The 55,910-nt window shown below is 55.3% G+C and carries 55 protein-coding genes, 1 tRNA gene, 1 pseudogene and 1 riboswitch; of the genes and pseudogenes, 33 read left to right on the top strand and 24 right to left on the bottom strand.

Annotated features, from left to right (window positions below; all coding sequences use genetic code 11):
* Nucleotides 1-24 precede the first annotated feature (24 nt).
* On the bottom strand, nt 25-225 hold the full coding sequence (locus tag ACTHO6_RS17140) for a hypothetical protein (protein WP_440242974.1): 201 nt from the start codon (nt 223-225) through the stop codon (nt 25-27).
* Between the two features lie 390 nt (nt 226-615).
* Here ACTHO6_RS17140 and ACTHO6_RS17135 point away from each other — a divergent pair, with 390 nt between their 5' ends.
* The 6 genes from ACTHO6_RS17135 (at nt 616) to ACTHO6_RS17110 (ending at nt 6,812) form a co-directional block, all read left to right on the top strand.
* A complete protein-coding gene (locus ACTHO6_RS17135; RefSeq protein ID WP_440242973.1) occupies nt 616-870 on the top strand; it encodes a GlsB/YeaQ/YmgE family stress response membrane protein in 255 nt (84 codons plus the stop codon).
* 414 nt (nt 871-1,284) lie between these two features.
* Nucleotides 1,285-3,102 (top strand): APC family permease, encoded by a 1,818-nt coding sequence (locus ACTHO6_RS17130; RefSeq protein WP_440242972.1) that lies wholly within the window; start codon nt 1,285-1,287, stop codon nt 3,100-3,102.
* A gap of 160 nt (nt 3,103-3,262) precedes the next feature.
* Nucleotides 3,263-4,198 carry a cation diffusion facilitator family transporter gene (locus ACTHO6_RS17125; RefSeq protein WP_440242971.1) on the top strand — a complete coding sequence of 312 codons (936 nt, stop codon included), beginning with the start codon at nt 3,263-3,265 and terminating at the stop codon, nt 4,196-4,198.
* Between the two features lie 218 nt (nt 4,199-4,416).
* The gene (locus ACTHO6_RS17120) at nt 4,417-5,421 is read left to right on the top strand and encodes a D-cysteine desulfhydrase (RefSeq protein WP_440242970.1); all 1,005 of its coding nucleotides are present in this window, start codon (nt 4,417-4,419) and stop codon (nt 5,419-5,421) included.
* Nucleotides 5,422-5,603: 182 nt separating this feature from the next.
* Nucleotides 5,604-5,933 (top strand): mannose-6-phosphate isomerase, encoded by a 330-nt coding sequence (locus tag ACTHO6_RS17115; RefSeq protein ID WP_440242969.1) that lies wholly within the window; start codon nt 5,604-5,606, stop codon nt 5,931-5,933.
* Nucleotides 5,934-6,119: 186 nt separating this feature from the next.
* Nucleotides 6,120-6,812, top strand: a complete 693-nt coding sequence (locus ACTHO6_RS17110; RefSeq protein WP_440242968.1) for an FHA domain-containing protein — start codon at nt 6,120-6,122, stop codon at nt 6,810-6,812.
* Nucleotides 6,813-6,908: 96 nt separating this feature from the next.
* Here the strand turns inward: ACTHO6_RS17110 and ACTHO6_RS17105 are convergent, their stop codons facing one another.
* Both ACTHO6_RS17105 and ACTHO6_RS17100 read right to left on the bottom strand, forming a co-directional pair.
* Nucleotides 6,909-7,787: a proline iminopeptidase-family hydrolase gene (locus tag ACTHO6_RS17105; RefSeq protein ID WP_440242967.1), complete on the bottom strand. Its 879-nt coding sequence runs from the start codon at nt 7,785-7,787 to the stop codon at nt 6,909-6,911.
* Nucleotides 7,784-7,972 carry a hypothetical protein gene (locus ACTHO6_RS17100; RefSeq protein WP_440242966.1) on the bottom strand — a complete coding sequence of 63 codons (189 nt, stop codon included), beginning with the start codon at nt 7,970-7,972 and terminating at the stop codon, nt 7,784-7,786. Before ACTHO6_RS17100 ends, ACTHO6_RS17105 begins: the two co-directional genes overlap by 4 nt.
* Before the next feature lie 65 nt (nt 7,973-8,037).
* Between ACTHO6_RS17100 and ACTHO6_RS17095 the strand changes: the two genes are divergently transcribed.
* Nucleotides 8,038-8,934, top strand: a complete 897-nt coding sequence (locus ACTHO6_RS17095) for a DMT family transporter (RefSeq protein WP_440242965.1) — start codon at nt 8,038-8,040, stop codon at nt 8,932-8,934.
* 17 nt (nt 8,935-8,951) lie between these two features.
* On the opposite strand, the gene ACTHO6_RS17090 is transcribed toward ACTHO6_RS17095, so the two are convergent.
* Nucleotides 8,952-9,659 carry an ArsR/SmtB family transcription factor gene (locus ACTHO6_RS17090; protein ID WP_440242964.1) on the bottom strand — a complete coding sequence of 236 codons (708 nt, stop codon included), beginning with the start codon at nt 9,657-9,659 and terminating at the stop codon, nt 8,952-8,954.
* A gap of 151 nt (nt 9,660-9,810) precedes the next feature.
* Between ACTHO6_RS17090 and ACTHO6_RS17085 the strand changes: the two genes are divergently transcribed.
* The 3 genes from ACTHO6_RS17085 (at nt 9,811) to ACTHO6_RS17075 (ending at nt 13,465) form a co-directional block, all read left to right on the top strand.
* Nucleotides 9,811-10,803 (top strand): lipoate--protein ligase, encoded by a 993-nt coding sequence (locus tag ACTHO6_RS17085; protein WP_440242963.1) that lies wholly within the window; start codon nt 9,811-9,813, stop codon nt 10,801-10,803.
* 311 nt (nt 10,804-11,114) lie between these two features.
* Nucleotides 11,115-12,062, top strand: a complete 948-nt coding sequence (locus ACTHO6_RS17080; protein ID WP_440242962.1) for an ABC transporter substrate-binding protein — start codon at nt 11,115-11,117, stop codon at nt 12,060-12,062.
* Between the two features lie 221 nt (nt 12,063-12,283).
* The gene (locus ACTHO6_RS17075) at nt 12,284-13,465 is read left to right on the top strand and encodes an MFS transporter (RefSeq protein WP_440242961.1); all 1,182 of its coding nucleotides are present in this window, start codon (nt 12,284-12,286) and stop codon (nt 13,463-13,465) included.
* A 33-nt stretch (nt 13,466-13,498) separates the two neighbouring features.
* Here ACTHO6_RS17075 and ACTHO6_RS17070 read toward each other — a convergent pair whose 3' ends face one another.
* Nucleotides 13,499-14,452: a helix-turn-helix transcriptional regulator gene (locus tag ACTHO6_RS17070; RefSeq protein ID WP_440242960.1), complete on the bottom strand. Its 954-nt coding sequence runs from the start codon at nt 14,450-14,452 to the stop codon at nt 13,499-13,501.
* A 187-nt stretch (nt 14,453-14,639) separates the two neighbouring features.
* Here ACTHO6_RS17070 and ACTHO6_RS17065 point away from each other — a divergent pair, with 187 nt between their 5' ends.
* Nucleotides 14,640-15,512, top strand: a complete 873-nt coding sequence (locus tag ACTHO6_RS17065) for an SDR family oxidoreductase (RefSeq protein WP_440242959.1) — start codon at nt 14,640-14,642, stop codon at nt 15,510-15,512.
* Here the strand turns inward: ACTHO6_RS17065 and ACTHO6_RS17060 are convergent.
* From ACTHO6_RS17060 to ACTHO6_RS17045, 4 genes are read right to left on the bottom strand one after another with little or no spacing between them, the layout of a single operon-like run.
* Nucleotides 15,415-16,884 (bottom strand): benzoate/H(+) symporter BenE family transporter, encoded by a 1,470-nt coding sequence (locus ACTHO6_RS17060; RefSeq protein WP_440242958.1) that lies wholly within the window; start codon nt 16,882-16,884, stop codon nt 15,415-15,417. The two genes, ACTHO6_RS17065 and ACTHO6_RS17060, sit on opposite strands and share 98 nt — an antisense overlap.
* A gap of 45 nt (nt 16,885-16,929) precedes the next feature.
* Nucleotides 16,930-18,390 carry a sigma-54-dependent transcriptional regulator gene (locus ACTHO6_RS17055; protein WP_440242957.1) on the bottom strand — a complete coding sequence of 487 codons (1,461 nt, stop codon included), beginning with the start codon at nt 18,388-18,390 and terminating at the stop codon, nt 16,930-16,932.
* The gene (locus ACTHO6_RS17050; protein ID WP_440242956.1) at nt 18,359-19,672 is read right to left on the bottom strand and encodes a sensor histidine kinase; all 1,314 of its coding nucleotides are present in this window, start codon (nt 19,670-19,672) and stop codon (nt 18,359-18,361) included. The genes ACTHO6_RS17055 and ACTHO6_RS17050 overlap by 32 nt, the downstream gene beginning before the upstream one ends.
* Nucleotides 19,673-19,681: 9 nt before the next feature.
* Nucleotides 19,682-20,830: an iron-containing alcohol dehydrogenase gene (locus tag ACTHO6_RS17045; protein ID WP_440242955.1), complete on the bottom strand. Its 1,149-nt coding sequence runs from the start codon at nt 20,828-20,830 to the stop codon at nt 19,682-19,684.
* Nucleotides 20,831-21,106: 276 nt separating this feature from the next.
* Here ACTHO6_RS17045 and adhP point away from each other — a divergent pair, with 276 nt between their 5' ends.
* From adhP to ACTHO6_RS17015, 6 genes are all read left to right on the top strand, one after another.
* Nucleotides 21,107-22,120: an alcohol dehydrogenase AdhP gene (gene adhP / locus ACTHO6_RS17040; protein ID WP_440242954.1), complete on the top strand. Its 1,014-nt coding sequence runs from the start codon at nt 21,107-21,109 to the stop codon at nt 22,118-22,120.
* Nucleotides 22,121-22,291: 171 nt separating this feature from the next.
* Nucleotides 22,292-23,083 (top strand): VOC family protein, encoded by a 792-nt coding sequence (locus ACTHO6_RS17035; RefSeq protein WP_440242953.1) that lies wholly within the window; start codon nt 22,292-22,294, stop codon nt 23,081-23,083.
* A gap of 193 nt (nt 23,084-23,276) precedes the next feature.
* Nucleotides 23,277-23,591: a hypothetical protein gene (locus ACTHO6_RS17030; protein ID WP_440242952.1), complete on the top strand. Its 315-nt coding sequence runs from the start codon at nt 23,277-23,279 to the stop codon at nt 23,589-23,591.
* 601 nt (nt 23,592-24,192) lie between these two features.
* Complete coding sequence (locus ACTHO6_RS17025; protein WP_440242951.1) at nt 24,193-24,963, top strand: 3-hydroxyacyl-CoA dehydrogenase; 771 nt, start codon at nt 24,193-24,195, stop codon at nt 24,961-24,963.
* 458 nt (nt 24,964-25,421) lie between these two features.
* Nucleotides 25,422-25,616: a YezD family protein gene (locus tag ACTHO6_RS17020; protein ID WP_440242950.1), complete on the top strand. Its 195-nt coding sequence runs from the start codon at nt 25,422-25,424 to the stop codon at nt 25,614-25,616.
* 72 nt (nt 25,617-25,688) lie between these two features.
* Nucleotides 25,689-25,979: a DUF2325 domain-containing protein gene (locus ACTHO6_RS17015; RefSeq protein WP_440242949.1), complete on the top strand. Its 291-nt coding sequence runs from the start codon at nt 25,689-25,691 to the stop codon at nt 25,977-25,979.
* A 132-nt stretch (nt 25,980-26,111) separates the two neighbouring features.
* Here the strand turns inward: ACTHO6_RS17015 and ACTHO6_RS17010 are convergent, their stop codons facing one another.
* Nucleotides 26,112-27,296, bottom strand: coding sequence for a NupC/NupG family nucleoside CNT transporter (locus ACTHO6_RS17010; RefSeq protein WP_440242948.1), 1,185 nt, complete (start codon nt 27,294-27,296; stop codon nt 26,112-26,114).
* Between the two features lie 267 nt (nt 27,297-27,563).
* Between ACTHO6_RS17010 and ACTHO6_RS17005 the strand changes: the two genes are divergently transcribed.
* The 5 genes from ACTHO6_RS17005 (at nt 27,564) to ACTHO6_RS16985 (ending at nt 32,935) form a co-directional block, all read left to right on the top strand.
* Entirely contained in the window at nt 27,564-28,322 is a 759-nt protein-coding gene (locus tag ACTHO6_RS17005; RefSeq protein WP_440242947.1) for a TrmB family transcriptional regulator, read from the top strand.
* Nucleotides 28,323-28,543: 221 nt separating this feature from the next.
* Nucleotides 28,544-29,005: a RidA family protein gene (locus ACTHO6_RS17000; protein WP_440242946.1), complete on the top strand. Its 462-nt coding sequence runs from the start codon at nt 28,544-28,546 to the stop codon at nt 29,003-29,005.
* A gap of 43 nt (nt 29,006-29,048) precedes the next feature.
* Nucleotides 29,049-29,702: a helix-turn-helix transcriptional regulator gene (locus ACTHO6_RS16995; protein ID WP_440242945.1), complete on the top strand. Its 654-nt coding sequence runs from the start codon at nt 29,049-29,051 to the stop codon at nt 29,700-29,702.
* 6 nt (nt 29,703-29,708) lie between these two features.
* Nucleotides 29,709-30,752, top strand: a complete 1,044-nt coding sequence (locus ACTHO6_RS16990) for a dipeptidase (protein WP_440242944.1) — start codon at nt 29,709-29,711, stop codon at nt 30,750-30,752.
* A gap of 26 nt (nt 30,753-30,778) precedes the next feature.
* Complete coding sequence (locus tag ACTHO6_RS16985) at nt 30,779-32,935, top strand: CocE/NonD family hydrolase (RefSeq protein WP_440242943.1); 2,157 nt, start codon at nt 30,779-30,781, stop codon at nt 32,933-32,935.
* A gap of 92 nt (nt 32,936-33,027) precedes the next feature.
* On the opposite strand, the gene ACTHO6_RS16980 is transcribed toward ACTHO6_RS16985, so the two are convergent.
* From ACTHO6_RS16980 to ACTHO6_RS16970, 3 genes are all read right to left on the bottom strand, one after another.
* A complete protein-coding gene (locus tag ACTHO6_RS16980) occupies nt 33,028-33,582 on the bottom strand; it encodes a cupin domain-containing protein (protein ID WP_440242942.1) in 555 nt (184 codons plus the stop codon).
* A gap of 108 nt (nt 33,583-33,690) precedes the next feature.
* Entirely contained in the window at nt 33,691-34,398 is a 708-nt protein-coding gene (deoD, locus tag ACTHO6_RS16975; protein ID WP_440242941.1) for a purine-nucleoside phosphorylase, read from the bottom strand.
* 53 nt (nt 34,399-34,451) lie between these two features.
* On the bottom strand, nt 34,452-35,621 hold the full coding sequence (locus ACTHO6_RS16970; RefSeq protein WP_440242940.1) for an MFS transporter: 1,170 nt from the start codon (nt 35,619-35,621) through the stop codon (nt 34,452-34,454).
* A 189-nt stretch (nt 35,622-35,810) separates the two neighbouring features.
* Between ACTHO6_RS16970 and ACTHO6_RS16965 the strand changes: the two genes are divergently transcribed.
* The 4 genes from ACTHO6_RS16965 (at nt 35,811) to ACTHO6_RS16950 (ending at nt 38,862) form a co-directional block, all read left to right on the top strand.
* Entirely contained in the window at nt 35,811-36,485 is a 675-nt protein-coding gene (locus ACTHO6_RS16965) for a tetratricopeptide repeat protein (protein WP_440242939.1), read from the top strand.
* A gap of 187 nt (nt 36,486-36,672) precedes the next feature.
* Nucleotides 36,673-37,392 carry an exonuclease domain-containing protein gene (locus ACTHO6_RS16960; protein ID WP_440242938.1) on the top strand — a complete coding sequence of 240 codons (720 nt, stop codon included), beginning with the start codon at nt 36,673-36,675 and terminating at the stop codon, nt 37,390-37,392.
* 195 nt (nt 37,393-37,587) lie between these two features.
* Entirely contained in the window at nt 37,588-38,178 is a 591-nt protein-coding gene (locus tag ACTHO6_RS16955; protein ID WP_440242937.1) for a TetR/AcrR family transcriptional regulator, read from the top strand.
* Between the two features lie 153 nt (nt 38,179-38,331).
* On the top strand, nt 38,332-38,862 hold the full coding sequence (locus ACTHO6_RS16950; protein ID WP_440242936.1) for an MgtC/SapB family protein: 531 nt from the start codon (nt 38,332-38,334) through the stop codon (nt 38,860-38,862).
* Between the two features lie 11 nt (nt 38,863-38,873).
* On the opposite strand, the gene ACTHO6_RS16945 is transcribed toward ACTHO6_RS16950, so the two are convergent.
* Nucleotides 38,874-39,302 (bottom strand): DMT family transporter, encoded by a 429-nt coding sequence (locus ACTHO6_RS16945; RefSeq protein ID WP_440242935.1) that lies wholly within the window; start codon nt 39,300-39,302, stop codon nt 38,874-38,876.
* A 27-nt stretch (nt 39,303-39,329) separates the two neighbouring features.
* Nucleotides 39,330-40,028: a Crp/Fnr family transcriptional regulator gene (locus ACTHO6_RS16940; RefSeq protein WP_440242934.1), complete on the bottom strand. Its 699-nt coding sequence runs from the start codon at nt 40,026-40,028 to the stop codon at nt 39,330-39,332.
* Here ACTHO6_RS16940 and ACTHO6_RS16935 point away from each other — a divergent pair.
* Nucleotides 39,946-41,115, top strand: coding sequence for an NAD(P)-dependent oxidoreductase (locus tag ACTHO6_RS16935; RefSeq protein ID WP_440242933.1), 1,170 nt, complete (start codon nt 39,946-39,948; stop codon nt 41,113-41,115). The genes ACTHO6_RS16940 and ACTHO6_RS16935 overlap by 83 nt on opposite strands.
* Before the next feature lie 97 nt (nt 41,116-41,212).
* On the opposite strand, the gene ACTHO6_RS16930 is transcribed toward ACTHO6_RS16935, so the two are convergent.
* Complete coding sequence (locus ACTHO6_RS16930; protein WP_440242932.1) at nt 41,213-42,274, bottom strand: AI-2E family transporter; 1,062 nt, start codon at nt 42,272-42,274, stop codon at nt 41,213-41,215.
* A 128-nt stretch (nt 42,275-42,402) separates the two neighbouring features.
* Here ACTHO6_RS16930 and ACTHO6_RS16925 point away from each other — a divergent pair, with 128 nt between their 5' ends.
* Nucleotides 42,403-43,083: a response regulator transcription factor gene (locus ACTHO6_RS16925; protein ID WP_440242931.1), complete on the top strand. Its 681-nt coding sequence runs from the start codon at nt 42,403-42,405 to the stop codon at nt 43,081-43,083.
* Nucleotides 43,080-44,855, top strand: a complete 1,776-nt coding sequence (locus ACTHO6_RS16920; RefSeq protein ID WP_440242930.1) for an ATP-binding protein — start codon at nt 43,080-43,082, stop codon at nt 44,853-44,855. Before ACTHO6_RS16925 ends, ACTHO6_RS16920 begins: the two co-directional genes overlap by 4 nt.
* 6 nt (nt 44,856-44,861) lie before the next feature.
* Here the strand turns inward: ACTHO6_RS16920 and ACTHO6_RS16915 are convergent, their stop codons facing one another.
* Complete coding sequence (locus ACTHO6_RS16915; RefSeq protein WP_440242929.1) at nt 44,862-45,038, bottom strand: hypothetical protein; 177 nt, start codon at nt 45,036-45,038, stop codon at nt 44,862-44,864.
* A gap of 285 nt (nt 45,039-45,323) precedes the next feature.
* Here ACTHO6_RS16915 and ACTHO6_RS16910 point away from each other — a divergent pair, with 285 nt between their 5' ends.
* Nucleotides 45,324-46,940, top strand: coding sequence for a peptide ABC transporter substrate-binding protein (locus tag ACTHO6_RS16910; RefSeq protein WP_440242928.1), 1,617 nt, complete (start codon nt 45,324-45,326; stop codon nt 46,938-46,940).
* Nucleotides 46,941-47,242: 302 nt separating this feature from the next.
* Nucleotides 47,243-48,994, top strand: coding sequence for a stage II sporulation protein P (gene spoIIP / locus ACTHO6_RS16905; protein WP_440242927.1), 1,752 nt, complete (start codon nt 47,243-47,245; stop codon nt 48,992-48,994).
* Between the two features lie 169 nt (nt 48,995-49,163).
* Here the strand turns inward: spoIIP and ACTHO6_RS16900 are convergent.
* The 7 genes and pseudogenes from ACTHO6_RS16900 to ACTHO6_RS16870 all read right to left on the bottom strand — a co-directional run.
* Nucleotides 49,164-49,931, bottom strand: a pseudogene (locus tag ACTHO6_RS16900) (ANT(4')-I family aminoglycoside nucleotidyltransferase); the annotation flags it as partial.
* A 163-nt stretch (nt 49,932-50,094) separates the two neighbouring features.
* Complete coding sequence (locus ACTHO6_RS16895; protein WP_440242926.1) at nt 50,095-50,505, bottom strand: DUF6173 family protein; 411 nt, start codon at nt 50,503-50,505, stop codon at nt 50,095-50,097.
* A gap of 123 nt (nt 50,506-50,628) precedes the next feature.
* Entirely contained in the window at nt 50,629-51,123 is a 495-nt protein-coding gene (gene queF, locus ACTHO6_RS16890) for a preQ(1) synthase (protein ID WP_440242925.1), read from the bottom strand.
* A 72-nt stretch (nt 51,124-51,195) separates the two neighbouring features.
* On the bottom strand, nt 51,196-51,918 hold the full coding sequence (gene queE, locus ACTHO6_RS16885) for a 7-carboxy-7-deazaguanine synthase QueE (protein WP_440242924.1): 723 nt from the start codon (nt 51,916-51,918) through the stop codon (nt 51,196-51,198).
* The gene (queD, locus tag ACTHO6_RS16880; protein WP_440242923.1) at nt 51,915-52,403 is read right to left on the bottom strand and encodes a 6-carboxytetrahydropterin synthase QueD; all 489 of its coding nucleotides are present in this window, start codon (nt 52,401-52,403) and stop codon (nt 51,915-51,917) included. The genes queE and queD overlap by 4 nt, the downstream gene beginning before the upstream one ends.
* Nucleotides 52,403-53,071: a 7-cyano-7-deazaguanine synthase QueC gene (gene queC, locus ACTHO6_RS16875; protein WP_440242922.1), complete on the bottom strand. Its 669-nt coding sequence runs from the start codon at nt 53,069-53,071 to the stop codon at nt 52,403-52,405. The genes queD and queC overlap by 1 nt, the downstream gene beginning before the upstream one ends.
* Nucleotides 53,072-53,167: 96 nt before the next feature.
* A riboswitch (PreQ1 riboswitch) is annotated at nt 53,168-53,211 on the bottom strand.
* A gap of 217 nt (nt 53,212-53,428) precedes the next feature.
* On the bottom strand, nt 53,429-54,535 hold the full coding sequence (locus ACTHO6_RS16870; protein ID WP_440242921.1) for a GerAB/ArcD/ProY family transporter: 1,107 nt from the start codon (nt 54,533-54,535) through the stop codon (nt 53,429-53,431).
* Nucleotides 54,536-54,761: 226 nt separating this feature from the next.
* Between ACTHO6_RS16870 and ACTHO6_RS16865 the strand changes: the two genes are divergently transcribed.
* Both ACTHO6_RS16865 and ACTHO6_RS16860 read left to right on the top strand, forming a co-directional pair.
* Nucleotides 54,762-55,631: a YitT family protein gene (locus tag ACTHO6_RS16865; protein WP_440242920.1), complete on the top strand. Its 870-nt coding sequence runs from the start codon at nt 54,762-54,764 to the stop codon at nt 55,629-55,631.
* Between the two features lie 204 nt (nt 55,632-55,835).
* A tRNA-Thr gene (locus tag ACTHO6_RS16860) sits at nt 55,836-55,908 on the top strand.
* The last annotated feature ends 2 nt before the right edge of the window (nt 55,909-55,910 follow it).

Raw genomic sequence — 55,910 nt, 5'->3', positions numbered from 1 at the left:
TTCGGGCAGCAGTCTGGTGTCGGTCTAGTTGCGGAGTGACGAGCCATCTGCACCAAAGAAGCGTTTCAAGATGGTATGGCTCTGGTCAGATACGCGTTCAAAGACAAACACGATCTGATCTTCACGCGGCTGCAAATAGTAGTGGGTTATACCAAGCTGCCGAAGCCCGTGACTGAACCGCAGTGCATCGTTGAGACTTACGCTAAAGGACAGATGCTGGGTCATAGAAATCACCTCCTTCCGCACCTAAACGTAGCAGAAGGTGAAACGGTTTTTCATCCATACAAATGACGGGACAGTTTTGGATCGTAAGGCTCCTGGTACACGTCCAGCACATCTTCCATCGTAGCTACGAATGCCGCGTTTTTGCTCGGGCGGGTGCACCAGCATTTCTTGAGCGAGGTTTAAGTTGGCTTTTTTAAAATGCAATCCACCGTATCAGAGGAGAGGCTATCGCTATATTGAAGCTCAACTGCTTTGTCAGCCAACAGGTGCAACATAACCACTTTCATTCTGATGCAGTACTAGCTCAAAACCGAAGTCGGGCATTTGACAGGGGCTGATCAAAACGATAAAGTAAAGCGAAACAAATATAACTAATACGAGGTGATAAGTATGGGTTTTATTTTGTCATTAATTGTCGGTGGGATTATCGGTTGGATCGCGGGATTGATTATAGGTAAAGACATTCCTGGAGGAATTATTGGCAACATTATTGCGGGATTTGTTGGGGCATGGTTTGGCAACCTGCTGCTGGGAGCATGGGGACCGGTGATGGGAGACTTCTACATTATTCCGGCGCTGATCGGCGCAGTCATACTTGTCTTTATCGTCAGCCTAGTCATGCGCTCGATCAGACGCGGGCGCTAGTAATCTGAACCTACGTTCGCTCCCCCGAAGTTGGTACTCATCACTGAGCCGTTGGAAGATGCGGGTGGCGGTATGCCGTTGTTTGTGGGGGAGGAGCGATCGTCTTAGAGCCAGGCATCGACGATTTCCATAAAGGGCCCATACCGGGAATCAGTGGACACCAATCCGATCGGCGATATCTTGTCTGGAGCAGCCTTCTGCTTCGACCAAAAACCTGATATACTGAGTCACCTTCGTCGATGTCTTAAGCAAACTCAACGATAAGAGGACTTGGGAGTGCTGATGTACCGTGTTGGTATGAATCTGAAGTCGCCGAGCAATTTCGTTCTCTTTACGTTTCCCTTCGGACCGAATACCTAATGTTTTCAACCGCAGAGGGAAAGCTAAGAGAAAAAGCTGAATAGGGGTATACAGATGATCTCGAAATTCAAACGATTTCTGCTCGGCAGACCGATGAAATCAAACGAGTTAGCCGAAGAAAAGCTGAACAAAGGAAAAGCTTTGGCTGTTCTGTCATCGGATGCCTTATCCTCTGTCGCCTACGGCACGGAGCAGATTCTTCTCGTGCTGGTTTCCCTGGGAGCAGTTGCACTGTGGTACTCGATTCCGATATCGATGGCGGTTGTAGGTCTGTTGACCATTCTCATCCTGTCTTACCGCCAAACCATATTCGCCTATACGACAGGCGGCGGAGCGTACATTGTGGCCAAGGACAACCTGGGGACCACGCCGGGCCTCATTGCGGGCGGCTCTTTGCTCGTGGACTACATTCTAACGGTTGCCGTCAGCACGTCTGCTTCCACAGACGCCATCACTTCGGCTTTTCCCGTGCTGCATGAACATCGCGTGCTGATTGCCCTGTTGATGATTACGCTCATAACCGTCTTGCATTTGCGCGGAGTCACGGAATCGGCCACGATTTTGATGTATCCGGTTTATTTGTTTGTGGTCGCGATTCTCGCATTGATTGTGGGCGGTGCGTATCAATGGATCACGGGAAACATACAAGCCCATCCCCCCGAATACGGAGCCGTTGTCCCAGGCATCACGGTATTTTTGCTTTTGCGAGCCTTTAGCTCCGGGTGTTCGGCATTAACAGGAGTAGAAGCCGTATCCAATGCCATTCCCAACTTTAAGGAGCCGGCGCCGAGAAATGCAGCATTGACGCTTGTCATGATGGGCGTCATCCTCGGCGTGATGTTCATGGGGATCAGCCTGTTGGCCTATCTGTACGGCATTTCGCCAAGTCCAGAGGAAACGGTTGTATCGAAAATCGCGTCTGCCGTTTTTGGACGAGGAACCATGTATTACGCCATTCAGGCGGCTACCGCCCTTATTTTGTTCCTCGCCGCTAATACGGCATTTGCCGCCTTTCCTTTGCTCGCCTTTATGCTCGCCAAAGATCGGTTCATGCCAAATATGTTCATGGTTCGGGGAGATCGTCTCGGGTTTTCAAACGGAATCATATTTCTGGCTATTTTGTCCGCCATCGTGGTGATTGCGTTTGAAGGGGAAACGGAAAACCTGATTCCGCTCTATGCTCTTGGCGTGTTTATTCCTTTTACTTTGTCGCAAGCAGGCATGATGAAGCGCTGGATTTCGAACAAACCCCCAGGGTGGCTAGCGCCTTTTTTGATTAATACGGTAGGAATGCTGACAACCCTGACCATATGCCTGATCTTTTTGATGACCAAGTTCTCGCAGGTATGGGCGATTTTTGTGTTCCTGCCGATCGTCCTTTTCATTTTCAAGAAGATCAATCAGCATTATCGAGAGCTGGCAGAGGAGCTTCGGCTTGACATCGAAGCGGACAAGCCCGAACCGAAAGGGAGTGTCATCGTCATCCCTGTAGCCGGGATTTCGCAGGTGGTCAAAAATACGATTAGTTATGCGCAATCGCTGTCAGACGACATTGTTGCGGTCTACGTCGCGTTCAGCGAGGAAGACATGAAAAAAATGGAGGAGAAATGGGCGCGGTGGGACCCCGGAGTGCGTTTGATTATCCTGCGTTCGCATTACCGCAGTATCATCAAGCCTTTGTCCAAGTTTATTGACACGGTGGAGTGGAAAAAAGCGGAGACGGACCATGTGACCGTCATGATTCCACAGTTTATTACCAGGCGCTGGTGGCATAATTTGCTGCATAACCAGACCAGTTTGCTCATCAGAGCGTATTTGTTTGCGCGACAGGATGTCAAAATTGCTACGGTGCCGTATCGATTGAAGAAATAAAGGGCTTCGCGTAGCCAACGGCTTGCGGTAGCCGTCAGACAGCGGGAATGAAAATCAGTAGTAGGATCCATAGAATGTTCATTTGAATAAAGGGAAACGACACCCTATAATTAAATTAATTATTAGATTATAATTATTTTATTTTTAGGGGGTGGGTTTGGTGAAACAAGCTGATTATCATCATCTCGATCACGTGAAGGAACAGCAAACATCGAAGAAAACGCTGTGGATTACGCTCGTGTTGACATTGTTTTTTACCGTCGTGGAAATCGTCGGCGGTCTGTTGTCCAACTCGTTGGCTCTGTTGTCCGACTCGGCGCATATGATCTCAGACGTCGTTGCACTCGGTTTGAGCATGACCGCGATTTACCTGGCGACGCGCAAGCCGACGAAAAAATATACGTTTGGTTTTCTGCGCTTTGAAATCATCGCTTCGTTTTTGAACGGTCTGGCGCTTGCCGTGATTGCGGCCGGAATCGCGATCGAAGGGATCAACCGGATGATTCATCCGCAAGACGTCGACTTGCCGCTGATGCTTGCGATCGCTTCCGTCGGGCTGATCGTGAATATCGTACTGACCGTCGTGCTGTCCAGAAGCACCAAGGAAGAAGACAATCTGAATGTGAAAAGCGCATTGTGGCACTTCATTGGCGATCTGCTCAGCTCTGCTGGCGTCATCGTTTCGGCCGTGCTGATTTTCTTCACAGGCTATTCCGTCTTCGACCCGTTGATTAGCCTGGTAATCGGGGGAATCATCTTTTCGGGCGGCGTCAAAATCATCCGCGAATCGTTGGCCGTCCTGATGGAATCCGTACCGGAGCAGTTTGATCTGGACCAAATCCGCGCAGACCTCGCCAGTGTGGAAGGCGTCTATGACGTGCATGAACTGCATCTGTGGGCCGTATCGACGGAGCATTATTCGCTGACGGCGCATGTGTTTGTACGCGAGGATATTCAGCCGTACTGTGTGATTCTCGCCATCAACCATCTGCTGAAAACGAAATACGGCATCGAGCATTCGACGATCCAGATCGAACATCCGATGATTGTCGATCACGGCGAGTACGGCAAACGTTTTTTGCTGCAAGAGGCGTAAGCGCTGTTTGGGCGAGATACAGCCATGCTGAACAGGAACAGGCCGAGCGGTTCCAGACCTACAGGTTCTGGCAACCAGCCCGGCTTTTTTCGTCATTGGCCGATGGATTACGCGGCGTGCAGGATGTGACTGTTTCCGGTTAGTCGCTGTCTGCGAGAAGGAATTGACAGGCGTCAGAGCGTATTCCTATCCCATCAAGCTGGAAGGGAGCCGTTTCCATGAAGCCAATTCGCTATGAGCGCAGAGTCTACACGGCAGGTCCGACGCCGATCGAGCGTCTGGATCGACTGTCGCAGAAGCTGGGTGGGCCGACCATTTCGATCAAGCGCGACGATTTGCTCGGTTTGACCGCTGGCGGCAACAAGACGCGAAAGCTGGAATACTTGCTTGCCGACGCGATCAGACAGGGAGCGGACACGCTGATTACGTGCGGAGCCGTCCAATCGAATCATTGCCGTCTGACCGTGGCGGCTGCGGTTCGCGAAGGATTGCGCTGCCAGCTGGTTTTGTCCGCGCCCGAGACAGGCGACTACAATCCGCAGGCGAGCGGAAACCATCTGCTGGTTCATTTGCTGGGCGCAGAAAAAATCGAGGTGATTCCCGCAGAGGAGGATTTGCAGGCGGCGATGGAGGTGCTTGCCGAACAACTGCGAAAAACAGGGAGAAAGCCGTACCTGATTCCGCTGGGCGGCTCCAACGAGATCGGCTCGCTTGGCTACATGGCGTGCGCCGAGGAGATCGAGCAGCAGGCGTGGGAGAACCGCACGCCTTACGATTACGTCGTGACGGCAACAGGCAGCGGCGGGACGCAGGCAGGACTGATTGCCGGGTTTGCCGCGAGACAGTCCCGGACCAAGGTGCTTGGCGTCAATGTCAGCCGCGACCGTGCCGCTCAGGAAGCCAAGGTACTGGAGCTGTTGCAGCGCACAGCCGTGACGGTTGGCCTGGAAGCACAGATTCAGGCGGAGTGGGTGCAGTGCGAGGACAGGTTTGTCGGACCTGGCTACGCAATTCCGACGGAAGCCATGATAGAGGCGGTACAGCTCGTCGCCCGGACGGAAGGGATTTTGCTCGACCCTGTCTACACGGGAAAAGCGATGGCGGGCCTGATCGGGCTGGTTCGCGAAGGGCGATTCGGCCGGGACGATCACGTGCTTTTCCTGCATACAGGCGGCTCTCCTGCGCTGTACACGAGGCCGGACCTGTTTTTGCCGAAAACATGACGCGCCCTGATGCTCGCCACCGCCTTCATGAACAGCGGGAACTGCGGAACGCCGATCTTGGATTGAATTTTCTGTACCTTATGAGCGATTTATGTTTGTCTTATCATCCATCTATCAGATCGCTGTTATGTTTCCCGTCCCGGTTTTGTATTATCGTGGGGACAAAAGGGGAGAGAACCATCATGGAGAAGATCAACATTGCACAACAGTTGTCCATGTTACAGGAGTCCTGGCATTCGATGATCGTAGGCGAGCTGAACGACTCGACGATCAAGCTGGAGCAGCTCTCGGGAGAGTATCCCTGGCAACAAAACGACCAGCAGGACGAAATGCTTCTGGTCGTCAGCGGAAGAATGCTGGTGATGTCCCATGAGCGCAATAGTTGGATCGAGGCGGGAGAATTGCTGATCGTGCCAAAAGGAATGGCGTACAAGCGTTTTGTCCCGAACGGGGTCTGCCATCTGTTGATGATCGAGCCGAAAAAGCTGGCTGCACTCAAGCGCTGTTCCTGAGTTTTCCGCGAGCGGACGTTCGGTGGCAGGCCGCGGTGAACGCACGTGATCGCTGCCATTGTCTGGGCGCCTCCATGCCGCAGCGGATGGGCAGCTTTTTGATAGGGGGAGAAAGGGTTGACTTTCCGGTATTTTCGTGTGTAATGAAATACGGATAGCTGCAACTCTTTTTTGAGGTGATGAACGTTGGAAGACGGCGTTTATGTCCTTGTGAAAAAAGGCGATCCGGAGCTGGTGCAAAAACGCCAATTTCTCTGTAAGGACGAGTACACGATTGGCCGACGCGGGAGTCGGCTCGCGCCTGACATCGCTTTTTCCAGCCCCTATGTATCGAGAAGACATGCCGTGATCCGCAAATTCGGCCATCGCTATATGATCGCTGACCTGGGCAGCAAGCACGGGACAGAGGTGAACGGGACAGCGATTCGCCAAACGCCGCAGCCGCTGTTTCACGGCGATCTCATCTGTCTCGCCAAAGGAGTCGTCGAGCTGGTCTTTTTGGCGGAAGGCAGCGAGATGGATGTCACCCGAGAGTTTTCTTTTCCGCTGTTGCAGTCCACCGCTCCGGCTGCCGTGTCTTCCGGTCTGGTCATCCATCTGGAGCGCCGGGAAATCCGGCTGGACGGCGCGCGGATTCCGTTGACGGGAAAGGATATGGACTTGCTGACGCTTTTGTATCAACGGGCCAATCAGGCCGTCAGCTATGAGGAAATCATGGTGTCGATCTGGCCGGAGCGCATGATGTACGCCGAGAGCGGTGTCCCGGATGTGGGACGTGCAGAAATCAATGCGCTTGTCTATCGTCTGCGCAAACGGCTGGGCAAGTACGGGAGAAAAGTAACGACCATTCCCCGATTCGGTTATATGTGGGAAGAGTGAACAAGGGAGACGAGCCAGCGGTCTTCCTGATAAACGCAAAGCCCCGTCTCGCAGCTCTTTCGGCGAGGCGGGGCTTTTTGCTTGCGGCGGCGGAAATCAGCGTTTGTCCGCCGTGCGCAAAAATTCGCGGACGGTCTGTACGTACTCGGCCGTTTCTTCCAAATAGCCCATATGGGAGCTGTTTTCCAGGACGTGAAACTCCGCGTCCGGCACGAGCGACTGGTAGTAGCTCGTCGACTCGGGCGTTGCTTCGTCGTGGCGGCCGCAGACGAACAGGGCAGGGATGTCGAGCTGATGCAGCTTCGGTGTGTAGTCGAACGTTTTCAGGTTGCCTGTCGGACAAAATTCGGACGGCCCCCACATCGTCATGTACACGTCTTTGTTTGCTTTCGAACGGCTTTCGGCGAGAACTTCCGGCCATGGCTCCAGGCGGCACACGTATCGCGCGTAGAACTCTTTTATCGCGCGCTGATACTCCTGCGAGTCGGTCGTTCCTTGTTCTTCGTGCTGGGCAATCGTTTGCTGAACCTCTTTTGGCAGGCGGGCGATCAGGCGGTCTGCGTCTTCCTTCCAACGCTGGGCGCTAAGGCACGGGCTGGAAAAAATCACTATCGACACGCCAGCAGGCTTGGTGTCAAGCAAGTACGCCGCCGCCAGCATCGTTCCCCACGAATGCCCGAGGATGTGCGCTTGCGCCAGTCCGAGCGCTTGCCGAATGCAGGCCAGCTCTTCCACGAACCGCTCCGTTTTCCACAAGGACACATCGGTCGGCCTGTCGGAGTTGCCCGAGCCGAACTGGTCGTAAAAAATGACGGGGCGCTCGTCCCCCAATACGTGCAGGGCTGACTTGAGCGGAGCGTGCGTATTGCCGGGGCCGCCGTGCAGCACGATCAGCGGCGTCTGTTCGCCTGTGCCGACGCGGGTGTACCACACTCGGCCGCCAGGAACCTCTAGGTAGCCTTCCTGCTTGTTCATCGTTTCCAACCTCGCTTTTCGTCCATTTTGGTACAGGTATGTTTACCAATATACCATGCCTGGAAAATTTGTGCGCCGCAGATGTGCTGTGGGCAGGCGCTGGCTTTTTTGCCCGAGCGAAGCGGGAGCAGGCTGGTGGACATACAAGCTGTAGCGACGGCTAACTTATACACTTCGATCCGCATCGTAACTTTCTCCGTGTACACTGACGGTATCACTTGCTACCTGTTTGCAAGAAGGAGGAACCGAGATGAATCGGTTGTGGTTCGGAATGCTCGTGGTGGTCACGACGTCACTGATGGGCTCATCGTTTGCGGTAGGAAAAATCGGCCTGGCCTATTTCTCGCCGCTTTTGCTCGTCGGTCTGCGCTTTACGCTTGCCGGGCTGTTGCTGGCGTGGTGGGTACGAAAAAAACCGCTCCCGCGATCGGGGCGGGAGTGGGGGCAGCTTGGGTTGATCGGCTTTTTGCAGACGGCGGCGGTCATGGGCTGTATCTTTTTGAGCCTGCGCACGATTACGGCGGGCGAGTCTTCGATCCTGACGTTCCTCAATCCGCTGTTCGTCGTCATCTGGGGGACGCTGTTTCTCGGAGTCACCTATCGGCTCTCGCAATGGCTCGGGGTGCTGATCGGGCTGTGCGGTGTGTTCATCACGCTCGGCTTTCATTTGCAGTGGGAGTCGGGGACGTTGTTCGGGCTAGGCTCGGCACTCGCCTGGTCGATTGCCACGGTCCTCGTCAAACGGTGGGGCGTCCGCTTTCACGTCTGGGTGATGACGGCCTATCAGATGCTGTTCGGCGGCCTGTTGCTTCTGCTCATGGGTGTGACGCTGGAGACGCCCAGGCTGATTGTGACCCCCGCCTCGCTGTTGATCGTGCTATGGCTTGCGATCATGGCTTCTATCGTGCAGTTCGCCACCTGGTTTTACTTGCTCAGTCAGGGAGATCCGGGCCGCACCAGCGCTTTTCTGTTTCTCGCTCCGTTTTTCGGCGTGCTCTCGGGTTGGGTGCTGTTGGGGGAGGTCGTCATGTGGCATGTGTACGCCGGGGGCCTGTTGATTATTGCGGGCATTTTTCTCGTCAACTGGACGTTTGGCCCCCGGAAACAGTTACTTGCTTCCTCGCATGCGGCAAAGGCGAAAGCGTAGTTCTCAGGAAAGCTCGCCTAGACGCGTTCCTTGCCGCTTTTGACTTCCAAGCCAAATTCAGCGAAAAATCCGGCCGCGCCGTCCGGCGTGACGCGTACAGCCCGAACGCCGGGAATCCTTTCGATCCAGCCTAGCTCAAACAAGCGGTTGGTCAGAGAAGCGCCGAGACTGCCTGCGAGATGATGGCGGCGTTCGCTCCAGTCCAGGCATTGGCGGGCAAAGCGCCGTCTGCTTTTCGGGCGGGCCTCCACCTGGACGCCGAGCGATTGCAGCTTGGCTTTGCCAGCTTCGTTCAGCACAAAGTCTTGGCCGGATGCTTCCAAAAGCTGTAGCTCGATCATTTTTTGCGTCAGGGCGACGCCGACTTCTCCTGCCAGATGGTCGTAGCACGTGCGCGCATAGCGCAACACCCGCAGTTGGTCGGACTCACGCAACGAGCGCACAGGCGCCGGGTTTGCAATCGTCAAAAGCGCCTCCACGGCGTGAGCGACCTCGGGGCTTGCCAGTCGGTAGTAGCGGTGTCGGCCGTGGGATTCGCTTTGCAAAAGCCCCCCTTCGACCAGCTTGGCCAGATGGCTGCTGGCTGTTTGCGGGGTGATTCTGGCAAGGCGGGCAAGCTCGCTGGCCGGAAGCGCTTTGCCGCCCATCAGGCTGACCAGCATGGAGACGCGGGACGGCTCGCCGATCAGAGAGGCTATTTCCGCAATATTCGGGCTACTGTTCATTGGATGACACGCTCCTTTCATTCATGATTCGATCATAAACGTAGTGTGTGTGCGGGGACAAGGGCAACAGTGAAAAAATACCCGAGGCAGTGTTTGTCAGCGAGTCGTGGTATGATAGAAGAGAACGAACCATTTGGGATGGAGGCAGCGTATGAAATTCATAGATAACCAAGGCATTACAGACCCCCGTATCAATCTGGCTATTGAGGAATACGCGCTGAAGTATTTGCCCGCAAGCGAAGATTACTTGTTGTTTTACATAAATGAGCCTTCGATCATCATTGGCAAAAACCAGAACACGATCGAAGAAATCAATTCCGCCTACGTCGAGGAGCACAACATCCACGTCGTGCGCAGGCTGTCTGGCGGCGGGGCCGTCTACCACGACCTCGGCAACCTCAACTTCAGCTTCATTACCAACGACGACGGCGAGTCTTTTCACAACTTCCGCAAATTCACCGAACCGGTCGTGCAGGCGCTGAAAAAGCTGGGCGTCGAGGCGGAGCTGACCGGACGCAACGACATTCAGGTCGGAGAGCGAAAAATTTCCGGCAATGCGCAGTATGCGACCAAAGGCCGGATGTTCAGCCACGGCACGCTGCTGTTTGACTCCGAAATGGAAAACGTCGTGGCCGCCCTGAAAGTAAACGCTGATAAAATCCAGTCGAAGGGCATCAAGTCCATCCGCAGTCGCGTCGCCAACATCTCCGAGTTTTTGCCGCAGCCGATGACGATTGAAGAGTTTCGCCTGGCGATTCTCCATTCCATATTTGGAGAGGGCGAAGTCGAGGAATACAAGCTGACCGCCGAAGACTGGGAGAAGATTCACGAGCTGTCCAAAGCCCGGTACCAAAGCTGGGACTGGAACTACGGCAAATCGCCGAAGAGCAATTACCGCCAGTCGAAGCGGTTTGACAACATCGGCAGCATCGAGGTGCAGCTCGACATCGAGAAGGGAAAAATCAAGGAAGCGAAAATATACGGCGACTTCTTCGGCGTGCGAGACGTAGCCGAGCTGGAGGAGCTGCTGCGCGACACGCCGTATGATCGCGCGTCTGTCAGCGAGCGGCTCGCTGGCGTTAACCTGCAGGAGTTTTTCGGCAACCTCGACCGGGAAGCGTTCGTCTCCTTGCTGATCGCGTAAAATCTTCCCTGGCATGCTTGGGCCGATGGCTATGTTTTCGCCAGATCAGCTTTGTTTGCCCGCCCCCGTGATCGGACAGGGCAGCAGTGGGTGCTAGGCCGACAAGCCAATGGCCGGGAAGAGAATAAAGAGGCTGTTCCCAAGTCGAATGACAACGGGACGGCCTCTTTTTTGATTGTATAGGCACGACGTAAATAAAAAACATTGACATAAGCGAGCGGATATGTGATGATCTACTCTGTTGTTGATAATGATAATTATTATCAACAAAACAGTACACCAATCACCCTAGAGCAAGGAGACAGGAACAGATGAAAAAGACAGCACGAATCGCACTCGCCTGCCTGGTTGCCGTAGTCACTGCGGTTTCGGCCGGTTGCGCCGGCAGCCAAACAGCTCCGGAAGCAGATCAGAAGCCAACGACGCGCGTCGTCAAGCATTTGATGGGAGAGGTAACGATCCCGGCAGAACCACAACGGATCGCAGACGTATCGGGGGCAGCCGAGGAGCTTTTGATTTTGGGGCACCAGCCGGTGGCGACGGCGAATACATACAAAACAAAGATCATGTCCCACATTGCAGACAAGCTGACAGATGCAAAACCGGTCGGCTGGATGTGGGATGACTCCATCAACCTGGAAGCGGTCGTAGAAACAAAGCCAGACCTGATTATCATGAACAACCGTCAGCAAAAGCTGTACGAGCAAATGTCCAAAATCGCGCCAACGGTCGTGCTGGAAACAAACATGGACAAATGGCGGGACAAGTTTAAAGAAATCGGCCGTCTGTTCGGACAAGAAGAGGATGTAAACAAATGGCTGGCTGGCTACGACGAGAAGACGAAAACGATGCGCGAGCAGCTCAAGCAGACATACGGCGACCAGAGCTTCATGTTCCTGGCCGTCACACCGAAGCTGTTCCGCGTCTACGGAAACTACGGCTATGCCGATATCCTCTTCTCTGACCTCGGCCTGAAGCCGGCAGCAGGCACACCTGCCGATAAAACCATGGAAATGATCGAGCTGGAGGGACTGTCGAAGTTTCAGCCGGACCATCTGTTCCTCGTCAACTTCGGCGGCAAAGCGGATGAGGTGTACGCTGAGTTGAAAAAGAGTCCGGTATGGAACAGCAACAAGGCTGTTCAGCAAGGCCATCTCTATGAAGTCACCAATGAAACCTTCAACAGCAAAGCGTTTGGTCCAATCGGCAAGGAAATGCTGCTGGACGAGATCGGTGCCATGCTGCTGAACAAGCAATAAACATACACCCGATGCCTCGAAAGCCGGAGAGAAACGACATGTTTTTTTCCGGCTTCTTGGCGCGGGAGCGGTCCATTTGCAACAGGTAGCTCATGACTTCGCCCCCTCTGGGAAAAACTAGCTGCAAATCGTCGAACTTTTCTTGGCGGGCAGGAAAATCGAACGACACGCGAAATGTTTACATGGCGTGAACGCAAACGAGAAGAAAGCAGGGAATCAGAATGTCAGCACCTTACAAAAAAGTGTTTTGGGCAGCCGGCTTTGGCTGGATGTTCGACGCGATGGATGTTGCCCTTTTATCTTTTATTATGGTAGCACTCCGGCAAGAATGGGGACTGTCTCCGGAAGAAGCCGGTCTCTTGGGAACAGGCAACCTCGTTGGCATGGCGATCGGGGCGATGGTAGGCGGCTACATGGCCGATCGGATCGGACGCAAGCCAGTCTTTCTCTTCACGCTTTTGCTGTTTGGCGCGGCCAGCTTCGCCAGCGCTTTTGCCACCGGCTTTTTGACCATGCTGCTGTTTCGATTTTTGATGGGCCTGGGTCTCGGGGCAGAGCTGCCGGTTGCCTCCACGCTGGTCAACGAGTTCGCTCCCCCGGAAAGACGCGGAAGTACCGTCGTGCTGCTGGAAAGCTTTTGGGCTGTCGGCTGGATTGCGGCAGCGGTGATCTCGTACTTCATCATCCCGGACTACGGCTGGAGAGTCGCGGTTATCATCGGAGCCTTGCCGATTGTGTACGCATGGTACGCGCGGCGGGCCATTCCCGAGTCGCCGAAGTTTCAGCAGCGTGCCGAGCGGGTGCCGCTGCGAAAGCTGCTGTCCTCGCACAAGCGGGAAACAATTGCGTTGTGGGCGGTCTGGTTCGCCATTGCCTTTTCCTACTACGGCATGTTCTTGTGGATGCCGTCTGTACTGGTGGACAAAGGCTTTACGATGGTGAAAAGTTTTCAGTACGTCCTCATCATGACGCTGGCGCAGCTGCCCGGTTATTTTGTCGCAGCGTATCTCGTGGAAAACTGGGGCCGCAAAAAGACGCTGGCAAGCTTCTTGTTCATGACCGCCGTCATGGCGTTCGCCTTCGGACAAAGCGGCGGGACGACCGAACTGCTGGTCACAGGCGCGTTGCTGTCGTTTTTCAATCTTGGCGCTTGGGGCGCTTTGTACGCCTACACGCCGGAAAACTACCCGACGCCGCTGCGGGCGACAGGCTCTGGCGTCGCTTCCGGCATCGGGCGAGTGGGCAGTATCATCGCACCTTATCTCGTCGGCTATTTTTCGTCCTTGCACTACGGCTACCTGTTCATTTTCAGCGTGTTTACCATCGTGCTGTTCGCCGGGACAACCGTCCTGCTTGTGTATGGAAAAGAAACGAGGTCGTCTGACACCGCGAGCGTCAGCTAAGCGGCAAGGCAGTCAGCCGAACAGCCAGCCGGATCATCCCCCATACAGTCGCAAAATCCCGGCCGCATTCGCTACGACTTCTGCTCGAAGCTCGTCTGGTTGCAGCACTTCGACCGCCGGGCCGTATCCAAGCACCAGCGCGCAAGCAGAATCCAACGTATGAAATTCCACCTCGGCCTCCACCCAATTGCTGTTGTCCACAGATTGGATGGAGGCTATTTTGGCATAGCGCTCCTGTTTCAGCCGGGAGAGCGCCTCTGCGCGGACGCGAAGGAGAGCCGGATAGCGCGGGAGGCTTGCCTGGAACTGTCTCGTCGATTCTTCCCAGTAGCTGGCGAGGTCAAAGTCTGCGGGCCGCTCAAAAGACTCCTCCAGCACGCGCGCCTCCGTGAACCGGGAGATTCGGTACGTGCGTTTGTCCGCATCGACCTGCGCCACCAAATACCAGACGCTTCGCTTGGCAACCAGCCCGAGCGGATGCACGATCCGCTCGACAAGCGCGTCCTCTCGCTGATAGCGGACCCAGAGCTTGCGGGCGAGCCAGACGGCGTCCTGGATGGTGGCGAGCAGCGGGAACGACTCGTCTGACTCGTGCCAGCCGGCTCCGTCGATATGCAGACGCTGCCGCACGTGCCAGGCGTCCTGTTGAACGCTTTCCGGCAGGGCGGACAGTAGCTTGCGAAAAGCTTGCTCGTACTCGTCCCGAAGCCCCAGGTCGTGTAAAAGGGCAGAGGGAGAGGACAGCAAGAGCGATTGCAGTTCATCTGTTTTCAACCCGGTCAAATTGCTGCGGTAGCCTTCCGCCAAAGCCCAGCCGCCAGCGGAGCCGCGTTCGGCATAGACGGGCACGCCTGCTGCGCTCAAGGCTTCCATGTCCCGATGGATCGTCCGCTCGGACACCTCCAGCTTTTCCGCCAGTTGCCTGGCTGTCATCCGGCCGTGATTTTGCAGGTGCAGCAAGATCGAGAGTAGTCGGTCGGCGCGCATGATAATCCCTCCTCAGCACATGATCGTTTGTTCTGTCTTTTTATTTTACTGTACCCAATATGACAAATGGTGTCATATTGGCAACGCTATACTTGGTTCATGCGGTCGACCGATCGCCTTCGTGCAGCGAAACCGGCCGTGCCGGGAGCTGTACAGGGGGCGAAACCAAAGGGGAGGAATCATTACGATGAAAACATTGCAAGGAAAAGTGGCAGTAGTCGCAGGGGGAACGAGAGGGGCCGGACGGGGAATTGCCATCGGCCTGGGGGAAGCGGGCGCAACCGTCTATGTAACGGGACGCAGTGTGAGAGGCCAGCAGTCTGACTTGGGCCGACCCGAGACGATTGAAGAGACAGCCGAGCTGGTGACGGCCAGCGGCGGAGTCGGTATTCCGGTTCGAGTGGATCATTCGCAGGAAGACGAAGTGAAAGCGCTGTTCGAGCGGATAAAAGCAGAGCAAAACGGCCAACTCGACATTTTGGTGAACGACATCTGGGGTGGAGAGAAGTTGACGGTCTGGGGAAAAACGTTTTGGGAGCATTCCTTGGCAGACGGCTTGCTGATGCAGCAGCGCGCCATCCACACGCATATGATTACGAGCTACTATGCCGCACCGCTCATGGTGGAGCGGAAAAAAGGGCTCATCATCGAGATCACGGACGGCGTCGATTATCGGTATCGGCAACATTTGTACTACAGCCTGGCCAAAATTTCCACGATCCATCTGGCCCAGGCGATGGCAGAGGACCTGCGTCCGTATGGCGTGACCGCTCTTGCGCTGACCCCCGGGTTCTTGCGTTCAGAGGAGATGCTCGACCATTTTGGCGTGACGGAAGAGACGTGGCGCGAGGCGGTCAAGAAAGACCCGCATTTCATCGTGTCGGAAACGCCGCTGTACATCGGACGGGCAGTCGCGGCGCTCGCCGCTGATCCTGCCATCGCCGAAAAGTCGGGACAGGCGTTCAGCACCTGGCAGCTTTCGGAGGAATACCCGTTTGTCGACCGGGACGGCAGCCGTCCGCATTGGGGAAATTACGCGCGCGAGCAAGGGCTGTCGTAACCGTAGCGCCCATCACAAACAGCGTTTCTTTTGCCCACTCACGCGACGAAGCGACAACAGCAAAAAGCGGGTCCTCTTCAAGAGAGACCCGCTTTTTTGGTGCTTTCTTGCCACCCGACTGTCCGGCGGCTAACGGTCGCACGTCCTTTTTCCGCACGAACCAGTTGCGGACGTTTCCATTCAGGATCAGATTCGTAATCACTCCCGCAATCAGCCCCCAAAAGGCGACGCCGATCCCGCCGATGGAGATGCCGGATATCGTGACGAGGAAGGTGACGAGAGCGCATTCCCGTTCCTTGCTGTTGCTCATTGCCTGGGCGAGGCTTGCGCTGAGTGAAGCGAACAGGGCCAGGCCCGCGATGACGGCGACCAGCTCCTTCGGCAGCCCGAAAAAGACCGAAGTGATGGTAGCGCCAAACATCCCGAACACGAGGTAAAAGGCACCGCAGGCAATGCCCGCGATATAGCGCTTGGACGGGTCCTGGTGCGCTTCCTTTCCCGTGCAGATGGCAGCGGTAATCGCGGCGAGATTGATCCCGTGCGAGCCAAAAGGTGCGAGCAAAAGCGAGGCGATTCCGGTCGTGGCCACGAGCGGGCTTGCCGGAGTGTCGTAGCCGTCCGCCTTCAATACGCCGATTCCCGGCGCGTTCTGCGAGGCCATCGTGACGATGCACAGCGGAATTCCCAGACCGACAATCGCATCGAGCGAGAAGGTAGGCATCGTCCAGACGGGATTGACCAGCGTCATCTGCACGGAATCGAGTTGCAGGCGTCCCATCCCGAAGGCGACGGCCAGTCCGACGAGGAGCGTGAGCACGACCGCGTAGCGCGGGAGCCAGCGCTTGGCGAACAGGTAGCAAAAAATCATCGGCAACGCCAGGGCAGGCAAGTGCTGCATCGAGACGAACACCTCGACGCCGAAGGACAACAGAATTCCGGCGAGCATCGCGGTCGTGATCGACTGCGGCACGTAGTTCATCAGGACGGAAAACAAGCCGGAGACGCCAAGCAGGGTGATGACGGCGGCGGAAAACAGGTACGCCCCGATTGCGTCGCTGTACGGGTAGGCGGTCAGGCTCGATACGAGCAGGACAGCACCAGGCGTCGACCACGCGGTGATGACGGGCGTTTTAAACCAGATGCTCAACAGGATCGCTGTCAGGCCGCTGCCGATGGAGATGGCCCATATCCAGGAGGACAGCTCGGCTTCGCTGAGGCCCGCGCCTTGCGCTGCCTGAAAGACGATCAGAAGCGGCCCCGCATACGACACCATGGTTGCGATCAGACCGACGATAACGGCCGAGAGAGAAGCATCAGCCGGAATGTTTTTGAGAGTGGACATCAACCCATACTGCTGTTTTTGGGGGTTCACAACGCTTTGCCTCCTAACAGGGGATTCGCACAAGTCGGCGAGGCATTACCCCTTTTCATTGAGAATGTAGCGGATCGTCCGCTTGGTGATATTGAGTTTCTTGCTCAATAGCTGCCTGTCTCCGTTTGTCTCGCGCAGTCCCTTTTCGATGATCGCCCGACCGACTTCGCCTTCCAGGAGCTTGATTCTTTTTTGCAAGTAGTCGAAGTCGACGGCTTCGACGGATTGGATGTGGCGGGTGAGCGATTCTACAAAGCGCGCGCATTCGCGCTCGATTGCCTGCTCGATGCTGCGGGACTGCGGCTGGTCTGCTGGCGGCTGTTGTCCGTGCTGATTTGGCTGCGCCGCTCGTTCCCGCAGCTGGGCGGGCAGATGCTCCGCGCGCAGTCGCTCGCACTCGTGCAGAGCGAGGGTCTGGTTGAGTACGTTTATCAGCTGTCGGACGTTGCCCGGCCAGTCGTAGCGCTGCAAAAGCTCCAGGGCGTCCGCCTCGATCTCGCACGGGGTGCCGCTGCGCTTTTGCAAATAGGCGCGGGCGATGACCGGGATATCGCAAGTCCGCTCGCGCAGGGGAGGAATCGCCAGCTTGATCCCTTCCAGCCGATACAACAAGTCGCTGCGAAAACGGTTCATCTCGACTTCCTGCTCCAGGTTGCGGTTGGTGGCCGAGATGAAGCGGATGTTGCTTTGGCCGACCTGCTCGCCTCCAACCCGCATGAATTCGCCCGTTTCCAGCGTGCGGAGCAGCTTGACCTGAATCGAGAGAGGGGCTTCGCCGATCTCATCGAGAAACAGCGTGCCGTTGTGCGCCAACTCAAACAAGCCTTTTCGCGATCGGATCGCCCCGGTAAACGCGCCTTTTTCAAAGCCGAACAGCTCGCTTTCCAAAAGCGACTCCGGGACGGCGCCGCAGTTGAAGGCGATGAACGGCTGCTGGGCGCGGTTGCTCGTACCGTGGAGAAAACGGGCCAACAGCTCCTTGCCTGTGCCTGTTTCTCCTTCGATCAGGACGTGAATGGCTTTTTTGGCCAATTTTTTGGCGATGGCCGTCACCTGGGCCATCGGACTTTCTGCTGCATACACGATACCATATTGCGCGGCCTCTTGGGATCGGTCATCTTTTTGCTTCGCTTCGGCAGACAGGACCGAATCGATAACCTGCTCCAGGCTGTCCAGGTCGTCAAACGGTTTTTCCAGGTAATCCTTGGCGCCCCACTGCATCGCGGTGACCGCCGATTTGATCGTGCTGTAGCCTGTCATAATCAGCACCTCGCACGCGGGATGGGCCGCCTTGATCTCGCGCAAAAGCTCCAGGCCGTCGGCGTCCGGCAGCTTCAAATCGACGAGGGCGGCATGAAAGCGCTGGGAGGCGTCATGCAGCAGCCGTTTGACCTCCTTGCCCGTATTGGCCACGACGACCTCGCACGGTTTGCGCTGGAGAAAATAAGTGAAAAAGGTGGTCACTTCCGTCTCGTCATCGACAAGCAAAATCCGTTTCCGCTCCATGGGTGTCCTCCTCTCGTTCCAGCAGGGGTAACAGCAGCGTAAACTTGCTGTAGCGATTCTCTTCGCTTTCCGCAAACAGTCTGCCGCCGTGCGCTTCCGCGATGCCGAGACTGACGGATAAGCCCAGTCCGGTTCCTTTTGTCCGTTCCTTCGTGGAAAAGAACGGTTGGAAAATGTGCGACAGCCGGTCTTCGGGGATGCCTGTGCCGTTGTCGTACACGGACAAGCCCGCGTAGCGGACGCCAGCTTCTTCGGCGAGAAACGAGCGAATGACAATCTGCGGGTCGTCTCTCTCGGCGAGCGCGTCTCTGGCGTTCAAGAGCAGATTGATGACGATTTGCTCGATTTGATGGCGGCTTCCGTAAAACAGCAGGCTCGGCACGTTCATTTCCCGGGTTATCGTCAGGCCGGAGACAGACAGCTGATAGCCGATCAGCCCGAGCACATCTTCCACGACCTCGTCGATGGAGACAGTCTCAAACAAATACTCCTCCTGCCGGGAAAACGTCAGCAAGTTTTGGATGATCTTTTTGCAGCGCACCCCGCACTGGTAAATGTCCCGCATGAGCGGAGCCTCGGGGCCATCCGCCATTTCCCGCAGGAGCAGCTGGGAATTGCCGAGGATCGCGGTCAGCGGGCTGTTCAGTTCGTGGGCGATTCCGGCGGCCATTTCCCCGATTGCGGCCATCTTCGCGGATTGGATCAGTTGGGCTTCGATCTTGATTTTTTCGTTCACGTCCTGGAACAAGAGGCTGTTTTCCACGACGACGCCCACGTGTCTGGCGACCAGCTCGATCAGCTCGGCCTCTTCCTTGTCCGCCTGGCGCTTTTCCTGGTGCAGCAGGGTCAAATAGCCGAACGTCCGGTTCAGCTGGCTGCGGAGCGGAACGGACGTGGGAAAATGCTGCGGCAGCACCTCTGCGAGCTTCTGGTGGACCTGCTCGATAAACTGCGCCGGGTCTGCCGCGGCGGGATGGGTCAAGGTGCGGCTTTGCCAGTCGGAGTCGGCCCAGACGCACAAGTAGGAAGCAGGCATGTCGCCTTTTCCAATCGTCAGCGCAAAATGCTGGAAGGCGAGAATTTGCGACAGCTGCGCGGCGAGATAGCTGCTGGTTTGCGGCCAGCTGGCGTTGATCTGGATTTGCGTCAGCTCGTTGATGACGGCGAGCTGGCGGTTTTTCTTTTTCATTTCTTCCACGAGATAGACAAGCTCGCTGTAGTAGCTTTTGCGCGACGACGATATTCCGGTGAGCTTTTCCAATATCTCCTGTTTGTTTTGCATGGCGGCCTCCTATAATGCCTGGCGAAAAAGGGCAGCGACGTCCTGGACGCTCATGTCGCGCGGGTTGGTGGTCATGCACACGTCGAGCAGGGCGAGCGAGCTTACAAGCTCGATCTGTTCCGGTTGCAGTCCGATGGCAGACAGCGAGTGGGGGACGTCGAGGTCGTTTGCCAGGTCCTTCACCGCTTTCAGCGCGAGGCGGGAAGCGTCATGGGTGCTCAGGCCCGCGGTGTTTTCGCCCAGGCATTCAGCGATTTGCCTGTATTTTTCCGGGGCGGCAATGTAGTTGTATTCGAGTACGTGAGGCAAAAGGATCGCATTCAGTTCCCCGTGCGGCGCGTCGAGAATGCCGCCCAGCTGATGGGACATGGCGTGAACGGCTCCGAGGATGGCGTTGGAAAAAGCGATGCCCGCCTGCAAGCTCGCCATGGCCATCGCCTGCTTGGCAGCGGCGTTGTACTGGCTGGCGGCAGATGGCCGCAAATGCTGGGCGATCAGCCGCATCGCCTGCAACGAGTGCACCTCGGTAAGCGGTGTCGCGGCGAGCGAAATATACGATTCAATGGCATGCGTCAGGACGTCCATGCCTGTATTGGCGGTGAGCTGTCGGTCTTTGGTCATCAAGGTCTGCGGGTCGATGATGGCGATATCGGGAATGAGCGATTTGGAGACGATCGTCATTTTTACTTTTCGCTTGCTGTCGACAATAATGGAAAACTGCGATACTTCCGAGCCGGAGCCGGCGGTGGTCGGCACCATGACCATAGGCGGGAGCGGATGCAGGATGCGATCGACGCCTTCGTACTGCACGATGCTGCCCTCGTTGGTGGCAAGCAGGGCGATGGCTTTGGCCGCATCCATGGCGCTGCCGCCGCCAACGCCGAGAATCGCATTGCACTCGCCCGCGCGGTAGGCGGCGATTCCGGCGTGAATCTCGTAATCTTTCGGATTGGCGGTCACGTTTGTCCACAGATGGTAATCGAGGTGTTGCTGCTGCAAGTAGTGGATGATCCGCTCGACCCAGCCTGCCTCCACGACTCCGGGATCGCTGACGAGAAAGACACGGGAGGCTCCCAATCTGCGAAGGCTTTCGCCGACCTGACCGATGGACTGGTTGCCGAAGATGATCTCCGGTGTCATGAACTTGAAGATTTGCATGCGTTTTCCCCCTTTTTCCCGCTATGTAGTAATACCGCAGACAGGAGAGAATCCCCTTTTTTGGCCAAAAGCTTGGCCGATGGGCCGAATGTTTGGCTGACAGGGCCGAAAAAACGGCCAATCAGATCGCAAATGTGTGCTGGCGATCGGCAAAAACCGCGAAAGGTAAAGCGCTTACAACTTGGCACGCTGCTTGCAACAAATAAAGGGGCGTAAGGCGGATCACCGCCGAACAAAGGCTACATATACCCAGGGGGAAAGAGGAGGATGGTCCAGATGAAAGCAGCAGTAGTCAACGAGTTCCATCAAAAGCTGGAAGTGAAGGAAGTAGCGGTCCCGGAGGTCGGCTACGGCGAGGTTTTGGTGAAGATCAAGACGTGCGGCGTCTGCCATACTGACCTGCATGCGGCGCACGGGGACTGGCCCGTCAAACCAAAGCTGCCGCTGATCCCGGGACACGAAGGGGTAGGCGTGGTGGAAAAGCTCGGCGAAGGCGTCACGTCGCTCAAGCTGGGCGATCGCGTAGGGATTCCGTGGCTGTTTTCGGCGTGCGGCGAATGCGACTATTGCCTCACAGGCTGGGAGACACTGTGCCAAAAGCAGCTCAACGGCGGCTACTCCGCAGATGGAGCTTACGCAGAGTATTGCGTGGCCCCGGCCGCTTATGTGGCGCGTATCCCGGATGAGCTGGGCGATGTAGAGGCAGCGCCGATTTTGTGCGCAGGCGTCACGACTTACAAGGCGCTGAAGGTCGCGAACGTGAAGCCGGGCGAATGGGTCGCGATTTACGGCATCGGCGGGCTGGGCCACGTAGCGTTGCAATATGCAAAGGCGATGGGCTACAACGTCGTCGCGGTCGATATTCACCAGGAAAAACTGGACTTGGCAAAAGATCTAGGAGCAGACCTGACCATAAACGGCAGCGAGGTTGATCCTGTGCAGGCGATTCAGGAGCAGATCGGCGGCGTACACGGCGCGATCAGCGTGGCGGTGACGAAAAAAGCGTTTGAGCAAGCGTACAAGTCCGTTCGCCGCGGCGGTTCGCTCGTCGTAGTCGGCTTGCCGAATGCCGAGCTGCCCATCCCGATTTTCGATACGGTGCTCAACGGCGTAACCGTCAAAGGCTCCATCGTCGGAACGCGCAAAGACATGCAGGAAGCGCTCGACTTCGCGGCGCGCGGCAAAGTCCGCGCCATCATCGAGACGCAGCCGCTGGACAAGATCAACGAAGTGCTGGAGCGTCTGGAAAAAGGTCAAATCAATGGCCGCGTCGTTTTGACGATGGAATGAAATCGTTGCCTAGCGGGAAGAGGGAGCTGCTGCTCGCCAGTCGTTTTCATGGACTGGCGGGCAGCCGTTTTTTTATCTCGCCCTGCTTTGTTGATCGGAACCGATCAGTGAGTATGGTAAAATATAGTAGTTGCAAATCTGAATCATGGAGCGAAAGAAAGGGGAGACAGTATGATTACACATTTTGCAGAATTGAAATTGCAGACGGTTTCTTTGCAACGCGTTGAACAAGTATATGCCGACCGGCTTGGCATCCCCGTTTTAACAAAAACGGATCAGCAAATCACGTTTGCACTAACCCCGCATGTTTCCTTATCGTTTGAAGAAGGGAGAGCGCCGATTTCGCCAGCTCATTTTGCTTTTCAGGTACCCTATTCGAAATTTTACGAATCGGCCAAGAAGATTCGGGAATCTGGCTTGTTGGTAGCGAGATGGGAAGATGGTCATGAAATCGATGAAGAGGGGGAGCGGTTGAATCTATATTTTACGGATGGGGACGGAAATTTGCTTGAGATTATTGCCCATAAGTACGTCCAGGAAGATGTTCTCGTCCCGTGTACTCCCCTGCATATCTTGTATGTAAGAGAAGTGGGATGTCCAGTGGAAAGTGTGCCTGTATTCCGAGAATGGCTAAAATCCACGCTCCATATGAAAACAGTAAAGGATCAAGAGGTTGTGAATTTTGTCATTGGCGGAACGGCACATATTGTCGCGAACTGGTGCCATCGCCCATGGATTCCGATTGCGATGAAAGCTCTCCCGCCGAACATGCATATTTCGTTTGGAACGCCTGATCGCCAGTATGTACAAGAGCTGTCACATCGGTTAAAAGCGCACGATATCACGTATGATTTTCATGGAGATCGCCTTTCATTTGTCCACGAAGGATATTCTTTTTCCATCGTACATACACCCGCTTTTGATTCGGACATTCCCAGAAAATTAAACGTGCCGTGCAGTTGAATCAGGAAACGGAGAGTGATGGCGAAGCTGTGCCCGACTAGCATTCCCTGGGAGGGATGGGCTGGAGGAAATCTTATGGTAACAAAAAGGCTCTCGTGTAAGGGGATCTGACTTCTCTTTTGCAAAACATTCACTATAATAAGATATAATTAGTTATGTTTAGATATAGGGAGTGTGGAGGTGCAAAAAAGTCATGCAAACCGCACGAGAGCAAACGGAGAAGCTGTGGCTGGTCGCCAAGCGGATGGAACCGCATCTGGCTCGGAAACAGGCGCAGATGGACAAGCTGTTGAACATGCTGCTGGTGTACGGACTCGTCAGCCGTGGCGGCGAAAATGTCCAGAATGCCGCTCCGCTTCGGGAAGCCGAACAAGAGGACCGCGTCGATCAGTTGCAGCTCTCAGAGGAAGAACGGGAGCAGCTGTGGAACGAGCTGTGCAGCAGGGAAAGCTACGAAGCCAAAGTCGCGCAGGCCATCATCCGTATGAGTGACCAAATCAAATGGTAGTCCGATGCCATTGCCGTCTTCTCCAAGACTGGTACTGGCATTTTTTTTGCCTCGCTGATCCGGTCTATGCCGTAAATTTCGGGGCAGCAGTTGATGAAAGAATAGGCGAAGGGTACAATGTCTAAAAGGCGTTCGGGCAGGGGAGGGATTCTCAGGTCAATCACGATGCGTCTGTCGAACAGGTCCTGGCGAAACGGCTTGTTTTCCGCCCCTTGGACAAGTCCCGGTTCGTCGCGGACGAAAGAACGTGCCGCATCTGGCGGCTCCAGAAAAAATGGCTCGTGAATAATCGGATAATTCTGACGAGAACGGCACTTCCGAGGGGGCGGCACAGTCGGCGCCGGAAACGGCCCGGCTCGTGACGGCGCGAAGGCGCAAAGGCGCAAAGGCGCAAAGGCGCAAAGGCGCAAAGGCCATTTCAGTGTTTGTGAAGTGATTGCCATTTTTTTGCAGGTGATTCATAAAATACTATCTGATAGGCGAATGTTTCCCTTGGCGAAATGCTGCCTGTCCGCTTGGCGAGCAGAAGGACAGCGGGTTTTTCATGCAAGGAGCGCGGCCGATGTTGTGAATACCGATGGGATGGAAGGGGGAGAATGGCGTGGAAATTCGGGATGTGGTTGCCATTGTAACGGGTGGAGCTTCCGGGCTGGGAGAAGCCACGGTGAGGAATGTGGTTGAACACGGAGGAAAAGTAGCCATTCTTGATCTGGACCTCGAACGCGGGTACGCCCTCGCAAACGAGCTGGGACGTGAGCGAGCCTTGTTCGTACAGACCGACGTGACGAGCGAGGCGAGCGTTCGGGAGGCGGTTGATCGCGTAGCGGGTGCCTTTGGCACCATTCATGCCGCGATCAATTGCGCGGGCGTTGTCCTGGGACAAAAGACGCTGTCCAGAAAAGGCCCTCATTCGTTGGAGGCATTCAGCAAGGTCATCCAGGTAAATCTGATCGGCACGTTCAATGTCGTTCGCATGGCGGTCGAGCAGATGGCTGGCAATGAACCGGACAACACGGGCGAGCGCGGCATCATTATCAATACGGCTTCTGTCGCTGCATTTGACGGGCAAGTGGGGCAGGTGGCCTACAGCGCCTCCAAAGGGGGAATCGTCGGCATGACATTGCCGCTGGCAAGAGATCTGGCGCCTTACGGAATTCGGGTCATGACCATTGCTCCCGGTTTGTTTGATACGCCGATGTTTGACAAGCTGCCGCGCTCCGCAAAAGAAGCGCTGGGAGCGACGGTTCCTTTTCCGCCCCGCTTAGGTCAGCCTGGCGAATACGCCAAGCTGGTGAGCAGCATCATCACCAACCCGATGCTGAACGGAGAGACGATCCGGCTCGATGGGGCGCTTCGGATGCAGCCGAAATGAGCGAAGGAAGAAGGTCGCCCGTGCATTCGGTTTGTGCGTTGTCCGCTTGCTCGAAAAAGGGTGAGCAGCGGCATTGACCGAGAGAGAAAGCGTATGGTACACTCCATATAAAGCATAGTAAGCATATCGGTTTTTGTGAATAGCTGATCGGACTACCGAAGGCTCCCGTGCAGACAACCAGCATGTCTTGTTCGTCGGGAGCCTTTCTGCTACCAACCCGAAAAGAGGTGAAGCACCGGAGCAGCCGTGCAAGATGGATCGAGCGGCAGGCATGCCTGCATCGACCGTCTGTGAACCATGCGCGGATTCCAGGATGATGATTGGCGCAACCTCTCGAAGCCCCTGCGCTCTGGATTGACAAAGAAGGGGAGCGAGGGGTATTATTAGGGAACAAAACATACTAAATAGGTAGGAATAATATACATTTTGAAATTGCCAATACAGGGAGGAATGACCATATGGCCAAAAAAGACAATGCCCTGGATGAACGATTGTGGGAGAGAATCGAGCGTGCCTTGGACAGCTTGGAATACGGCTCCATTCATATCGTGGTTCACGACTCGCAGGTGGTCCAGATCGAGCGGACCGAAAAATACAGGCTCCCCGCTGAAAAGGCGGAGACGAAGTACAATCAGGCGCGAACAGGCAGATAGCAAGCGGACAGACAGGCAAAAGGTCGAGAACTGACTGGAGCTAACGGGAGAATAGAGAGGAGGAGCTTTGTTATGGCAGGCGTTCTTGTCGTAGGTGGAGATCGGGTAGGGGAAATTGAAAGCTTGTTGCAGGATAAAGGTTTTCGCAATGTGTATCACGTATCCGGCCGAAAAAAATCGGACGTAAAGGCGACGATTCCTGCTGATACGGAGCTGGTTCTCGTCTTTATCAACTTCGTCAGTCACAGTCTCAGCAAAAACATCAAGAAGCTGGCGAAGCAAAAACACGTCCCCATCGTGTTTTGCAGACGCTCGTGTGATGCGGTTTCCATGTACCAGCCGACGATCAGCCGGATCAGTTGAAGGAACATTCGAAAACGTGGCTGCCCCAAGCCATTGGCACAGCCAGACAGGCACGAACAGGCACGAAAAAAACAGGCATAGCGGCATGCCTGTTTTTTTGCGTGTCTATGTTTGCCTAGCGTCGGACGACGATCACAAAAAGACGCCGATGATCGTGGCGGATAGCACAGAGGCCAGTGTGGAGCCGACCAAAAGCTTCAAGCCGAATTTCGCCACGAGATCGCCCTGCTTTTCATTCAGTGCCCGCACAGAGCCGGTAATGATGCCGATGGAGCCGAAGTTGGCAAAGCTGACGAGGAAGACCGAGACGATGCCGACCGTTTTGGTGGACAGGCTGCTGGCGATTTCCTTGAAGTCGAGCATCGCGACAAATTCGTTCGTGACGATTTTCGTCGCCATGATGCTGCCAGCCGTAACGATCTCCGCCTGGGGAATTCCCATCAAAAAGGCGACAGGAGCAAACATGTACCCGAGTACGTCCTGGAAGGAGATGCGGAAGATCAGCAAGAACAGCTCGTTGACCAGATTCATCAGGGCGATGAAGCCGATCAGCATCGCGCCAACGATGACGGCGATTTTCAACCCGTCCACGATGCTCTCGCTAATCATCTGGAAAAAGGCAGGCTTTTCTCCTTCTTCCTCCGGCTCGATCAAGTCTTCTTCCGCCGTCAGTTCGTACGGGTTGATGATGTTGGCGACGATCAGCGCCGACAGGATGTTCACAACGATGGCGACGACTACGTATTTCGGTTCCAGCATCGTCATGTAGGCGCCGACGATGGCGATGCTCACCGCGCTCATGGCAGAGGTGCACAGCGTATAGAGGCGCTTGCTGGAGACGAGCCCCAACTGCTTTTTCGTCGTCAGAAACACTTCCGATTGCCCGAGGAAAGCAGAGGAGACAGCAATGTAGTTTTCCAGTCTGCCCATCCCGTTCAGCTTGCTCAATACAAAGCCGGTGAAGCGAATGAGCAGCGGCAAGATGTGAAAATGGTTCAGAATCCCGATCAGCACGGAGATGAAAATAATCGGCAGCAGCACATCGAGGAAGAAGCTGGACGCACCGTTGTTCTCCAGTCCGCCAAACACGAAGTCCACTCCGCTGATGCCCAGTTTCATCAATGTATCGAAGGCTTCGGAAATAAACAGAATGAGGTCAATCCCGATTTTGGTATTCAGCAAAAGAAAGGCCAGCACCAACTGGGTGACAATCATGATGAGAATCGGCTTGAGCTTGATGGCTCTGCGATTATGGCTGAGCGCAAAGCCCAGGCCGAACACAAACAGGAAACCCGTCAACAAAAAAACGACATTCATGGCTACTTTCTGCCTCCCATAATGAACAAGTATCTCGTGTTGCGTGAGGTGCATGTCCCTTCCATGCTTATGGATCCGCTTTCAAAGCATGTTGAAAGAGAAGTGCAACGATTTTGAATTTTAGTTACTACCTATGGAGTAACCAGATAGCCTTTACCAGCTTACATGGAAGCCAGCCGCCTGTCAATGCGTGAGGTTCATTGGCTTTGTGCCCCACTATGCTTTATCATAGAAAGGAATAACCAGTGGATACGGGCAGGAGGAAGCATGTTACAAAAATTTGGTTTTTCGCAGTATGAAAGCAAAGTATTTGAAGCGCTGGTGTCGAGCGAGGAACCGTTGGACGCGACGAAAATCGTGAAGTATTCCGGCGTGCCGAAAGCGAAAATCTACGAAGTGCTGTCGCGCATGATCGAAAAGGGCATGGTGCTGGACTCGGTATCGGAAAAGAAAAAGCTCTACAGCGCCTTGCCCCTGCCGCTTGCCATCGAAAAGCTGACAGCAGAGTTTCAGGACAACATCAAGCAACTGAAAATCCAGTCCCAAAAAAAGTCCTACTCCGAGGATTTGGTTTGGAGCTTGAAGGTTGACACGTCGATCCGGGTGCAGAGCAAGCAAATGATCGAGGAGGCGAAAAGCTCGATCCGCATTTCGGCATGGAAAGACGATCTGGTCGAGTATTTGCCGCTCCTGGAAAAAAAAGAAGCGGACGGAATCGACGTGGAGGTGCTTGTCGTCGGATCGTTGAAGCCGAACATCGCCAAAGTGCATACGTTGATTCCGGCAGAAGAGCACCATACGCTGGAGCGGTTTCGTCTGCTGATTATCGACGAGCGCGAAGTCATTTTTGCCTGTGAGGAGAACCAGTCGTGGCAAGCGATCAAGACAATGTCCAAGCCGTTTGTCAAAGTGTTCACGGAATTTTTCTACCACGATCTGGCGCTGGCAAAAATCAGCCGAAAGCATTACGATCTCATGATGAATGACGACGAGATCAGAAGCATCCTGATGCAGCTTCGTTATTGAAGAGACGCCGTTCCGTTCGAAACGAGAAGGGAAAAACCGCTGTGGCAGGTGCAGCTGGGCCAGACATGCTAGTCGACGAGCGTGACTGGCTTTTTTGTCGGGATGGATTTTAAAAAATTAATTTTCTTCTAAAAAATTGTTGAAAAAGAAGCGATCCCAATAGTATGGTTAACGTAACGAAAACAGCTTTCTGACTTTTCATACATACAGGGGGGAATACGATGTCAAAAATCGAAACCCGGTTGCAGCAACTGGGCTATACGCTTCCGCCGCCACCGCCGACGATGGCGAACTACGTCTCGTGCGTGCGGACGGGCAATCTGCTCTACACGTCCGGCGCGGGCTGCTATGTCGACGGCAAGCCGCTCTACCTGGGCAGGTTGGGGACAGACGTGACGATGGAACAAGGGTACGAAGCGGCGAAAATCACCGCGCTCAATCTGCTTTCGATGCTGAAAGCCGAGCTTGGCGATCTCGACCGGATTGTGCGCATGGTCAAGCTGTTTGCGCTCGTCAGCAGTGCGCCGGATTTTTACGAGCAGCCGCGGGTAATCAACGGCGCCTCCGACTTATTGATCGAAGTGTTCGGCGAGGCAGGCAAGCATGCGCGGGCGGCTGCCGGAACCTCTGTCCTGCCGTTCAACAATCCGATCGAGATTGAACTGATTGTGGAGATCAGCTGACATCGTTTGCCATCATTCAAAAACGGGAAGCGAGGCTTGTTTCATGACCAAACCGATTCATCCGATTCTCGCCAGCTACATACCCGTCGTGGAGGGGCTGGCGAAAACGTTTGGCTCGCATTGCGAAGTGGTGCTGCACGATCTGACGGACGTGTCCTCCTCGATCATTGCGATCCACAACGGCCATGTGAGCGGCAGACAGGTCGGCTCCCCTGTTACCAATCTGGCGCTCCAGGCGCTGCGTACCGCCAAGACGAACCAGGAGGACTACGACCTCAACTACCGCAACGACACGATCAAGGGCAAGCAGATCAAGTCCAGCTCGCTCTATATCAAGGACGAAAACGGACAGGTGATCGGCAGCCTGTGCATCAACATCGACCTTACGCCTATCGCGATTGCGCAGTCGGCCCTGAGCGAAATGATGGCGTTTGCCGACAAGGCGGAGGAAGGGCGGACGGCAGAAACGTTCGCGCCGACTGTCGCCAGCCTGATGGAGCAAATGATCGACGACTGTCTGAAAAAGACAGGCAAGCCGATCGCTTTGATGCAAAAAGAAGAGAAGATCCAGTTTATCCATTTGCTCGACGAGGTCGGTCTGTTTTTAATCAAAGGGGCCGTCCAGCATGTGGCCGATTTGCTGGATGTGTCGAAATACACCATCTACAACTACTTGGACAAAAAAGACGGGAGATGAGCGAGCATGGCAGAGGTGACTGTGGAGCAGGCGCGGCGCTTTCACGATGGCGTCCATGTGCTGGACGGGCATTTTGACCTTTTGATGGATGTGGAGATTCAACGCGGCTACGGACGGACGAAGCTGATCGAGACGGAGTATGTGCCGCGGTTTCGGCAGGGCGGCGTGCATTCCGTCGTGGCCGCTGTATTCGTCGAAGATGCGTTTGTGCCGGAGATGGCCTTGCGCAAGGCGCTGAACCAGGTGAGCGCCCTGCATGCGGAAGCGGCGGAGTCCGGCGACCAGTTTGTGATCGCCAAACATGTACACGACCTGCTCACAGCCAGACAGGCAGGCAAAGTCTCGTTCATCCTCTCGTTGGAGGGAGCAGAGCCGCTGTACAACGATCTCGGCCTGCTGCGGATTTTTTACGAGTTGGGCGTGCGGATGCTGGGGTTGACGTGGAGCCGCCGCAATTACGCGGGAGACGGCAGCTTTTTCGCTCCGGTGCGCGAAGGGAAAAAAGGCGGGCTGACGGACTTTGGCGTAGCGCTGGTCGAAGAAGCGGAGCGGCTGGGGATTGTAGTTGATGTCAGCCATCTGAATGACGAAGGCTTCTGGGACGTCATGGAGGTGGCCCAAAAGCCGGTGATCGCCTCGCATTCCAACTGCCGCAGCCTGGTGCCGACCATGCGCAACCTGACGGATGAGCAGATCAAGGCGATTGCTGCCAAAGACGGGCTGGTCGGGCTTAATGGCTTCAGCATGTTTACGGCGAGCAGCGGAGCGGAAGCGACGATCGAGCGACTGGTCGATCATGTCGACCATATGAAAAAGCTCGTCGGCAGCAAGCATATCGGGCTTGGCCTTGACCTGTGCGACGACCTGGCCAAATACATCCCGCTGGACAAGCTCGCCAAGGCGAAGGAGATGCCGTTCGATGTCGTCAAAGGCCATGCCTCGCTGCCGCTCATTACCCACGAACTGATGGCGAGGGGATACAAGGATGGGGAGATCGAGGACATCCTCGGCAAAAACTATTTGCGCATCTACGAGGAAACGTGGAAGTGACGATCGGAAAAAGAGGGGATAGCACGATGGACAACAGGCAGCCGTCTGGACCTATGTTTGGCTATTATCAATCGGGCGTTCATGTCGCAGACCTTTGCTTTGCAGGCGAACAGGTGTGGCATCGTCCGACAGGCTGGGAGACGGGAGAAAAAGCGGCGAGAAGCTTCGAACCGCTTGCGTCGGACAGAGCCGTTTACGAATTGCCCGTGCACGAGCTGGGCCGCAGACTTGACGAATGGAATGCGCTCGATTGGTCCGCGGCCGAGGTGATGCATCCGCCAGGGGGAGGGCATTACCAGCGCTACGAGCGGTACGAAGGGACGGTCGGCGTCGGGCGAGAGCAGAAGCAGGCGTGGGTCTGGGCCGTGCGCGAGGCCGCGCAGCCGATTGATTTGATCGTCTGCGACAACGAGGTGGTCGCGTTCGTGTTGACAGGCAGAGGGGACAGTGTCGTGCTCGTCCAGGAAGGCCGGGAGAATCTGACTCCGCTTGCGCTCTGGCACGACCCGCAGCTTTCCCCGGCGCGCTACGGCGTCCGGCATCTCGGCAGACGCGATGTCGCCATGCGCGATGGCGTCCGACTGGCGACAGAGGTGTGGGTGCCAGCCGGACTCCGGCCAGGCGAACGCGTGCCGACGATTTTGCTGCGCACGCCTTACGGACGGATGGACGGGGTGTTTCGCCGCCTGCCGTTTGTCGCGCGCGGCTATGCGCTGGTCGTCCAGGATACGCGTGGGCGGGAAGATTCCGAGGGAGACTGGATTCCGCTCGTGCACGAGCGCGAGGACGGCGACGACACGCTCAACTGGATCGCCGGACAGCCATGGTCGGACGGTGCGGTCGGGATGCTCGGCGGCTCATACGTCGGCTACGTCCAATGGGCGGCTGCTGCGAGCGGCAACCCGCACTTGAAGGCGATTTTCAGCTACGTGACCGTCGGAACCCCGTACATCGACATTCCGCGAAAAGGCGGGACGATTCTGACAGGTCTGTCCTGGATTTTCATGATGGCCGAAAAACGGCGCAATATCGCGGCGCTCAGCCGCTCCGACTGGAGCGACGTGCTGAAAGTGCGGCCGATCAAGGACATCCCGCAAAAAGTGCTGGGCAAGGAAATCCCGTTCTGGACGAAGTGGATGGAGCATCCCGACGGCGACGAGTTTTGGGCGCGCTCCGACTGGAAGCAGTTTGCCGAGCAGGTGAGGGTCCCGGCGTTTCTCGTCTCCGGCTGGTATGACGACAACGGCATGGGCACCAGCGAGGCGTGGGAGGTCGCGTCCCGCAATCTGCCCGGACATACCCGGATGATTCTCGGGCCCTGGTACCACAAGGCCAACACGACGCGCGAGATTCACCACGTGCCATTCGGCAACAACGCCATTCGCTACGATCTGGACGTGACGCAGCTGCGCTGGTTTGACCGCTATTTGAAAGGCATCGAAAACGGCGTGGAGCATGAGCCGCGCGTCCAGTATTACATGGTCGGCGAAAACGAGTGGAGAACGTCCGCGACCTGGCCGCCGGAGGAAGCCGTCTATACGCCGTTTTATTTGAGCAGCAACGGACAGGCGAACACGAGCGCGGGAGACGGCGTGTTGACGCTTGCGACTCCGGGCAACGAGCCAGCCGACACATACGTGTTTGACCCGCTGGACGCCGCCCCTTATTTGCTTGATTTGTCCGAAAACGAAAACAGCGTGCCGGAAAATTACCGGGAGGTCGAAAAGCGCCCGGACGTGCTTGTCTACACCTCGGAGCCGTTGCAGGAAGACGTCGCGATCGCGGGGGAAATCTCGGCTGTCCTGTACGCGGCAAGTTCTGCGCGGGATACCGACTGGCTGGTGCGCCTGAGCGATGTCGATGAAGAGGGCAACTCGATCCGGCTGTCGGACGGAATCATCTGCGCCCGCTACCGCCATTCCTTTGCCGTGCCGAAGCTGCTTGAGCCAGGACAGATTGAGCGCTACGAAATCCGCATGGGCAAAATCGCCAACGTCTTTCGAAAAGGTCACCGCATCCGGGTTTGCGTCACGTCCGGGGCCGAGAACTTTTCGTTCCCGAATCCGAATACCGGGACAGATTTGGCGACGGAAACCGAGACGGTGGTGGCCCGCCAGCGCATTTACCACGATGAACAGCACCCGAGCCACATTCGCCTGCCTCTGTTGCCGAAAAGCAGGTAGCAGACGAATTTTCATCCGCACCTGCCCATTCTGAAAAAGCGGCTTGCCTGCAAGTTCGGCAGCCGCTTTTTCGTGTACGGGCGCATTCGCATTCAGGAGGGATGGCGCTCTTCTGCGGCGGCCTGTGCTTTTGTTCGCTGTACAGTTCCGTGCGGATGATGCGGCGGTGCATAAATCGAGTACAACTTCAACGGCTCGTTTCCGGTGTTGATGATGTTGTGCCACGTTCCTGCCGGGACCATCACGGCATAGTCGCCATTCAGTCTGGCCTGATAGTCCAGCCTGTCCTTTCTCGGCCCCATTTGCACGAGCCCGTGGCCCTCTTCGATGCGCAGGAACTGATCGGTGTCCGGATGGATTTCCAAGCCAATGTCTCCGCCCACGGGAATACTCATCAGCGTTACCTGCAAATGCTTCCCTGTCCACAGGGCGGTGCGATAGTTTGTATTTTGCTTCGCAGCTTCGTCAATGTTGATCGCCAGTGGATGAGGGCCGTAGTCTTTCAACGCAACGCGATTCCAGCCGCCCTCCCAGCTTGCATGCCAGTAGGTGTAGGGCGGAAGCCAGTAGTTCTCCCAATACGACCGATTCCAGTTGACCGGCATAGCGGCGGGATGGCAGGGATGGGGATAATACGATGGGTACATCGTGCTGCTCCTTTCACGGGTGTGGTTCTCCCTGCTTACCATATGCAGATGCCTATGTGTGCGAAAGCCCAAAAATCGCTACAAGGCTACTTGGGCTGACCGGGTGGCCTATTCGGCGACAATGGCCTCCAGCGCCATGACAATCATGTCGTTGAACGTCGTTTGCCGCTCTTCGGCTGTCGTTTCCTCGCCCGTGAAAATATGGTCGCTGACCGTCAGGATCGACAGGGCGTTGACGCCGTATTTGGCGGCAAGCGTATAGAGCGCGGTCGTTTCCATTTCCACTGCGAGTACCCCGTAATCGCCGAGCTTTTTCACCGGGTCCATGCTTTCCCGATAAAACACATCGGCAGTCAGGACGTTTCCGACTCGTACGGACAAGCCTTTGGCAACGCCTGCGCTGTGCGCTTTTTGCAGCAGCTCGAAATGGGCGCACGGCGCGTAGTCGAAGCCGGGGAACGTCAGCCGGTTCATGTTCGAGTCTGTGCATGCCGTCATGGCGAGAATGACGTCGCGCACGTGCACGTCTTTCTGAATGCCGCCGCACGTTCCGACGCGGATCAAATTTTTCACGCCGTAGTCGCGGATCAGCTCGTTGACGTAGATCGAGATAGACGGAATCCCCATGCCTGTTCCTTGCACCGACACGCGTTTGCCTTGATAGGTGCCGGTGAAGCCGAGCATGCCGCGCACCTGATTGTAGCAGGTCACGTCTGTGAGAAACGTCTCCGCGATGTACTTGGCCCGCAGCGGATCGCCCGGCAGCAGGATGCTTTCTGCGATTTCACCTGGTTTGGCTTGAATATGTGTGCTCATCATTAGGCCGTCGCGCATCGGGCGAACGCACCGGCGCGACGGCATTCCCCTCCTTAGATGGTAATGGACGGACCCAGCTTGGCAGAAGCAGGTCGCGTAATGGAAAAGACAGCGCAGACAAAGGCCAGAAGCACGAAGATGCCGCCTACCCAAGCCGTGTCCACGACGGAGTGATGTTCAATGACAAAGCCGCCGACGGCCGAGCCGAGCGCAATTCCGATGTGCAGCGCGGACGTGTTCAAGCCCTGCTGAATCTCGTACGACTCGGGAGCCGACTCGATCAAGTAGTTTTGCTGCGCTGGCGTAATCGCCCAGCTGAGCATGCTCCAGACAATCATCACGACAAGGAACAAATACAGCGAGAACGTCACCGCCGGAATGAGGAACATCACGACGGCAAACGAGGCGATAATGACCAAGATACTTTTCGTCGAGCCGAGCTTGTCCGCCGCCCAGCCGCCAACCCCTCCGCCGAGTACGGCCGAGATGCCGAAAAGAAAGTAGACGATGCTGACCCAGCCGGAAGACAACTGGAGCGCCGTTTTCAAAAACGGAGTGAAGTAGGCGTACAGCGTCAAATGCCCGGTCAGCATGAACACGGAAGTCAGCTGCGCACTGATGATCTTCGGTTTTTTCAGCGTCAAAAGCTGCTCTCTGAGCGGAATCGTCGGCCTTGCCGGGATTTTCGGCAAAAAGGCGAAAATGCCGATCATGGCGACGAGCGTCAAAAGCGAAATGAGCAGAAACGGCGCGCGCCAGCCATAGGAATTGCCGATGACAAGGCCAAGCGGAACGCCCAGCACGAGCGAACCGCTCACGCCCATGAAAATGACCCCGATCGCTCTCGCCCGATATGCCTCCTTGACGATCGAGGAAGCGATGGTGATAGACAGCACGATAATCAGGGAACCACTTGCTGCGGAAAGAATTCGCCCAAGCATCAGGATCGAATAATGAGGACTGAGCCAGGAAACCACGTTGCCGACCAGAAAAACGGCCAGCGCCCCCACATACAACGTTTTTCGCTCTGCTTTTGCCGTTATCGTCAGCAAAAGGGGAGCAGAAAACGCAAATACAACGGAAAACATCGTAATCAGCCAGCCTGCGGTGCTGATGGAGACTTGCAAATCCCCCGCGATGATGTCCAAAATGCCGCCGATAATCAACTCGACCGTTCCTACCACAAAGGCAGCGATGGCGAGGATGTAAATTTGCATGTTCACGGTGGCGGGCAAACCTCCTTTGTTCCCATGATCGGGTTTTTGGTTACTACGATTATAGTAACCTATACGGAAACTGATGACAACCACTATCGTAGTAACCTTTTTAATCGAATAACAATATTTGACAATTATTGCAGCATGCTTTTATAGTGAAAAAAGAGGGAAATAAAGAGGATCGAGGGGAAAACGTTGGGGAAACTGTTTTTATTTTCATTCTTATGGTGGCTGACCGGAAATCCGCTTGTCGCGATGCTGCTCATTTTGCTGGTCCTGTATGTTCTGGATCGCCGTTTTGTTCGCCTGCTGCCTGATATCACGAAGCCGTATCGCCGCTGGAGACGACTGGCGGCTTTGCGCACGCAGCTGAGGCTGAATCCGCATGACACGCCTGCCAAGCTGGAGGCGGCCCGCTTGCACATGGAAAAGCGGCAGTATCCGGAAGCGCTGTCTTACTTGGAGGGGATTGCGTCCGCGATGCAGGACTCTCCTGAATATTTGTGCGACAAAGGTATCTGCTTGCTGAAAACAGGGCGGATGGAAGAAGGGCTGGAGCTGATCGCGCAGGCATTGAAGCTCAATCCGCGCGTCCGATACGGCGAGCCGTACCTGATTGTCGGCGAGGAGTACGCGAAGCGCCAGCAGCGGGAAAAAGCGCTCGAATACCTGGAAGCGCTGGCGCAGATCAACATGTCGTCGTGCGAGGCGTACTTCAAGCTGGGCGTTGTGTACGACGAATTGCAGCAAAAAGAAAAGGCCAAGGCGTCTTTTCTGGAAGCGACGGAAGTCTACCGGGGACTGCCCGCCTACAAGCGCCGGACAGAAAGACGCTGGGCGCTGCTCGCCTGGCTGCGGAAGACGTTTTGAAATCCGGAAAGGAATCCAATCGATACTTTTCGTGGCTGCCATGTCTGGCAGCCATTTTTTGCTTTGTTTTTTGGCCCGGCTCCTATACAATTATCCATTAAATAAGGAAAGCGTTTGCCTGTTGCTTTTGCAATCATCCCCGCAACCGTTCATAATGAGAACGAATACAATCAGGATGTGATCCCGCTTGCAAATCATTGTATATGACCTGGAAACGACACTCACCCATCAACGGGACAAGATTCCGGAAATCATCGAAATGGGTGCGGCAAAAGTAGTCATCGGAGAAAACGGCGTGGAGGTGGACACCTTCCAGCGTTACACTTTTCCGGCCATCGAGCGCAGAATCTCGGAGCGTACCCGCAAGTTCATCGGTCTCGACAAAGAAAACATGCCGACGTTTATTCCGTTCCGCAAAGCCTTCGCCGACTTTCTGGACTGGATCGGCACGGACTCGGACTACTATTTGTGCTCGTGGGGCCAGGACGACAAGCGGCTGATGATCGAGCATTGCGCCCGCTTCGGACTCGACTTCAACTGGCTGCGCAACTACAACGATATCCAGCCCGCGATCAGCATGCTGCTCGCCGACCGCAAGCAGATGAGCCTGAAAGACGCGATCGATGCAGCCGGCATCGTGCAGGAAGGAAGATTGCACTCGGCCTTGGTCGATGCTATCCATACCGCGCACTTGTTCATCAAATTCAACAAAGCGGTTCCCCTCACGCAAAACACCCCCGAGCAAAACTACAATTTGTCCAGCTCGCTGTACGTGACATGCCGCTCCTGCAAAAAGCTCAAATACTATACCGCTTTTGGCAGAAAAAGCAGAAGATGCCAGGCGTGCCTGCAATATAAAAAGCAGCTGGAGCAGACAGCGGAAGCGACCGTTACGAATCAGAGCTAGTACGCAGGCGGTGAGCCAACGCAAAACAGGAAGCGGCTCTGGTTGTCCGAACTGGTTGGGACACAGGCTTTCGGCAGGATCGCCAGCAAGGCGGTCCATTTCCATTTGCTTGACGGACCGACTGGCGGTTTGTATAGTGATTCCATAAGGAAATGACTTCCCCAATCATTTTCTATCGTTCGACAGGAGGAGACCATGTCATCGATTCATCAAAATCCCAGCTTTCAATTGCTGCTGACGGCGACAGAGGAATTGATCTTGGAAAAAGGATGTCAGCAAACGACGTTGCAGGATATCATGAAGCGTTCAGGGTTGTCCAAGGGAGCGATTTACCATTACGTAAAAAGCAAGGACGAGCTGTTCGGATTGCTTTTGCAGCGACGTTTTGCCGCGATCAGCCAGCAGTTTTACCAAACGGTGCAGGAAGGGGACCCCGAATTGACGGGAGCGCTCGGGATTATCTCGCAGGGCTTGCGCCACATTCACGACCCGCGCGATGTGACCAATCTGATCCTGATTTACTTGATGAGCAAAAAAGACGACCCGGTGATTGGCGCCATGCTTGCCAAACTGCACGAGGAGAGCATCCAGACCTCGAAGGACTGGATCGAGTTGGGACAGCGCGCGGGCGTCATTCCGAGTACGCTTGATGCAGAGAAGGTCGCGATTTTCTTCACGATGATGACGTACGGCATTCGGATGAAGACGCAAATTGCGCCTCATGCAAACGGATTGTCTGCCGAAGAGGTGCATCAGATCATGTATCAAACGCTGATCAGGGGGTAGCAGAGGAGCGCCGCGCAGCTGGTGTGCTGGCTGCGAGCGCCGGGGCCATGGTGAAGCCGGGAGGCACGTTTTGCCCTTTTCGCCTAAAAGAGGTGGTCTCAAATCGCGTGTCGGTACATATCATGTCTCTATCGCGAGAAGAAGGTGAACAAGATGGAGACGTTGAATCTGCTTCACGTGTTTGGCGAACAGCCTGGCATCATGAGCCTGGAAACGTACCTGCGGGTCGTCGTGAGCGCTGTGCTGGGAATGTTCATCGGCTGGGATCGCTCGCACAAAAACAAGCCGGCCGGGTTGAAGACGTACATGTATGTATCTGTGGCCTGCACGCTGATTACATTGGTTTCGATATACAGCACGAAGCTCTACAGCGCCCCGGACAGCGGGACGATGATGGACCCGATGCGGCTGGCCGCGCAAATTGTTACGGGCCTTGGCTTTTTGGGAGCGGGCGTCATTTTGAAGGACGGCTTGCAGGTCAAAGGCTTGACCTCTGCCGCCATGATCTTTTTCGCAGGCGGGATTGGCATTGGGATCGGGGCGGGCTTTTACGGTATCGTCCTTTTCTCCGTCATCGTCGCGTTTGCGCTGGCGAGAATCAGCCAGCGCTTCGAGGAGGTCACGCACAAGCGCTCGGAGAACAGCGAGAAGACGAGCGCGATTCACAAGCAGGGCGTAGGATAGCGCCCTCTTTTTCATTTCATCTTGAAGACGAGCACGCCTGCGATCATGATGCCGATTCCCAGCAGTTTGTTTGCGCTCAGCGGGACTTTTTCCACGCCGAACAAGCCGAGGGAGTCGATCACGAGGGCGGCAAGCAGTTGGGAGATGAGCAGGATGGAGACGGAGTAGGCCGGGCCGAGCAAGGTGATGCCCTTCATGACGCTGAAGACGATCAGCGCCCCGAACACGCCTCCGAGCAAGTACAGCTTGTTCACTTCCCCGATTTTTTGCCAGTCCCCGTCGCGGACGATGGCGAAGATGGCGAGCGAGACGAGAAAACCAAGCCCGTGGACGATGGTGTTGGTTTGCCACAGGCCCAGCTTATCGCTCGCCTGGGCATTGAAAACGCTCTGCAAGCAGATGAACACGCCTGCGAGCAAGGAAAACAGAATGCCTTGCATGTGTACCTGACCTCCTTTGCGGCCTGTTTATTCGTAAATGTTGCCGCTCGCAAGCTCCACGATTTTTTCCCGATTGCGAATGTGCAACGCTCCTCTTCGCCGCTCGATGATGCCGGCTGCGCTCATGCTCTGGATGACTCGGTTCAGATGACGGTAGCTCGTGCCGAGCAGCTCCGCGACCTCCGTGAGCTTCGCCGCTTTCAATTCATCCGAGGCAACCGGCTGCGTGCCGCCTTCCAGCGTGGAGAGCAGGTAGCTCGCGAAGCGGTTTTCCACCGGATACAGCAAATTCAGGCTCGTCGAGTGGGACGAGGTGTACAGCTTGTGGCTGATTTTTTGCAGGATGAACTGGAGAAAGCCCGGATGGTTCTGGTAGCGCTCGTGCAGCACGTGGAAGGGCAGGGCAATCACCTTGCCCGGATGAACGAATTCTGCCGTGTTGCGGGCTTCCAACCGTGTGACGAACTCCACGTCGCCGATAATCGCGAGCGGGTTGTTGAAGCGCAAAAGCAGCGACTTGCCGTTGGGAAGCGTCGTGAAAATTTTGATTTTGCCTTCCACGACGAAGTACATGTGCTGGAGTACGTCGCCCTTGGCGCACAACAGCTCGCCTTTTTCCGCCTGGTACAGATGCATTTCGCGGATGGCGGCAGCGTCAAACAGCTCGTGCAGACAGCTGTTTTCGACAAAAGCATGGAGTACAGCGCGATCGTGTATTTCCTTCATGGCAATCCTCCGAGAACAGGATAGGACGTGCGGCATCTTCTATAGTAAAAGACGGGCGAGCGAGAAAAAAGGACATATGTCCTGTTGGCTGCAAGATGTGGCCGTGCAGGCGCTCGCTTTGCCAGAGAGCAGCAGGAATATCCCGCTTTATTCCAGAACTATACGGGGAGGTATCGCAGAGAGAAACGAGGGAGCTGGTAGCGTGACTGTACGTGCAGAAGAAACGGTTATCGGGTTTGTCGGAACGGGCGTCATGGGCAAAAGCATGGCGGGACATTTTTTGCGGGCAGGGTATCGCGTGCTGGTCTATACGCGCACGAAGGCAAAAGCGGAAGAGCTGCTTGCGGCAGGAGCGGTCTGGAAGGAACGGGTAAGCGACCTGGCCGTCGAAGCCAACGTCATCATTACGATGGTCGGATATCCGTCTGATGTGGAAGAAGTGTACTTTGGTCCGGCGGGCATCATTTCGCATGCGAAGCCGGGTACTTTTTTGATCGATATGACGACATCGAAGCCTTCGCTGGCCCAAAAAATTTACGCAGAAGCGAAAAAGCATGCGCTGCATGCCCTGGATGCTCCTGTGTCCGGCGGAGATGTCGGGGCGCGGGAAGCGCGGCTTGCGATCATGGTCGGCGGCGATCAGGAAGCGTTTGACGCGGTGAAGCCGCTGCTTGCGATCCTGGGCAAAAACGTCGTCCTCCAGGGTGGCCCTGGTGCCGGGCAGCATACGAAAATGTGCAACCAGATCTGCATTGCGACCAATATGATCGGCGTGTGCGAAGCGATTGCCTATGCGAAAAAAGCGGGCTTGGACCCGGCGCGCGTGCTGACGAGCATCGAAGCGGGCGCGGCAGGCAGCTGGTCTTTGTCCAATCTGGCGCCGCGGATGATCGCGGGCAATTACGCGCCCGGATTTTACATCAAGCATTTTATCAAGGACATGGGCATCGCCCTGGAGGCGGCCGAGGAGATGGGGTTGTTGACGCCGGGTCTTGCGTTGTCCAAGTCGCTCTACGAGGAGCTGGCGGAAAAAGGCGAGGCGGACAGCGGGACACAGGCTTTGATCAAATGGTTTGAACGCCAGTAGCCAGTAGCTACAGCCGCTTTCTGCCCCTGGCAAGAGAAGCGAACGCCAAAAGGAGCCCGCTCGAAAAGGGCTCCTTTTGGTTTGGCAACCTGCTTGGCTATTTGGCATTGACCGGTACGTCCAGCACTTCTTTGGAAACGGGTCTGTTTTTGGGCATCGGCATGCCCATTTTTTTCACTTCCAAAATGTCGAGCAAAAACACAAACGACGGAATCCCCACGATCAGTCCCCAGACGCCGAAGAAGTGCTCGGAGAAGATCAGGACGACGAACGTGTAAAAAATCGGCAGATGGGTCTTCGACGCCATCAGGCGAGGATTCAGGACGTACGCCTCCAGGGCGTGAATCAGCAGGATGAACGCCAGCAGGTAGATCACGGTAGGCAAGCCGCCGATGCTAAAGGCGATGGCACTGAGCGGAATCATGGAAATAATGACGCCGGCCACGGGGATGAGCCCGAGCACGAACACCATCAGCGACAGCCCAAACAGGTTCGGGAAGTCGAGAATCCACAAGCCGATGACCGTGAACACGGTGTTGAACAGGGCGATCAGCAGCTGGGTTTCAATCACTTTGCCAAAGGTCAAAATAAACGTCTGGCTGAAATATTCGATTTCGTTGTACAGCCACGACAGCTTGCTGGTGCGGAACTGCGCCGTAAAGGCGATCACGTTGTCCTTGCCCAGCAGGAAAAAGAGGCTGAGCAACAGTGCCAGAAACAGATTGAAGCCCATGTTCTTGACAACCGTCAAAAAGTCAAGACTCCCCATGACAAGCCCCTTCATGTCAAGCTTGTCTAAAGCGGACATGAGATAAGGCGCAAATTCGTTATGCTGGATCTCCCGCACCGCTTGCTCGATGAGGCGGATCAATTGCCCGGTTTGATGAATCAAGGCCGGGAAAGCTTTCATCCCTCCGCCTACCAGAAAGATCGCCAGCAGCAGGTAGAGGGCTATGAGAATCAATTTGGGATGGACAGGCACGAGCTTGTGCGTCGCCTTGGTCAGGATCAGGTGCAGCCGATCCATCAAAAAGGTGACGAGAAAAGTAAGCAAAACGACATTCAGCATGCCCCCGAGCGAGTAGAGCAGGAGGCAAAACAACGCCAAAATACCGAAACGTCTGAAATCCTTGTGTTGCAAGACGGTGAGCAAATTCATGAAAACATCCTTTCCCATTTCGAGACGCGCTAGTTTTCTATGCTAAGCTTACCGCAACGATGTGTATTTCCTGTGTCTTTTTTTGGCGAATGCTGTAAATCTCACACCCCCCAAGGAGGGAGACATCGATGAGTCGACAGGTGCTGCTTGTCGAAGACGAGAGCCGCATCCGCGAAATCGTCGCGGACTACTTCGAGCAGGAGCAATGGATGGTACACGAAGCGGAAAACGGAAAGCAGGCCATGCAGATGCTGGAAAGCCTCCGGGTCGATCTGGTCATCCTGGACATTTTGCTGCCGGAGATGGACGGCTGGACGGTTTGCAAAGAAATCCGGGCAACCTCTGATGTGCCGATCATCATTCTCACCGCCAAATCGGAAGAAGACGACAAGATGCAAGGCTTCGGGCTTGGCGCAGACGATTACGTCACGAAGCCGTTCAGCCCGCGCGTACTGGTCGCCAAGGCCAACTCCTTGATGAAGCGGGTAGAGGGCACAGTCAGAGGGACCGATCATCTGTTGCGCTTCGGCGAGGTCGTCATCAATCGGCATGCGCGGCGCATGAAGATCAGAGGCGAAGAAATCGACCTCGCGCCCAAGGAGTACGAGCTGCTCGTCTATCTGATTAAAAATGCCGGGATTGTGCTGTCGCGGGAAACGATTATGGATCACGTCTGGGGCTTCGACTACTTTGGCGATTTGCGCGTCGTCGATACCCATATCAAGAAGCTGCGCAGCAAGCTCGGCAGCGAAGCCCGGCACATTCGCACTGTCATCAAGGCAGGCTATACGTTCGAGGAAGACCGATGAAAAAGTGGGGCGTCACATTCAAGCTGTTTGCCATCACGTCGTCGTGTTTCCTGTTGTTTTATACGATTGTCATGATCGGTCAGTTGCTTTTTTTTGAGCAATTTTATCAATCCAAAAAACTGGACGACCTGGAGAAGAAGCTCGAAGCCTTTTCCCATGAGTATGTGTCGCGAAAATGGGATGCCGAGAGCATGGCCCGCGAGCTGTCAGCGTTTATCAGCCGCAACAAGACGCAACTGGTGATTGTCAACCCGAACGGCCAGGTGAAGTACGACAATCCGTTCCGCATCGTCATTCGCGATGCCGCAGGCAAAAGCGTAAAAATTTCGCTGTCCCTGCTCCCGGAGGAAGATCGCAGCGCCCTCGTGAACGCTAATCTGCACAAAGGCGACCGGATTGAAGCGCTGGGCGTCTTTGAGGAAGGGCTGCTGCAAGAGATGTTTTATCCACGCGTCATCAAAAAAGCGGGGGCAGCCGATATCGGCACGCTGCGCGCAAGCGATGCGACGCTTGCGCTTTCGACGGTCTCCGGCGAAATTACGGAGTTGTTTTTGCCAGCGCCCAACCAGTGGAATTTGCGGCAAGGCATCCTGTTCCATGTCCTGAAAGACTTGTTCCCGCTATCGGAGGAGCGCAAACGCACGCTGGCGGGCGGGAGTGTGCTGGAGGAGGAATGGGTGGAGCCGTGGAGCGGCGTACGCAGCCTCGTCGCGATTCACCCGATCGTACGGGACGGGCAACTGAGCGAGCTGGTTGTCGCCTTGACCTCCTTGCAGCAAATCAGCGAGGCGAATGACGCGCTGCGACTGTTTTACGTCTACATCGGCATCGGCGGCTTCGCGCTGATCCTGGTGTTGTCCCTGTTTTTGTCCAAAATCGTCACCAAGCCCTTGCTCTCTCTGAACCAAAGCGCCCTGCGCATGGCGCGGCTCGACTTTTCGGTCAAGTCGCCGATCATTCGCAACGACGAGTTCGGCAGCCTGGCGCGCAGTCTGAACACGATGGCGGAAAAGCTGGACGTGACGCTGCGGGAGTTGCAACAAGCCAACGAACAACTGCGCAGCGAGATGGACCACAAAAAGCGGATGGAGCTGATTCAGAAGGAGTTTGTCTCCAATGCCTCGCACGAGCTGAAAACGCCGCTGAGCATCGTGAAAAGCTTCGCGGAAGGACTGCGGGACGGCGTCGGCGAAAACAAGCGCGAGCGCTACATCGCCGTCATCCTCGACGAGACCGAAAAAATGGAGGAGCTCGTCCGCGATTTGCTGGAGCTGGCCAAGCTGGAGTCGAAGACGATCAAGCTGAAAAAGAGCTGGTTTTTCCTAAGCGAGCTGGCCGAGGAGATCGTCGAGCGGCTGATGCATCCTTTCCGCGAAAAAGAGCTGCGGGCCGTGACGATTTTGGCGAACGAGCAAGCCCTGTACGCCGACCAGGAAAAAATCGAGCAGGTCCTGTTCAACATGCTGGTCAACGCCATTCGCCATGCGAACCCGGGCAGCGAGATTGCCGTGCGGATCGAAGGCGAGGCGCAAGCCCTGCACGTCACGATTGAAAATGAAGGCGAACAGATCCCGCAGGAACAGCTCGCTTTTGTCTGGGACCGCTTTTACCGGATCGAGCGCTCGCGAAACCGCAAGACAGGGGGAACCGGGCTTGGCCTTGCCATCGTGCGGCACATTCTGGAGCTGCATGAAGCCTCCTACGGCGTGCGAAATACGAAGACAGGCGTCGCTTTTTATTTTTCGCTGCCGATCCATGGGAAAGGAAAATAAACGCGGTTAAAAAAGCGGCCAGTATTTCAGCATGAGCATGTAAAAGGCAGCATGCACCAACGCTGTCGCGATCAAGGAAACGACGAAGGCGACGAACGAAATCTGATCCAGCTTGTAGGCGACCAGGAAAAAAATCGAAAAGGCGAGAAAGGCAAGGAACGTGCTTTCTTCCAAATAAGCCATGGGCGCATTCACCTCGTTTTTTGTAACTGTCTCTTATTTTAACTGATTTCGGCTGTCGAGGAAGAGCCGATGACGACGAGCGTTTTCCCAGCAGTCTGCAAGCGAGCCGACCGTCTGGCAAAACGTGCTGCTGCCAAACGGCTTTGTTTTTTCGCGAGACTGACTCCGCAGGATTTTGGCAGGATCGCTGGAGGCGGTAGCCGCTGCTTTTGTTCCGATTGTATCCGGTTTGAAATTTTGGTATTATATGTAAAGTTTAAAAACTGGAATAAAAGGAGAATGGCGATGAAGCTACGCAGCAGAAGCATTCTGAATGGATTGGTAGCCGCCGGATTGGTTGCCTCCTGCGCTGGATATGCGGCAGCCAGTGAAGCAAAGCCTGTGACAGCCAGGCCAGTCGCTACCGAGAAAGAATTGCGGCTGAATTTGTTTTCGGAGCCGCCCACGATCGACCCGGGTCTGGCAGAGGATGAATTATCGTTCATGCTGGCCAGGGCGATGTACGACGGCCTTGTTCGCCTTGGCCCGGATGGAAAGATGCAGCCTTCCATGGCGCACAAGATCGACGTGTCCGAAGATTTGAAGACGTACACGTTTCATTTGCGCGATGCCGCATGGAGCAATGGCGATCCGGTGACGGCCCACGATTTTGAATATGCGTGGAAGCGGGTTCTCGACCCGAAAACAGGGAGCAGCTACGCCTTTCAGCTCTATCCGATTCAAAATGCCAAAAAGGCCAGCATCGGCATGGTGGAGCTGGACGCAGTAGGGGTGAAGGCGGTTGACGCCAAGACGCTGCGCGTCGTGCTGGAGGAGCCGACTCCTTATTTTGCCCTGCTGACAGCCTTCCCGACCTTTTTTCCGGTCAACCAGAAGGTCGTGACCGCGAATCCGACATGGGCGGATGACGTCTCGACACATGTCGGAAACGGTCCGTACAAGCTCGCTTCCCGGACACCCTCCGAGCAGATCACGTTGGTGAAAAATGCGGTGTATTGGGATCAGGCGGCCGTGAAGCTGGACAAGCTCGCTTTCTTGATGGTCGAGGATGCGGCGACGGAGCTGGCCCTGTTCGATTCAGGCGAGTTGGACTGGGCGGGCGCTCCCGGACAGCTTCCGCTAGAAGCGTTGCCGCTGCTGAAGGAAAAAGGGCTTTTGCACACGAAGCCGATCGCGGGTGTCTACGGGTACAAGTTCAATACGGAGCAGCTCCCTTTTACCAATGCGAAAATCCGCAAAGCGTTCGCCTACGCGGTGAACCGCCAGACGATTGTCGAGACGGTGACCAAGGGGAACCAGGTCCCCGCCACGGCAATCGTGCCTGTCACCCATGGCGAGAAGCAATCCCTCTACTTCAAGGACAACGATCGTGAGACAGCGAAAAAGCTTTTGGCAGAAGGAATGAAGGAACTGGGAATCAGCAAGCTCCCGCCGATCTCGCTGTCCTCGAATCGCTCGGAAGTCCACAAAAATATTGCGCTTGAACTTCAAAAGCAGTGGAAAGAGACGCTGGGCGCTGACGTGAAGCTGGTGGAAGAGGATTGGAAAGTCTTTTTGGAGCAGATGAGCACGGGCAAGTACCAAATCGGACGGATGGGCTGGATGGCGGACTACGACGATGCTTCGAATTTTTTGGAGCTGTTCTACGAGAAAAAGGGCGGGAACAACCAGACGAACTGGGAAAACAAGCTGTACCAGTCGCTTCTCGACCAGGCGGCGAAAGAGGCGGACCCCGCGAAGCGCAAGCAATGGCTGACGGAAGCGGAAGCGATCCTGATGGAAGAAATGCCTGTGCTGCCGATTTATTTCTACGTAAGCAATTGGGTGCAGGACGAGAGTGTGAAGGGCGTTGTCATGGACAATTTGGGCTACATCGATTTCAAATGGGCCACGAAGGAATAACCAAGAAGGGCGGATCAAACGAGCAAGCTCCCCTTTTCCAATGTTGGGACGGGGAGCTTTTGTCTGGACAATCTCGGCTTTTTCGCGCGTCCTTGTACGGTTGGGAGAAGCGGCTGAGGCATGTTTGCTTCGGGCGGGAAAGAGGGAAGGAAGCGCTTGCGGCCTTCTCTTTTTTTGTGTCGTTTTGACAGGAAAAGATGTCGGAAGATGAAGGAAAATGCTGGTGGGTCGCGAACCTTTTACTGACAGGCTGGATTTTCCAGTCCTGCTAACGATCTCTATACAAAAGGGGACAGAGAATCTTGCTTGCACGCGTAAAAACCAGCGTTCTCGCTGCCTGCTGCCTGATTTTGCTGCTGCCGGCTTCGATTGCACAGGCAGCTACACATGTCGAGGTAACGGTCGATCAGTTGAATATTCGCAGTACGCCAGGAACAACCTCCCAGATCGTCGGCACGATCTCGAAAGCGACACGGCTGCCGATCGTACAAGGACAAAAAGAGTGGACGCAAGTCAAGCTCAGCAACGGGAAAACAGGCTGGGTCAACAACAAGTACGTCAAAATGCTTGAGATTCCTCCATTGAAATACGTAAAAAGCAACGTGGACATGCTGAATGTGCGGGCAGAGCCGCATGCAACCTCCCGAATTTTGCAAATCATCGACAAGAACGGCGTATTCCTGCAAGTGAAAAAACAAGGCGAGTGGGCGCAGATCAAGCTGTCCGACAAGGCGAGCGGCTGGGTCAACGCACGCTTTTTGACGGAAACGACGGCGCCGCCACCCGCTCCAACTCCTGCGCCAGCGCCGCCACCTGCGCCCGCTCCCGCCCCGGTACCGGCGCCGCAACCGCTTCCCGTTCCGACTGTGCCGGAGGTGCCGAGCGGGCTGGGAGTAGGCTCGCTCGTCCTGAACGAGAGCTACGAGGTATATGCCTCGCCCGACTTTTTGGGTACCGTCATCGGACAGGTCAACGGCGGCTCCACGATTACCCATTACGGCTATGCGGACGGCTGGTACACGATTGACTACTACGGCACCTACGCGTACCTATTCAAACCGATCGTCGCGGATGAGACAGGCCAGGCGACGCCACCGCCTGCCGTCGATCATCCGGTGCAGCCGGCACCGGCTCCCGCTCCCGCCGAAGCGTCGATTCGCGTGAGAAACGCCGATACCAATTTGCGTAGCGGCCCTGGCACGAACTACCCTGTTGTCGGCAACGTTCAGCCTGGCCAAACCTTCCCGATTGTGCAGACAGTGGGAGACTGGTACGTCATCCGAATGCCTGACCATTCGCTTGCCTATATCGCAGGCTGGATCGTCGATCGCATCCCTGCGGCGGGCAGCCCCTCGCAGGGCGGTCCAGGGGCATCGGGAGTAGGCTACAACCAGGGCATGATCGGCAATGAAACCGTCTATATTTACCACACGCACAACCGCGAGTCGTGGCGTAACGTCGCGCGCAACACCCAGGGCAGCTCCGTGGACGACCCTGAAATCAACATCACGCTGGTCGGCAAGCGGCTGGGGGACATTCTGCAGGCAAAAGGCATTCCCGCGATGGTCAATCAGGACGACTTCGCCCAAAAGCTCGCCGAGCAGAAGAAAAGCTATGCGATGTCGTACACCGAATCGTACAAGGCAGTGGCGGCCGCAGCGTCGGCCAGCCCGAACCTGAAGTACATTTTCGATATCCACCGGGACAGCGACGAGCCGCGCAGCAAGGTGGCGATCACGATCAACGGCAAGACGTACTCGCGCATCTTGTTCGTCATCGGCACAGCCAACCCGAACTATCTGGAAAACAAGAAGCTGGCCGATGCCCTGCATGCGCGCCTGGAAGCCTATTATCCCGGCTTGTCGCGCGGCGTTATTTTAAAAGGGAAGAACGAAGGAAACGGCGTGTACAACCAGTCGATTTCTTCGGGGAGCCTGCTTCTCGAGTTCGGCGGAACAAACAACACGCTGGAAGAAGGCTACAATACGGCTGAGGCGTTCGCCGATGTGTTCGTGCAGCACATGCTCGAATCGCAAATCGCCTTCAACAAGTAACGATAGGAAGCCCGTTCCTTGTCGCTCGCAGCGTAAGGGAGCGGGCTTTTTCGTACAAAAGCGCATAGCGAGAGCAGCCGGGGTTGTCAGCCTGGTGGTGTCCGGGGCTTTTGCGCTTTTGCTGACAGAGCAGACCGATCGCTCCAGTATGCATTTTCTGATCGGATCCAAAAGGAATACGCTTCGTGTGAATCACGTAGTGGTGCTTGGCTGCCCAGCTGTGCAGTCCGCTCCAAAACTGTTCGCACGCCGCCACGATTTTTGCCGGATCAGCCAACTCGCCCGACATGACCAGCTGCGCCACCCGGTCGTAGCCATGCGGGCGCTCTGGCAGCAGGAGCGACTCCGGCAGCACCTGGGCGCCCGTCGAATAGCAGGCGCGATGGTGCAGCCCGATCAGCATTGCGCCGTAATGGGCAAATTGCATGGCGAGAGAGGGCAAGTAGGTGTGCGGGCCATCCAGACGGGCATTGCGTAGCTTGCCGATGAACTCGTACATTTCCCCGACGAGCACGCCGTTGATCGCCTGTGTGAATGCTTTCTGGTCTGGCGAGTGCGCCGCCTTTTTCAGCGTGGCAAAAAAGTCCTTCGGGTCGTACAGAGCGAGCGGAGCAAAAAACGCACCGTGCGACAGCGGCCAGCTTTCGTCAACCGTGGCTGCCGCGTCCAGTAGCACATTGGCACTCAACACGTTCACTTCGGCCTTCCATGGCCCGGCAGACCATTCGTGGCTGAAATCGACGTCTTCGTCCGACTCTTTTAGCACACAAAACATTTCGATATCCGAAAAGGGGCCGTCTGTCCCGCGGGCAACAGAGCCGTAGACGCCGATCGCCAAAATTTTTGCCCCGTACACGTGATGCAGTCTGCCAGCGATGTCCTGGCAAGTGTGCAGCCGTTCGCTGCGCGTGATTTGTACAGGTCCATTCACGTTCATTTGGACACATCTCCCTTGGTGTTTTTGGTAGGTGAGCGGTCACATGAACACGAATGGAGGGCCACGGGATTAACGGGGGACGTGCTTCGGATGCATACGCAACCACCTCCTGACGGTTTGTAGCAGGGTTTCTCGTTAGCGAATGACAAAAAAGAAGACGCTGTCACACGTCTTCTTTCTCATCTGCCGGCGGCATGAACCCAATGCGCTTGGGAGGGGTGTCAGGATCGACTTTTTTGACGGCCATCAACAGAAAGCTGATTTGCGAAATATGCTGGATCAGCTCCACTGGCACACCGGCTTCCGTGGTTCCGAAGAAACGGATCAGGCTCGGGTTGAAATAGCCGATTCCTTCCACGCGCAGCGTGACGCTTTGTCCAAAGGAGACTAACCGCATCCCGACCTCGTGCTGTTCATCCAGCGCAAGCTCGAATTCCGCAATCATCTGGATCAACCGCTTGTGAAACTCGCTTGCGAGATTTTGATCCGGTTGTACGCCAAATATCGGAAGCTCTTTTTCGATCGTTTTCAAGGCATGTGGGGATGTTGGTAAGTTGAATTCGTTGACTGCCATGGCTATACCCCCTTTTCAGATTATTATAATATAGGAAAAGATTTTGAAAAAGCGTAAAGTTTGTCCCTGCCAAAAAAGGGAAAATCCTCGGAGGGGAGGATTTTCCCTTTTCGGTGGAGAGTATTAGCGATTATCGACCTTTTCCGGATACAGATCATGATTCATCAACCGATAATGTGCCATCTCCTCATACTTCGTCCCTGGACGGCCGTAGTTGCAGTACGGGTCGATCGAGATGCCGCCGCGCGGGGTGAATTTGCCCCAGACCTCGATATATTTCGGGTCCATCAGCTTAATCAGGTCGTTCATGATGATATTCACGCAGTCCTCGTGGAAATCGCCGTGGTTGCGGAAGCTGAACAGGTACAGCTTCAGCGACTTGCTTTCGACCATTTTGATGTCCGGGATGTAGCTGATGTAGATGGTGGCAAAATCCGGCTGTCCGGTAATCGGGCACAGGCTGGTGAATTCCGGACAGTTGAATTTGACGAAGTAATCGCGGTACGGGTGCTTGTTGTCAAAAGACTCCAGCACGCTCGGATCGTAGGAATAGCTGTAAGTCGTTCCCTGGTTGCCCAAAAGGGTGAGGGAAGACAGATCGCGTTGTTGTTCGCTCATGGATGTTTCCTCCTCGTTTCGGTTTCTCTGTTCCTGGCTTTTCCTTTTATCTACACGCTTGCGCGTACATGTCTACACCCCGCGCTTGTTTCCCCAGACCAGCGCGTGGAGCTGCGGGAGCACCTTGGCGTCATTCAAATCGGGCGCGGCCATCGTCTGGTCGATCAGCCACTCGAAGCTTTGCAACAGCTTGTCTCTCAGCTCCTGCGTGTTTGCGCTGACGAGATCGCCATTTCCCGGCTGAAGGAAAAAGGGAACCGTCGGATAGCGCCGATGGATGTCGCGCGCATAGGCGAAGTCGGCGTCGTCAAACACGACGACCTTCAGGCTCAGCCCCGGATGCTTTCGCTCAAGCAAAGCGTGGACGATGCGATCGAGCATGGCGTAGTCGGTGGTCATGCCGGAGCTTGGCGGCTTCGGCGAAAGGGTGATGTCGTCGATCAGGGGCAGCCATTCCTGCCAGCGGCTGCCTTGTGTCTCCAGCGCCGTGCGAATGCCGCGCTCCTTCAAAAACGAGACAAGCTCGCCCATGCCTGCGAGAAGCGCCGGGTTGCCGCCGGAGATCGTGACGTGGGAAAAACGGTTTTTCCCCAGACGCTCCAGCTCCGCCCAGATTTGCTCCGGCGTCATCTGCCTGATTTCATCCCGTGCCGAGCCATCCCAGGTAAATGCGGAGTCGCACCAGCTACAACGGTAGTCGCAGCCTGCCGTGCGGACAAACATCGTCTTTTGGCCGATGACCATGCCTTCCCCCTGAATCGTCGGGCCGAAAATTTCCAGAACGGGAATGCTCACTCTATCATCCACTCCCGTCTCGCCTCGGCATAGCTCGTCGGTGTTTCAAACAGGCGGACGAATTCGACGCGAGCGCCGCGGTAGCGATCGCGATAGGCGTCAGACTGGAGCTGCTCTTCCATTTGTTCAAACAGCCAGACCACCATGTTTTCTGCGGTCGTGTTCATCGGGGGCAGCATTTCGTTCAGGTAGCGGTGGTCGAGATAGATTTCGATATGCTCCTTCCAGATTTGCTTGATGTCGCCAAAGTCGATGACCAGACCGATTTCATCCGGGTAGCCGCTGATGCCAAATACGACGCGGTACGTGTGGCCGTGCAGATTTTTGCATTTGCCTTCGTAGGCGTGCAGATGGTGGGCGGCGTCAAACGTAAACTCTTTGCTCACCAGCACGCGTTTGTTATGGTAGCGCAGCTGCGATTTTTGGATATGGGTGCCCAGTTCCTGCATGCGGTCAACGATGCGAAAGTCAAAGTTGGCGCTCATCAGGCGTGCGCTCCTTGTTCATTTTTTTCGGAAAGATACGCGTCCAGCCCGGCTTTTCGCAGGTGGCAGGCAGGGCACTCGCCGCAGCCGTCGCCTTTGATGCCGTTGTAGCAGGTAAGGGTTTTCTCGCGGATATAGTGGAAGGCACCCAGTTCATCCGCCAGCTTCCACGTTTGTGCTTTATTGAGCCACATGAGCGGCGTATGAATCACAAACGGATAGTCCATCGACAGGTTGAGCGTCACATTGAGCGATTTGATAAACGCGTCGCGGCAGTCGGGATAGCCGCTAAAGTCTGTTTCGCAAACGCCTGTGACCAGATGGCGCGCTCCTTTTTGCTTGGCAAACACGCCGGCAAACGACAGGAACAACAAATTGCGGCCGTCGACAAACGTAGAAGGCAGCTGGCCTTCCTCCTGGGTGATGTCAATGTCTGTGCGGGTTAGGGCATTGGGGGCGAGCTGATTCAGCAAGCTCATGTCCAATACGGTGTTGGCCACGCCCAACTCGCGGGCGATTTGCTGGGCGCATTCGATCTCCAGCTTGTGCCGTTGTCCGTAATCGAATGTGATCGTTTCTACTTCGCCGAATTGCTGCTTGGCCCAGAACAGGCAAGTGGTGCTGTCCTGGCCTCCGCTGAATACAACGACGGCTTTTTCGTTTTTCATGCTCTCCATCTCCTTCATCGTAGTCATGGAAGAAAGAGAGTTCTTGAACCTGCTCCTGTAAAAAAACAAAACAATACCAAGGGAGCGGTACTGTTGTCTACCTTAGTTTTTTATAGAGGGAGTTCGCGAACCTCTCCCGCGCAAGTCGCGCGGATTTCGTATGCAGTTGGGCGGCGTGCTGTCGCCCGGAGCCATTATACTACAGATCGGCTCCTCATGGGAAACCGGAAGCGAAAAAGTTGCTTGACGAAATTTGGGAGAACTTCCAGATAAGCGAAGGGGTTGCGAAGCCAGCCGACTACCCAAAAGCGTCTGTCCCTGGAACAAGCCGACGTCCTCGCATTTCTTTCGCATTTTTTATAGAGATGTCGGCTTGTTCCGGATTCGCTTCCGGATGTGGTAGCAGGCGACCAGCAGCAGCGGGTACAGGATGGCAACGGTGAAATCGAAGAGCGGCCAAAATGTATACGCCTGCAGCAAAAATCTTTCATTCGGCAAAAGAATCATGGCCCCGACCACAAACAAAAGACAGGTGGGGTAGGTAAGCAGCTGGTATTCTTTCAGTTTCAGAAGCTGCTGAACCCCCAGACAAAAGCCGTACATGTACGTGACCACTTTAAAATAGATCGAGACGAACCACATAAGTGCCATCATGGCTTCCTGCCGTTGAAAAAACTCCCCGACGTGAATCCGTTTTGCAAGTGAGTAGCTTGGAAAATTGTCCTGTGCGGTCAGCGCTGGCCCAAGCACCAACAGCGTCAGCAGGATAATCGCGATGAGACAGACTCCGCCGTATGCCGCCCCGCGCAGGAAAGCAGGAGTGAGCTTTTGCGAAGAATCGACAAAAGGGGTAATCATTAAAAAAATGATGAGCTCGGTAAATGGAAAGGCGATCACGGAAAAGGAGCCGCGGATGACCGGGTTGATGCCGTTTTCCAAAACAGGCTGCAAATGATGGAGGGAAAACTGCGGCGTCAGCAAGAAGAAAAACGAGAGAAAGGTCAAGACGAACCAGACATAGAAAATTTCGCTGGTGCGGGCGAATGTCTCCAGGCCGAGGCGCACAGCAAAGAGGGCGGTCGCTACGAGCAAAAATATGACGGCAATGCTGGGCGTTTCTTTTAAAATTTGCGAGGTCATGAAATCGCCGATGGCGCGCACGTAGACGGAGCCGTTCATCAGTACCGTGAACAGAAACAAAAGGGACAGACAGGTGCCAAGCCAGCGTCCGAAAATAAGCATATTTTTTCCGATCAGGGTGTGCTCCCGGTAGAGGTGGCTGATGATGCTGTAGAGGTAGACAACCGCCAGACCTGCCAGCACGCCGATGATGCCAGAGAGCCAACCGTCGTGTCCGGCTTCCTTTGCGATGGCAGCCGGCAGGATCAAAATGGAGTCGCCGATGGTAATGAGCGTAACGAGAATGGTGAATTGACGGATGCCGATGGTTCCGGGCTTCTGCATGTGATGTCACCTACAGTATGTTTATCCCCCTATTATCTCCCAAGGAAGACAAAGCCAAAACCAAAAGCATGGGAAAGGAAGAGCAGCCCAACGGTGGCATGCATGTTTGGCAGGATTCAGCAAATCTTACAGGGGAAAGGACAACAAAAGGGGTTTTCTTTTCGACCAAAACATGGTAGTGTATGGGCGGATTTTGCTTACGCGAAAAAGTCAGGAGTGAATCCATATGGCGCGAAAAAGACGGACAGCCCTTCCATGGAACAGCCCGCAGAGAAAAGGGATGGAATACGCTATGCTGTTCCTCGGTTCCTTGGTGCTTGCGACCAGCTTCAACCTTTTTCTCAACCCGAACCAGATTGCTTCCGGCGGCGTTTCCGGGTTGTCCACAATCTTGCACAATCTGTTTGGATTTTCCCCGGCTGTTGTTCAATGGGCGTGCAATATCCCGTTGTTCCTGCTGGGAATGAAGCTGCTTGATCGGCAATACAGCATGAAGGCGGCGATTGGCTCGATCGTGTTGCCGCTGTGTGTGATGCTCACAAGTCATTTGCAGCCTTTGACCACCAATCCGCTGCTCGCCAGTATTTATGGAGGCATGGGGGTGGGCCTGGGCATTGGCATCGTGTTTCGGGGCAGAGGCTCGACCGGAGGGTTTGCGATTGCCTCGCAAATTTTGCACAAGTTCACGGGGATCAGCTTGGGCGCCTGCGTAGCAGTGTTCGATGGCTTGGTGATTTTGTTTGCGGGTATTGTGTTTGATCCGGAGAAAGCGTTGTATGCCCTTATTGCTTTATTTGTGACGAGCAAGACGATTGATATTGTGCAAATGGGCTGGAATACCTCGAAAGTTGCCTATATCATCTCCAACGAAACCGATTCGTTGCGAGAAATGATTTTGTATGACCTGGATAGGGGCGTTACCTTGCTGGATGGATCGGGAGGATACACGGGAGATGCGCGCAAGGTGCTCATGGCAGTCGTGAGCCAGAGCGAAGTCAGCAAGCTGAAAATTATGGTGCGCTCCGTCGATCCTGATGCGTTTATTATTTTATGTCCGGCACATGAGGTGCTTGGCGAAGGATTTCGCGTAGGATGATGGCACGGGGTTCTTGGTGTGGGTGCGAGCAGGAAGAGTGGTGGAGTCAGATCCGCCCCTCTTTTCGCTAGTTAGTCGGCTGGTTTTTAATTCGTATGAAAAAGTTTTAGATTTTCTATTGCATTAAAAAACGAGACGTGCTATATTAAATTTCGTGAGCGGGACACACACGAAACGAAACGCTCGCAATGATAAAAAACAAATGCCGGTGTAGCTCAATTGGTAGAGCACCTGACTTGTAATCAGGGGGTTGTGGGTTCGATTCCTATCGCCGGCACC

The sequence above is a fragment of the Brevibacillus sp. SAFN-007a genome (genome assembly GCF_051967035.1).
Lineage (GTDB): Bacteria > Bacillota > Bacilli > Brevibacillales > Brevibacillaceae > Brevibacillus.
This window is presented reverse-complemented; position numbering and strand designations above follow the sequence as displayed.

Excerpts from the sequence above, each read along its gene's own strand:
- ACTHO6_RS16980 (WP_440242942.1), bottom strand. The coding sequence starts at position 33,582 with ATGTACCCATCGTATTATCCCCATCCCTGCCATCCCGCCGCTATGCCG.
- ACTHO6_RS17140 (WP_440242974.1), bottom strand. The coding sequence starts at position 225 with ATGACCCAGCATCTGTCCTTTAGCGTAAGTCTCAACGATGCACTGCGG.
- ACTHO6_RS17115 (WP_440242969.1), top strand. The coding sequence starts at position 5,604 with ATGGAGAAGATCAACATTGCACAACAGTTGTCCATGTTACAGGAGTCC.
- ACTHO6_RS17000 (WP_440242946.1), top strand. The coding sequence starts at position 28,544 with ATGTCAAAAATCGAAACCCGGTTGCAGCAACTGGGCTATACGCTTCCG.
- ACTHO6_RS17030 (WP_440242952.1), top strand. The coding sequence starts at position 23,277 with ATGCAAACCGCACGAGAGCAAACGGAGAAGCTGTGGCTGGTCGCCAAG.
- ACTHO6_RS17130 (WP_440242972.1), top strand. The coding sequence starts at position 1,285 with ATGATCTCGAAATTCAAACGATTTCTGCTCGGCAGACCGATGAAATCA.
- ACTHO6_RS16920 (WP_440242930.1), top strand. The coding sequence starts at position 43,080 with ATGAAAAAGTGGGGCGTCACATTCAAGCTGTTTGCCATCACGTCGTCG.
- ACTHO6_RS17005 (WP_440242947.1), top strand. The coding sequence starts at position 27,564 with ATGTTACAAAAATTTGGTTTTTCGCAGTATGAAAGCAAAGTATTTGAA.
- ACTHO6_RS17085 (WP_440242963.1), top strand. The coding sequence starts at position 9,811 with ATGAAATTCATAGATAACCAAGGCATTACAGACCCCCGTATCAATCTG.
- ACTHO6_RS16915 (WP_440242929.1), bottom strand. The coding sequence starts at position 45,038 with ATGGCTTATTTGGAAGAAAGCACGTTCCTTGCCTTTCTCGCCTTTTCG.
- ACTHO6_RS16955 (WP_440242937.1), top strand. The coding sequence starts at position 37,588 with ATGTCATCGATTCATCAAAATCCCAGCTTTCAATTGCTGCTGACGGCG.
- ACTHO6_RS16945 (WP_440242935.1), bottom strand. The coding sequence starts at position 39,302 with ATGCAAGGCATTCTGTTTTCCTTGCTCGCAGGCGTGTTCATCTGCTTG.
- deoD (WP_440242941.1), bottom strand. The coding sequence starts at position 34,398 with ATGAGCACACATATTCAAGCCAAACCAGGTGAAATCGCAGAAAGCATC.
- queD (WP_440242923.1), bottom strand. The coding sequence starts at position 52,403 with ATGAGCGCCAACTTTGACTTTCGCATCGTTGACCGCATGCAGGAACTG.
- ACTHO6_RS17100 (WP_440242966.1), bottom strand. The coding sequence starts at position 7,972 with ATGCGGATCGAAGTGTATAAGTTAGCCGTCGCTACAGCTTGTATGTCC.
- ACTHO6_RS17075 (WP_440242961.1), top strand. The coding sequence starts at position 12,284 with ATGTCAGCACCTTACAAAAAAGTGTTTTGGGCAGCCGGCTTTGGCTGG.
- ACTHO6_RS16950 (WP_440242936.1), top strand. The coding sequence starts at position 38,332 with ATGGAGACGTTGAATCTGCTTCACGTGTTTGGCGAACAGCCTGGCATC.
- ACTHO6_RS16865 (WP_440242920.1), top strand. The coding sequence starts at position 54,762 with ATGGCGCGAAAAAGACGGACAGCCCTTCCATGGAACAGCCCGCAGAGA.
- ACTHO6_RS16925 (WP_440242931.1), top strand. The coding sequence starts at position 42,403 with ATGAGTCGACAGGTGCTGCTTGTCGAAGACGAGAGCCGCATCCGCGAA.
- ACTHO6_RS17035 (WP_440242953.1), top strand. The coding sequence starts at position 22,292 with ATGATTACACATTTTGCAGAATTGAAATTGCAGACGGTTTCTTTGCAA.
- ACTHO6_RS17010 (WP_440242948.1), bottom strand. The coding sequence starts at position 27,296 with ATGAATGTCGTTTTTTTGTTGACGGGTTTCCTGTTTGTGTTCGGCCTG.
- ACTHO6_RS16870 (WP_440242921.1), bottom strand. The coding sequence starts at position 54,535 with ATGCAGAAGCCCGGAACCATCGGCATCCGTCAATTCACCATTCTCGTT.
- ACTHO6_RS16990 (WP_440242944.1), top strand. The coding sequence starts at position 29,709 with ATGGCAGAGGTGACTGTGGAGCAGGCGCGGCGCTTTCACGATGGCGTC.
- ACTHO6_RS17050 (WP_440242956.1), bottom strand. The coding sequence starts at position 19,672 with ATGCAAAACAAACAGGAGATATTGGAAAAGCTCACCGGAATATCGTCG.
- ACTHO6_RS17065 (WP_440242959.1), top strand. The coding sequence starts at position 14,640 with ATGAAAACATTGCAAGGAAAAGTGGCAGTAGTCGCAGGGGGAACGAGA.
- ACTHO6_RS16940 (WP_440242934.1), bottom strand. The coding sequence starts at position 40,028 with ATGAAGGAAATACACGATCGCGCTGTACTCCATGCTTTTGTCGAAAAC.
- ACTHO6_RS16910 (WP_440242928.1), top strand. The coding sequence starts at position 45,324 with ATGAAGCTACGCAGCAGAAGCATTCTGAATGGATTGGTAGCCGCCGGA.
- queF (WP_440242925.1), bottom strand. The coding sequence starts at position 51,123 with ATGAGCGAACAACAACGCGATCTGTCTTCCCTCACCCTTTTGGGCAAC.
- ACTHO6_RS17105 (WP_440242967.1), bottom strand. The coding sequence starts at position 7,787 with ATGAACAAGCAGGAAGGCTACCTAGAGGTTCCTGGCGGCCGAGTGTGG.
- ACTHO6_RS16935 (WP_440242933.1), top strand. The coding sequence starts at position 39,946 with ATGGCGGCAGCGTCAAACAGCTCGTGCAGACAGCTGTTTTCGACAAAA.
- ACTHO6_RS17080 (WP_440242962.1), top strand. The coding sequence starts at position 11,115 with ATGAAAAAGACAGCACGAATCGCACTCGCCTGCCTGGTTGCCGTAGTC.
- ACTHO6_RS17070 (WP_440242960.1), bottom strand. The coding sequence starts at position 14,452 with ATGCGCGCCGACCGACTACTCTCGATCTTGCTGCACCTGCAAAATCAC.
- ACTHO6_RS17090 (WP_440242964.1), bottom strand. The coding sequence starts at position 9,659 with ATGAACAGTAGCCCGAATATTGCGGAAATAGCCTCTCTGATCGGCGAG.
- ACTHO6_RS17095 (WP_440242965.1), top strand. The coding sequence starts at position 8,038 with ATGAATCGGTTGTGGTTCGGAATGCTCGTGGTGGTCACGACGTCACTG.
- ACTHO6_RS16930 (WP_440242932.1), bottom strand. The coding sequence starts at position 42,274 with ATGAATTTGCTCACCGTCTTGCAACACAAGGATTTCAGACGTTTCGGT.
- ACTHO6_RS17015 (WP_440242949.1), top strand. The coding sequence starts at position 25,689 with ATGGCAGGCGTTCTTGTCGTAGGTGGAGATCGGGTAGGGGAAATTGAA.
- ACTHO6_RS17020 (WP_440242950.1), top strand. The coding sequence starts at position 25,422 with ATGGCCAAAAAAGACAATGCCCTGGATGAACGATTGTGGGAGAGAATC.
- adhP (WP_440242954.1), top strand. The coding sequence starts at position 21,107 with ATGAAAGCAGCAGTAGTCAACGAGTTCCATCAAAAGCTGGAAGTGAAG.
- ACTHO6_RS16895 (WP_440242926.1), bottom strand. The coding sequence starts at position 50,505 with ATGGCAGTCAACGAATTCAACTTACCAACATCCCCACATGCCTTGAAA.
- ACTHO6_RS17135 (WP_440242973.1), top strand. The coding sequence starts at position 616 with ATGGGTTTTATTTTGTCATTAATTGTCGGTGGGATTATCGGTTGGATC.
- ACTHO6_RS16995 (WP_440242945.1), top strand. The coding sequence starts at position 29,049 with ATGACCAAACCGATTCATCCGATTCTCGCCAGCTACATACCCGTCGTG.
- ACTHO6_RS17045 (WP_440242955.1), bottom strand. The coding sequence starts at position 20,830 with ATGCAAATCTTCAAGTTCATGACACCGGAGATCATCTTCGGCAACCAG.
- queC (WP_440242922.1), bottom strand. The coding sequence starts at position 53,071 with ATGAAAAACGAAAAAGCCGTCGTTGTATTCAGCGGAGGCCAGGACAGC.
- ACTHO6_RS17120 (WP_440242970.1), top strand. The coding sequence starts at position 4,417 with ATGAAGCCAATTCGCTATGAGCGCAGAGTCTACACGGCAGGTCCGACG.
- ACTHO6_RS16985 (WP_440242943.1), top strand. The coding sequence starts at position 30,779 with ATGGACAACAGGCAGCCGTCTGGACCTATGTTTGGCTATTATCAATCG.
- ACTHO6_RS17055 (WP_440242957.1), bottom strand. The coding sequence starts at position 18,390 with ATGGAGCGGAAACGGATTTTGCTTGTCGATGACGAGACGGAAGTGACC.